The sequence below is a fragment of the Arthrobacter terrae genome, from assembly GCF_015708085.1.
GTDB lineage: Bacteria > Actinomycetota > Actinomycetes > Actinomycetales > Micrococcaceae > Arthrobacter_M > Arthrobacter_M terrae.
In genome coordinates, this window is sequence record NZ_JADNYM010000010.1 from 113,744 (window position 1) to 159,603 (window position 45,860).

Below are 45,860 nucleotides of genomic sequence, written 5' to 3' on the forward strand. Positions count from 1 at the left end.
ACTGGCAACGGTTCTGGCGGTCGAACCAACGCTGCTGGTACTGGATGAGCCATCCACCCTGCTGGATTTGCGCAACACGCGGCTGCTGCGCAGCAGGCTGGCAGGGCTGAACCAGCAACTGATTCTCTCCACCCATGACCTAGAGCTGGCCCTGGACTGCAGCCGGGCACTGGTGATGGACGCCGGTCAAGTGGTCTTTGACGGCGCGGCAGCGGACGCCGTGGCGCACTATCGGGGCATGTACAGCTGATGCGCGGTCATGCCTACCTCGTCGGCGCCTATTGTCCGGGCCGCTCCGTCGTGCACCGGGCTCCCCTGTGGCTCAAGGGCCTGCTTCTGCTGGCTGTCGCCGTCGCCTGCTTTGCGTTCCCTCAGGTGTACCTGACCAGCGCCGTGCTGGCCGCCGTCGTCGTCCTGCATTTCGCCGCGCGCCTGCCTGCGGGACGGCTTTGGCAGCCGGTGCGAGTGATGCTGATCTTCCTGGTACTCATTGCCGGCTATCAATATTTGCAGTCCGGGCCGGGGACGGCATGGCAGGTGGTGGCCGCAATCATGGCCACGGTTCTGGCGTCCAATATTGTCACCGCGTCCACGCCCATCGCGACCCTGCTGGACTCCCTGGAGCGGGCGGTGGAGCCGCTGCGCCGCTTCGGCGCGGACCCCGAACGCTTTTCGTTGACTGTCTCTCTCATGCTGCGCAGTATCCCTTTTGTCATCGGGGCGTTCGACGACGTCCGCGACGCCGCGCGGGCCCGCGGGTTGGAGCGGAACGTGCGCGCCCGGACTTTGCCCGTGCTGATCGGAACGGTCGCTTATGCCCGTGCGACCGGCGAAGCGCTGGCCGCGCGTGGTCTAGGGGATCCGCTGGATTAGCGGGCCTTCGCGGGTGAGAAAGAACGTGTGAGCCGCCACCGTCACGAAGAAGACCTGACGCGCAAGGGACTTTACTACCAGCGAGGGAGCGTCACAATTACCGCGCCGAGGCCTGCGGTTTTGCATCCGGCGCCGGGCGCAGCGTTCGGTCCAGCCAGTAGTAGACGAAGCCTACGGCCAGAAAGACGACGCCGACCAGGATGCAGTTGACGATCACGAGGGCACCCTGCTCCGTCACATTGATGAATGGATACGGATACCAGCCGGTCAACGCGCCGCGGATAACCGTATAAATGCACCAAATGACCGGAAAGACCAGAATCAGAAACGTGGTTTTGATACTAATCCGCGGTCGCGGCCCGAACACTACCCAACCCAGAATGACCATCAGAGGTACCACGTAATGCAGGATTCTGTCCGCGTAGAGGCCGGCGCCTCTCAGCGCCTGGATTTCCGGCAAGTCCCGGAGCAGAAAGAACTGGATGATCATGGTGACCGTGATGTTCACCAGTGACATCAGGCGCAGCACCCGCCAGACCTGGCCCCCAGCCCGGGCGGAATTTGCTGCCAGGGTCAGGGAGATGAAAAGCACCAGAAAATTGCTTTCGATCGTGAAGTAGCTGCCAAAATTCCACCACGCGTTAGCCGGGTCCACCGCATACCGGGGGCCATTCACCAATGCATAGATTTGAAAAATAAAACCGGCGGCTCCGATTAACGCCGTCGCCAGATGCCAGGTCCGGCCCAAAAACGCCAGCGATAGCAACGAGGGGGTGCGCGACGCAACGTCAGTCATTGCCTCAGAGTACCCTGCGGGCTCAGAAACGGGGGCAAAAAAGTCACCGCCTGCCGGAACAGCACGTTCCGGCAGGCGGCGGCTTAGGGTTTCCCCCTTACCGTCCTCCGCAGTCGCAGGGAGCGCGACGTAGCGACGCAGCGACGCTTAGATATTGAAGCCCAGGGCCCGCATCTGGTCCCGACCGTCGTCGGTGATTTTTTCCGGCCCCCACGGCGGCATCCATACCCAGTTGATCCGCCACTCATCGACAAGATCGCTTACCGAGTTCTCGACCTGCTCTTCAATGACGTCCTGCAGCGGGCAAGCCGCCGTCGTCAGGGTCATGTCAATGAGCAGAGCACCGTCGTCGCCATAGCGCAGGCCGTACAACAGGCCCAAATCGACCACGTTGACGCCCAGCTCGGGGTCAATGACGTCCTTGAGGGCTTCTTCAACATCCTCCAGATTTGTCTGGGCCGGATTTGCTGGGGTGGTACTGGTCTCAGTCATTTTTCCTTCTGACATTTATCCATCCGTACGGATGGATATTAGGCCTGTGCTGTCGCGGGCAGGAAGCGGTCGTAGCCTTCTGCTTCGAGCCGATCAGCCAGTTCCGGTCCGCCCTGCTCGGCGATGTTGCCGTCAACGAAGACATGGACAAAGTCCGGCTTGATGTAGCGCAGGATGCGGGTGTAGTGAGTGATCAGCAGCGTACCCATGGTGCCATCTTCGTTGGCGCGGATGACACCCTCGGACACAACTTTCAGCGCATCCACATCGAGCCCCGAATCGGTCTCGTCCAGGATGGCGAATTTGGGCTTGAAGAGCTCCAGCTGCAGAATCTCGTGCCGCTTCTTTTCGCCTCCCGAGAAGCCCTCATTGACGTTGCGCGCGGCAAATTCGGGTTCGATCCGCAGTTGAGCCATCGCGTCTTTGACGTCCTTGGTCCAGGTCCGCAGTTTCGGGGCCTCCCCGTCAATGGCGGTCTTGGCGGTGCGCAGGAAGTTGGTCACCGTTACGCCCGGAATTTCCACCGGGTACTGCATGGCCAGAAAAAGTCCCGCGCGGGCGCGCTTGTCGACGCTCATCGCCAGCACGTCTTCCCCGTCGAGGGTGATGGAACCGCTGTCCACCACATATCGGGGGTGGCCCGCAATGGTCGATGCCAGGGTGGATTTACCGGAGCCGTTAGGCCCCATGATGGCGTGCGTTTCACCGGAATTGATAGTCAGGCTAACGCCCTTGAGGATTGGCTTTTTTCCCTGCTCAGTATCGATACTGACGTGCAGGTCCTTGATTTCCAGAGTAGACATACCCTAATTTCTCCTTGTTTAAGCTTCGGATTCCGGGGCGGCAACCCCGTTAAGAATGTTTTCCACGTCCACATACACGTCTGCGCCATCCACGGCCAGCGCAAATACGGGTATCGGCTCGAAGGCCGGCAGCGTCAGTGCTTCGCCAGTGCGCAGATCGAACGAGCTCCCATGCGCCCAGCACTCAATGGTCTGGCCCTCGACGTCGCCTTCGCTGAGGGAAATTTCCCCATGCGAGCAGGCGTCGCCGATAGCAAAAAGATTACCCTCGGAGTCTTTGACCACCGCAACGGCAAAACCATCCACCTCCAGGCGCTTGGCGCTTTTGAGGCTGACGTCGTCCACGGTACAGACGAGACGGCCGGCCGGTTGGCGGTTTTCCGAGGGTGCACCCATCAGAGGGCGCCCGCCTTCAATTCGCGTTCGACGGCGTCCCTGAGCCGCTCTTCGAGGGCCGGAACCTTAATCTGCTGGATGATCTCGTTGAGGAAGCCCCGGACCACCAAGCGCCTGGCCACGTCTTCGGGAATACCGCGGGCCTGCAGGTAGAACAACTGCTCGTCGTCGAACCTGCCGGTGGCACTGGCGTGCCCGGCGCCCTCGATCAGGCCTGTCTCAATCTCCAGGTTGGGTACGGAGTCCGCCCGCGCACCCTGGGTGAGGATCAGGTTCCTGTTCATCTCATAGGTGTCGGTGCCCTCGGCTTCCTTGCGGATCAGCACGTCGCCAACCCACACCGAGTGCGCATCCTTACCCTGCAGCGCGCCCTTGTAGGTGACGCGTGATTTGCAGTTGGGCACCGAATGGTCAACGAAAATCCGCTGCTCAAAGTGCTGTCCGGCGTCGGCAAAATACAGTCCGTACATTTCGATGTCGCCGCCGGGGCCCGCGAAACGGGCCGAGGGGTTGATACGGACCAGATCGCCGCCGAGGTTGACTACGACGTGCTTGAGCTTGGCATCGCGGCCGATTTTCATCTGCTGCGAGCTGGCGTGCGTGGTGCCGTCCGCCCAGTCCTGAATGCTGACCACGGTCAGCCGTGCGCCGTCCTCCACCAGGATTTCGACGTTCTCGGAAACGACTGCCGAGCCGCGGTGATCAAGTACGACGACGGCGTCAGAGTTGGCCTTGGCGTGGACGAAAATGTGGCTGGCCGCGGGAGCATTCCCCGCCCCGGTCAGGGTCACCGTGGTGACGTGTTCCTCGGAGCGGCCGTCAAACTCGGCGGGCACGGTGATAACGGTTGCCTCGTTGACGGCCCCCCACGCGGCGGCGGAAACCCGGTCATCGGGAATACCCGCACTTCCGATCCGTGCGTCGTCACGGCCCACGGTCTCGATGGTCACCGCGTCGGGTTTGTGGACAGCGACGGTGGGGGCAGCGCCGTCGAGCGCCACCTTGTCCAATCCGCGCAGTCGCTTCAGCGGCGTGAACCGCCAGTCCTCTTCGCGTCCCGTGATGGCCGGAAAATCAGCCACCTGGTAGGAAGTCAGCCGTCCGGCCCGTGAGCTGTCCGGAATGCCGGCGCCGGCGCCGTGGCTGTGCGACTTCGCTGCCGCACCGCCGAGCGGGGACGCCACCGGGTTGATTTCGGAGAGCTGCTCGCCCTCCTCGTCCATGCCCGAGATCCGGCGCACATTGCTGGCCGCGGATGTTTCCTTTGTCAGTTCAGCGTTGGTCATTAACCCACAGCCCCTTCCATTTGAAGTTCGATCAGGCGGTTGAGCTCCAGGGCGTACTCCATCGGTAGCTCGCGGGCAATCGGCTCGATGAATCCGCGCACAATCATCGCCATGGCCTCATCCTCTGGCATTCCGCGGGACATTAGGTAGAACAGCTGCTCCTCGCTCACCCGGGACACCGTTGCCTCATGTCCCATCGAAACGTCGTCTTCGCGGACGTCGACGTAGGGGTACGTGTCGGAGCGGGAAATCGTATCCACCAGCAAAGCGTCGCAACGGACGGTATTGGCCGAATGCGTTGCGCCCTCCCGGATCTGGACCAGACCGCGGTAGGCCGAACGCCCACCGCCGCGGGCCACCGATTTGGAGATAATGGACGACTGCGTGTTCGGTGCAATATGCACCATCTTCGATCCGGTGTCCTGGTGCTGGCCCTCACCGGCAAAAGCGACCGAGAGGGTTTCCCCCTTGGCGTGCTCGCCAACAAGGTACACGGCCGGGTACTTCATGGTCACCTTGGAGCCGATGTTGCCGTCGACCCACTCCATGGTGGCTCCCTCATGCGCAATGGCACGCTTCGTCACGAGGTTGTAGACATTGTTCGACCAGTTCTGAATGGTCGTATACCGGACGCGTGCACCCTTCTTGACGACGATCTCCACAACGGCGGAGTGCAGCGAGTCCGAGGTGTAGATCGGTGCCGTGCAGCCCTCGATGTAATGAACGTAGCTGTCCTCATCCGCGATGATCAGCGTGCGCTCAAACTGGCCCATGTTTTCCGTATTGATGCGGAAATATGCCTGCAGCGGGATCTCAACGTGAACGCCCTTGGGGACATAGACGAACGAGCCTCCGGACCAGGCGGCCGTATTCAGCGACGCGAACTTGTTATCGCCCACCGGGATGATGGTGCCGAAGTACTCGCGCATGATCTCAGGGTGTTCCTTCAACGCGGTATCCGTGTCAAGGAAGATCACGCCCTGCCGTTCCAGGTCCTCACGGAGCTGGTGATAGACCACCTCGGACTCATACTGGGCTGCAACGCCCGAGACCAGGCGGCTGCGCTCGGCTTCGGGGATACCGAGCTTCTCGTAGGTGTTCCGGATATCCTCGGGGAGCTCCTCCCACGATTTGGCCTGTGACTCAGTGGAGCGGACAAAGTATTTGATGTTGTCGAAGTCAATCCCGGAGAGGTCAGCACCCCAGGTAGGCATCGGCTTGCGGTCGAAATACTTCAGACCCTTCAGACGAAGATCCAGCATCCACTCCGGCTCGCCCTTTTTGGCGGAGATATCACGTACCACGTCCTCGTTGATTCCGCGGCGGGCATTATCGCTTATCTCGTTTTTGTCCGACCAGCCGAAGGCATAGTTACCAATGCCTTCCAACTCCGGGTTGTTTTCCAGAATGTGCGAAATCGTGGTGTCTTCGACAGCACTCTTTGCGCCTACGTCCTGCGCTATTTGATCCGTCATCACGGCCTTTCTTGCTGATGGTTGGATGCTTCACTAAGCGGCCGGGCCCCGGTGCCTGCCGCAACGGCAGGCACCCGGACCCGTCCCGTTGGTATATGGGTGGTACACACATGGCCGCCGCGGGCCAACGTCGAAAGCCGGCGCACGTCCACGCCAAGCAGACGGGAAAACACTTCAGTTTCCGCATCGCAGAACTGTGGAAATTCCGTGGCGAGCTCTTGTATGGGGCAGTGTCCTTGGCACAGCTGCTGGGCCGACAGCGCCGACGCACCGTGAATGGTTGCCGCCGACGCCACGAACCCGTCACCGCTCAGGGCGTCGGCCAACGCGCGGGACCGTTGTGCAACATCGGATCCGGCTGCCTCCACAATGGGCAGGTAGCGCCGTTCCATCCCGGCAAAGCGGCTGGCGGCAAAATCCTTGACGGCGGCATCACCGCCGAGGGCAGAGAGCTGTTCCAAGGCCGTACGGGCTATCTCCAAATAGTCGTCACCGAGTTCGCTTTGGCCCCGCCGCGACAGCACGTAACGCCGGGCCGGCCGGCCCGCACCGGATTTGGCGTTGCTGGTCAGTTTAACCTCGATAACGCCCCCCTCGGACAGCGTGTCCAAATGGCGGCGGATGGCCGCCGGCGTCAATCCCAGTAGCGTGCCCAGTTGTGCGGCGCTTACCGGGCCGTGCTCCAACACCGCTGCCCGCACCCGATCTCGTGTGCGGTCGTCACTTTCGGGCAGCATGCCGGATTTGAGTCCGCGAGAAGACAACACGGGCGTCTGGCTGGCTGGCAAACTCACGCTCACGAAGCACCTCCACTCCCGACTGGATTAAGTACGGCTGGAGCAAAAAAACCCGCCGGTTTGCGGACAGTTCGGTTGACTCCATATTAGATAACACAATCATGATCTAATTTAGTCCCGCTGGCCAGTAAGGTAAACCTACCCGTACCACGAAACAGCCGAAGGGAGATTCGTGGCCTGCACCGGTCACCAGCGCAGGGGACACCAGCGCCTTGAGGCCGGCATGGTCGGGTCTGTCCGGGGGGTCTACTACATCCCGTAGAATGGCACTGTGCCAGAACCCACCGCCCCTGCCCTGATCATCGACGGCTTGATCCGGGATGTCGGCCCGATCCCCGCTCTGGACGGCCGGATGAAACGGATTATCAGCGGCGTGTACCTTACGGCGCAGTTCGGCCAGGTGACGGCATTGCTCGGGGCAAACGGAGCCGGTAAGACCACCACTATTGAATGCGCGCAGGGGCTGCAGCGCCGCGATGGCGGTACGATCTCGCTGCTCGGTGAGGACCCGGACAAGCCCAGCGCCGCTCTTCGTGCCCGCGTGGGAGTCATGCTGCAGGACGGCGGACTGCCTCCGTCCGCGCATCCGCTCCCGCTGCTGCGGCATGTGGCGCACATGTATGAGTCGCCGCGCTCCGTCGATGAACTGGCGGACCGGCTGGGCATTAGAGCCTTCGCGGACACGGCAATCCGCAGGCTCTCCGGCGGGCAGAAACAGCGAGTGGCTCTGGCGGCAAGCCTGGTCGGTAACCCCGAAGTCCTATTTTTGGACGAGCCCAGTGCCGGGCTGGACCCGCAGGCCAGAAGGATGGTCTTTGAACTGATCCGCGAGCTGCGGGACGAGGGACTGGCGATTGTTTTGACCACGCATTTGCTCGACGATGCGCAGAAGCTTGCTGATTACGTCTACATCGTCGATGCCGGCGCAACCGTTGCCGCGGGGACCGTCGCGCAGCTGCTCAGCCAGGCCACTTCGGCCGAAGCGCAACGAACCGTCACCTTTGAAGCACCTCCTGGACTCGATCCCGCCGCGGCGCTTCGCCGCGAACTCTCGGTAAGCCAGACGCGGCCAGGAAGTTACTCCGTCACCGGGCCGTTAGAACCAAGTGATCTGCTTGAGCTCGCCACATGGTGGGCCGCTGTCGGCGTCATGCCAACTTCTTTGCATCTGGCCTCACGATCGCTGGAGGACGTCTTCCTCGCACTCTCCGGAACGGAGCTTCGATGACCCTCCCCGCCACTCGCCCGCTGCCGGCGCGTTCTAAGCCGGCAGCGCTGAGCCGTCGGATCCTGTTGCAGGGCCGCTACGAAACACTGACGATGCTGCGCAATGGCGAGCAGCTGATCCTGGCCATAGTCCTGCCACTGTTGGCCCTGGTGGCGCTGGCCGTCACTCCCCTGCTCGATGGTCTTGGTGCCAGCCGGATCAACATTGCCACGCCAGGAGTTCTGGCCCTGTGCGCAATGTCCACGGCCTTCACGGGTCAGGGCATTGCCACCGGATTCGACCGCCGTTATGGTGTGCTGCGTTTCCTGTCCACCACACCGCTGGGCAAGGCCGGACTGATAGCCGGTAAGGTGCTGGCCGTGCTGGCGGTGCTGGTGCTGCAGGCAGTCGTCGTCGCCGTCATCGCCCTGTTCATGGGCTGGCAGCCGCCGCTGACCGGAATCCTGCTCGGAATCCCGCTGTTGGCCTTGGGCGCCGTAGCCTTTACCGCGCTGGGCCTGCTGGTTGCTGGTACCGTACGCCCGGAAGCCACGCTGGCCATCACGAATCTGCTGTGGATACTGTTTGGTGCCTTGGGCGGGATAGTGCTGCCTCCCACGCGCCTACCGGACGCCGTATCTGCAGTCGTGCATTTCCTGCCATCCGGGGCGTTGGGCGAGGCAATGCGTGATGCGCTGGTGCACGGGCAGTTCAATCTTTTGTCCGTTGTAGTCTTATTAGGGTGGTCGTTTGTGGCCTCCGCAGCGGCAATTCGTTGGTTCAAGTGGAGTTGAAATAGTGACCGTTTCTCAGGAAAAAACCGGACAGACCCATCCGCAGCGGCCCGGCCTTCGGGCCCGGCTGCCGCGCAGCATCACCCCCGCGCTGCGTCGGCTCTCGGTGGCCTCACTGATCGGTCAGTCCGTCCTGATCGTCAGTGGCGGCGCGGTCCGTTTGACGGCCTCCGGCCTTGGTTGTCCTACCTGGCCCCGCTGTACAGCCGGTTCGCTGGTGAACACGCCGGAAATGGGAATCCACGGCATTATCGAGTTTGGTAACCGCACGCTGACCTTCGTGCTGGCCGTCGTTGCGGCTCTGATGCTGGTCGCATTGTGGAACCTGCGCAAGGAACGCAAGGATTTGTTCTGGCTCGCTTTCGGACTCCTGGCAAGTATTCCCGTCCAGGCCGTCATTGGCGGCATTTCCGTGCTGATGCAGCTCAATCCCTGGGTGGTAGGGCTGCACTTCCTGGTCTCCGCCGCCTTGGTTATTTTTTCCATGCTGTTGGTGAACAGGACCTACGGCAGAACCGGAGCGGGTGCGCCACAGGCACGCCGCCGTCCCACTAAAACCATCCGCCAGCTGGCTGTCGTCACCTCGGTATGCACCGGACTCGCTGTGCTGCTCGGCGTCATGGTGACCGGCTCCGGTCCGCACGCCGGGGATGCCAATGCCCCCCGGAATGGGCTCAATTCCGATCTCATTACCCGAATTCATGTGCTGCCCGTGTATGTCTTGGTAATCAGTGCCGTGGTGCTGCTTGTCCTGCTGTGGCGGCGCGGAGCCGGGGATCTGCTCCGGCACGGCGCGATACTTCTGGTGGCTGCGGTGCTGCTTCAAGGAGCGATCGGCTACGCTCAGCACTTCACCGGACTACCGCCGGTATTGGTGGGCCTGCACATGCTGGGCGCCGCCACTTTGCTGGCCGCTTCCACGAACTTTACTGATCTTTCCGTCTCCCGCCGGCGCCGCTAGGCCCTGCCACAACGAAAAATGGCGCCTGTCCAGGTGGTCTACGTGGGGCCAGGGCGTCAGCCAACGAAACAAGCGGCAGAGAGCGGTTTAACCCACCGCGGGCCGGCACGACGCCGAAGGTCACACGCCGCCGTCGCACCGAAGTGGAGGCGGTTGCAGCCACCTGCGGCCAGCCGGATAGTCAGCGACCCCGATAGTCGGGGTTTACAAGCCCGTTAGTCGGGGTTTACAAGCCCTTTAGTCGGGACCTTCACCAGTCCCATAATCGGGGCTTACAAGCCAATCCGATAGTTGAGGCCTGCCGCTAGCCGAAGAGCGGGATTCCAACGAAGGGGTCCACTGCCAGGGCCAGAAAAAGCAGCGTCAGGTAGCTGATCGAGCCGTGGAATACTTTCATGGCACCCTTGTTGGTGACCTCGCCATGGCGCGCATTGTTGTGCAGCTTATGCGCCTCGTAGAGGAACCATACGCCCGCTGCCAGTGCCACCACACTGTAAACAATGCCCGCCCGGCCCAGCGGGATCATCAACAGCGAGCAGACCACCATGGCCCAAGTGTAGAGAACTACTTGAACGGCGACGATCCTTGACCCGGCGATGGCACCCAGCATCGGAACCTTGGCGGCGTTGTAATCATCGCTGTAGCGCATTGACAGCGGCCAGTAGTGCGGTGGTGTCCAGAGGAAGATCACCATGAACAGGATTACGGCCGGCCAGTCAAGGGAATTAGTGACGGCAGCCCACGCAATGAAGACGGGCATGCAGCCAGCGGCCCCACCCCAGACAATGTTCTGCGAGGTGCGGCGTTTAAGGATGAGCGAATACACCACGACGTAGAGGAAAATTGCCACAATGCCGAGCATTCCGGTGAGCGGATTGGCGCCAAACCATAAAATGACAATGGCAGAGACAGCCAGAACCCAGGAAAAAATAAGTGCCTCCCGGGGCGACACGGCGCCAGTCACCAGCGGCCTGTTTTCGGTCCGGTGCATCAGTTTGTCGATGTCGCGGTCGATATAGCAGTTAAAGGCACCCGAGCTGCCTGCCGCCAACGCGCCTCCGACCATTGTCGCTACCATCAGCCAGACATCCGGGACGGCCCGGGCGGCGAAAAACATGGTCGGCAAAGTCGTAACCAGCAACAGCTCGATCACCCGGGGTTTAGTCAAAGCCACGTAGGCCTTGACCTTGCCGCCGAACCCGAGGGTGCCCCTCTGGACGGTGGGGGCGATCGGGGTATCAGTTGCACTCACGGAAGGTCACCATGTTCTATCTGCGTCGTTCTAGCTGTGTCGTTCTGTGGCCCATTCACCGGCCCGGGCGTCACCGTCGAAGTCAATCAAGGCAAGCCGAGGAGCCGCAGCCCAAAGTATCCCTATTATCATAGCCGGGATCGCGCTGCCGGCCCGCGTCCGTTGGCCTGTCCTTTGTTATCCCCCGGTTGCGTAACCTTACGTGCAGGTATGCTGCCGGCCCTCATGGCTCAGTGTCCCCCGGGTGCCTTTAAGACTAAGGTGGAAATTAGTGAGAATAGATCTGTTTCGACGGTGAACAGCAGCTGCTGACGGGGAAGTGCAGGACTTACCCGTCGCGGAGGGGTGCCGTAAGGTGCCTGCGCGTGATCCGTACACACCGAACGAGAGGGCCCCGTACGTGGCACATCTGGAAGAAGAAGCACTGTCATGGACCACATTGGACCAGCGCGCCGTTGATACGGTCCGCGTGCTGGCGGCAGACGCGGTGCAGAAAGTCGGCAACGGACATCCCGGCACTGCCATGAGCCTGGCACCGGCCGCCTATCTTCTGTTCCAGAAGCTGCTCCGCCACGATCCGTCGGATCCGCAGTGGACCGGCCGCGACCGCTTCGTTTTGTCCCCCGGGCACACCTCGCTGACGCTTTACATTGAATTGTTCCTCTCCGGCTATGGCTTGGAGCTGAAGGACCTGGAAGAACTGCGCACGTGGGGCTCCAAGACACCGGGTCACCCGGAATACCGGCACACCAAGGGGGTGGAAATCACCACTGGCCCGCTGGGCCAGGGACTGGCGTCCGCCGTCGGCATGGCGTTTTCCCAGCGCCGGGACCGCGGCATGTACGATCCGGACGCGCCGGCCGGAACCAGCCCGTTCGATCACACAATTTGGGCGTTTGCGTCCGACGGCGACATGCAGGAGGGCGTGACGAGCGAGGCCAGTTCGCTGGCCGGCCACCAGGAACTCGGCAATATGGTGGTCCTTTATGACCAGAACCATATTTCCATTGAAGACGACACGGACATCGCCTTCTCCGAGGACGTGCTGAAACGGTACGAAGCGTACGGCTGGCATATCCAGCGGGTGGATTGGACCAAGACCGGCGAATATGTCGAAGACGTCCAGGAGTTGTACTCGGCTCTGCTGGCGGCCAAGGCGGAGACGTCCAAGCCGTCGATCATCGCCCTGCGCAGCATTATCGGCTGGCCGGCCCCTACCTTGCAGAACACGGGCAAGGCCCACGGTTCCGCGCTGGGCGCCGATGAGGTTGCGGCCACCAAGAAGCTGCTCGGCTTCGACCCGGAGAAGTCCTTCGTGGTGGAGCCGGAGGTTTTGGCCCACGCCCGTGAGGTAAAGACGCGTGGCCGGGAGCTGCGTGCCGACTGGGAAAAGGCATTCGGCGCGTGGAAGGAAGCGCACCCGGAACAAAACAAGACCTTGGAGCGCATAGCGGCACGCAAGCTGCCGCAGGGGTGGGACCAAAAACTCCCGACCTTCACTGCCGGCGAAGACGTTGCCACCCGCAAGGCGTCCGGAAAGGTGCTCAACGCGATTGCCGCAGAGCTGCCGGAGCTATGGGGCGGTTCCTGTGACTTGGCCGAATCGACCAACACCGCTTTCGACGGCGGCGCGTCGTTCATCCCGGCAGGCAAGCAGACCGAGCTGTGGAAGGGGAATCCATACGGGCGGACCCTGCATTTCGGTATCCGGGAACACGCGGCAGCAGCGATTGTCAACGGGATCGTGATGCACAGCAGTTCCCGTGCCTTCTCCGCGACCTTCCTGATCTTCAGCGACTACCAGCGGCCGGCGGTCCGGCTCGGCGCACTGATGGGCGTGCCATCCATCTACGTATGGACGCATGATTCGATCGGGCTCGGCGAGGACGGTCCGACCCACCAGCCGGTGGAGCAACTCGCCGCATTGCGGGCAATTCCGGGTCTGGACGTGGTCCGTCCCGGAGATGCCAACGAGGTCTCCGTCGCGTGGCGGACGATTCTGGAAAACACCGACAATCCCGCCGGAATTGTCCTGACCCGTCAGAACATCCCCACCTTTGCCCGCGGCGACGGTGCAGCGGACGGTGACACGTTCGGCTCAACCGAAGGAGTGGCACGAGGCGGTTACATTCTGGCTGAAGCGTCCGACGGCGGCAGGACCGTGACACCCCAGGTCATCATCATCGGAACCGGTTCCGAGGTTCAGCTCGCCGTGCAGGCACGGGAAACGCTGCAGACCCAAGGCATCCCCACCCGCGTCGTCTCGATGCCATGTCTGGAATGGTTCAACAAACAGGACGTACAGTACCGCGAGCTGGTTCTGCCCACCACTATCAAGGCACGGGTCTCCGTGGAGGCGGGCATAGCGCAGTGTTGGTACCAGCTGGTCGGAGACAACGGCCGGACCATTTCGCTGGAGCACTTCGGCGCATCGGCGGACTACAAAACTCTCTTCCGTGAATTCGGTATTACCGCTGAGGCAGTCACCGCCGCAGCCAAAGATTCGCTCGCTGCAGTCAACGGTGGAACCGGCTCCCCCGCTCAGGATTCCCTGAGCAAAACCTCGCCAGCCCCTTCCGGGGCCGAGTCATCGTCCACCGGAGATCAAAAGTAGCGACAGAACGAAGTGCAGTGCGATCTTGAATACAGTGCGATCTTGAATACAGTGCGATCTAAGGAGCCAACAGCAATGACCACCACCCATTCCGAACAGACCAACCGGACTTCCACCACAGCTGCGCTCTCCGATGCCGGAGTGTCGATCTGGCTCGATGACCTCTCCCGCGAGAGCATCGTTACCGGAGACTTGCTCAATCTGATCAAGGAGAGCAACGTCGTCGGGGTCACCACCAACCCGACCATCTTCGCCGGTGCCCTGGCCAACGGAGAGTCTTACGCCAGCCAGGTTGCTTGGTTGGCCGCCGCCAAGGCTGACTTGGATACAGCCGTTTTCAAGATCACCACCGACGACGTCACCGCCGCCTGCGATGTGTTTGCGGCGACAGCCGAAGCGACGGAGGGAGTCGACGGCCGTGTCTCCATTGAGGTGGACCCGCGGCTGGCCCGGGATACAGCCGGCACCGTTGAGAATGCCAAGAAACTTTTTGACAAGGTGGGACGTTCCAACGTATTCATCAAAATCCCGGCCACCGAAGAAGGTCTTGGTGCCATCACCGCGACCCTGGCCGCAGGAATCAGCGTCAACGTCACGCTGATCTTCTCGCTGGACCGGTACCGCGGAGTAATCAACGCGTTCATGCTGGGTCTGGAGCAGGCGAAGGAAAACGGTCATGACCTGACACACCTCCATTCCGTCGCGTCCTTCTTCGTGTCCCGCGTGGACAGCGAAATCGACAAGCGCCTGAACAAAATCGGCGGCGCAGCAGCCGCGGCGCTCAAGGGCAAAGCCGGGATTGCCAACGCCCGCCTGGCCTACCAGATCTACCAGGAGCAGTTCGGCTCTGAACGCTGGCAACTGCTCGCCGATGCCGGCGCCAGGGTGCAGCGTCCGCTCTGGGCTTCCACCGGGGTGAAGGACCCGTCGTATCCGGACACCATGTACATCACCGGACTGGTGGCCGGGAACGTCGTCAATACGATTCCGCGCAAAACTCTCGCCGCCACCCAGGACCACGGCGAAGTCACCGGCGACACGATCACCGGCGGCTACGCTGATGCCAACGCCGTGCTGGATCAGCTCGAAAAGGCCGGCGTTCCGTACAACGACGTCGTAGCCCAGCTCGAGACCGAAGGCGTGGATAAATTCATCGTGAGCTGGAATCAACTGCTTGAAACCGTGCAGAAAGCCCTGGCTAAAGCCACGGGTTCTGCTCAGTCGGAGGCTTAATTTCATGGCATCCTTAGGCTTCGAGGCAACGGGAGCCGCCCAGCAGGCGGTTGAGAAACACATTGGCACGTTGGTCGCGGAGCGCGTCGCGTCGCGGGTTTTTGCCAAGGACCCCACGCTGTGGGGTCCGGATGCGGAGTCTGAATCCGCGGTCCGGCTGGGTTGGGTGGACGCGCCGGCGGTTTCAGCGCCGCTGGTAGAGCAGATCCTGGCACTGAAAGCGGAACTGCACGCCGAGGGTGTCACACACATCGTGCTGGCAGGCATGGGCGGCTCATCGCTGGCACCGGAGGTCATCACCAAGACGGCCGGCGTAGAACTCACGGTGCTGGACAGTACCGATCCCGAGCAGGTCCGTGCAGCGCTGTCGGAACGCTTGAGCGAGACCGCCATTGTGGTTTCCTCCAAGTCGGGATCCACGTTGGAAACCGATTCGCAGCGCCGGATCTTCGAACAGGAATTGGGCAAAGCAGGCGTCGATGCCAAGAGCCGGATCATTATCGTCACCGATCCCGGGTCTCCTCTTGAAGCCGATGCCCGTAAGGCCGGCTACCGTCGGGTCTTTACCGCCGATCCGGACGTTGGCGGCCGGTACTCGGCACTGACGGCCTTTGGCCTGGTGCCCTCCGGTCTCGCAGGTGTGGACATTGCGGCGTTGCTCGATGATGCCGAGGAGGCTGGGGAAGTTCTTCGCGATGACGCCGACGACAATATCGGCCTCGCGCTCGGGGCTGTCTTAGGCGGAACGGATCCGCTGCGCAACAAGATAGTGATTGTCGACGAAGGCTCCGGAATCAATGGCTTCGCGGACTGGGCCGAACAGCTGATTGCTGAGTCCACCGGCAAGCTGGGAACCGGTCTCCTGCCGGTTGTCGCGGACCGCGAATCCCCCGAGGTCACCTCGGCTGCACCGGATGTACTGGTGGTCCGCCTGATTGCGCCCGACGCGGACGTTTCCCTGGCGGATAATCAGATCGCCGTGTCCGGGGATCTGGGCACGCTGATGATGCTGTGGGAGTTCGCCGTTGCCGTGGCCGGCCGTCTTCTGGGCATCAACCCGTTCGACCAGCCGGATGTGGAAGCAGCGAAGAAGGCTGCGCGCGGTCTCTTGGACAGCACCCCTGCCGCCGCACCCGCGGACTTTGTCGACGGCGCCATCGAAGTCCGCGGAGCGCCTTGGCTCGGGGAGGCGCGCTCTGTGGAGGAGGCGTTGGCTGCCCTCTTTGGCCAGCTGGGATCGGACGGCTACCTCAGCGTCCAAGCGTATCTTGACCGAGTCACGTTCGCGCAGCTGCCTCAGGTCAGGGACGAGCTGTCGGCAACTGTTGGACGCCCCGTGACTTTCGGCTGGGGCCCCAGATTCCTGCATTCCACCGGCCAGTTCCACAAAGGCGGCCCTGCCATCGGGGTCTTTCTGCAGCTCACGGCGGAGACCAAGGAAGATCTGGCAATACCCGATCGGCCCTTTACTTTCGGCGAGCTCATAGCGGCCCAGGCCGCCGGAGACGCGCAGGTACTGGCCGAACATGGCCGTCCCGTGCTCCGTCTGCACTTCACGGATCGTGCGGCCGGCGTGGAACAATTCACCTCCGTGGTGGCCGGGCTCTCCGGCCAGCTCACCGACAGCCAAGGCAACTAAAAATATGCCCCAAAGCGATCCCACTAAAAGTCCGAACCCGCTCCGGGACAGCCGCGACAGGCGGCTATCCCGGGTGGCGGGCCCATCGTCGCTCGTGATTTTCGGGGTCACCGGCGACTTGGCCCGCAAGAAACTCATGCCGGCCGTCTACGATCTGGCCAATCGGGGTCTATTGCCTCCAAGTTTCGCCTTAGTCGGATTTGCGCGCCGGCAATGGGAGGATGAAGACTTCGCGGTGGTGGTCAAAGAAGCGGTTATGGCGCATTGCCGGACACCGTTTGTCGACAGCGTTTGGGAGCAGCTCGCCGAGGGAATTCGTTTTGTCCAGGGCGAGTTCGACAACGGCGCGTCCTTCGAGGAGCTAAAGGCAACGCTGGACGAGCTCGATGTGCAGCGGGGCACGCGCGGCAACCACGCGTTCTACCTATCGATTCCGCCGAAGGCCTTTGAACTGGTCTGCCGACAGCTCTCCGTGCACGGTTTAGCGCAGGCCAGCGGGGATGCATGGCGCCGGGTCGTGATCGAAAAGCCGTTCGGGCACGACTTGGGGTCCGCCCGCGACCTGAACGAGATCGTGGAATCCGTGTTCCCCACCGATTCGGTTTTTCGGATCGACCACTATCTGGGCAAGGAAACCGTACAGAATATCCTCGCCCTTCGCTTTGCCAATCAGTTCTTCGAGCCGCTCTGGAACTCCAATTATGTGGACCATGTCCAGATCACCATGGCCGAGGACATCGGAACCGGCGGGCGCGCCGGTTACTACGACGGCGTTGGGGCAGCCCGCGACGTGATGCAAAATCATCTCCTGCAGCTCTTGGCGCTTACGGCCATGGAGGAGCCTATCTCCTTCAATGCCGGAGACCTCCGTGCGGAAAAAGAAAAGGTGCTCGCTGCCGTTAAGTTGCCGGATGATCTTTCAAAGCATTCCGCCCGCGGCCAGTTCGCCGGCGGATGGCAGGGCGGTGAGAAGGTCTTGGGGTATCTGGAGGAAGATGGTATTCCGATCGATTCCACTACCGAAACGTTCGCTGCGATCCGGCTGGATATCAATACCCGGCGCTGGAGTGGCGTGCCGTTCTACCTGCGGACCGGTAAACGGCTGGGGCGGCGGGTGACGGAGATCGCCGTCGTCTTCAAGCGTGCACCGAACCTGCTGTTCACCGACAACAAGAAGGATGACTTTGGCCAGAACGCCGTCGTGATCCGTGTGCAGCCCGACGAAGGAGTCACCATCAGGTTCGGCTCCAAGGTCCCTGGGACGCAGATGGAAGTCCGCGACGTCACAATGGACTTCGGCTACGGCCATGCCTTCACCGAATCCAGCCCAGAGGCGTATGAACGCCTGATCCTCGACGTACTGCTCGGTGAACCGCCGCTGTTCCCCAGGCATCAGGAGGTCGAGCTATCCTGGAAAATACTGGATCCGTTCGAGGACTTCTGGGCCGCCGAGGGCACCCGGCCGCAGGCATATGCACCCGGCTCCTGGGGACCGGCGTCGGCCGATGATCTCCTGGCCCGCGATGGAAGGACCTGGAGAAGACCATGATCGTTAATCTGCCCGGAACCACGACGTCCAAGGTTTCCAAGAAAATTATGGCGATGCGGGAAGAGGGAGGAGTGGTTACCCTCGGGCGTGTGCTGACCTTGGTGGTACTCACCAGGGTCGGCTTCGAGGAGGAGAACATCGAGGCGGCGAACTTGGCCAGCCGCGAACACCCCTGCCGCATTATCGTCTTATCAGAGGGCTCATCCGCGGAAGCTACGCGCCTTGATGCGCAGATCCGGGTCGGCGGTGATGCCGGGGCCTCCGAGGTCATCATCCTGCGCGGTTACGGTGAGCTCGCAACGCAAAGTGAATCCCTGGTTTCCGCCCTGTTGCTGCCGGATGCCCCTATCGTCGCCTGGTGGCCACACGGTGTCCCCGATAAGGCATCGACCACGTCGATCGGACGCATAGCACACCGCCGAATAACCGATTCAGCCAATGAACCGGACCCGCGGGCCGCGCTGGAGCACATCAGCGCAACCTACGCCGGCGGCGACACCGACCTCGCCTGGACCCGGCTGACGCACTGGCGGATCCAGTTGGCCGCTGTCCTGGACCAAGTCGATCCCGAACCGGTTACTGCAGTGACTGTTGAAGGCGCCGCGGACTCCCCCAGCACCTTCCTGCTGGCCGCTTGGCTGTATTGTGCCCTTGGTGCACCTATCCGGGTGGTGGATGACCCCGCAGGAACAGGAATCCGCCGCGTGGTCCTTGAACGTGACGGCGGTAACGTCGAGCTGGTACGCCCTGGAACGGTGGAAGCGTTTTTGACCCAACCAGGTCAGCCCGAGCAACGCATTTCGCTTCCGCGCCGAACCCTGCAGGACTGCCTGGCCGAGGAGCTTCGCAGGCTGGACCCGGATGAGGTCTTTGGCGAGGTCATCACTGACGGGCTTGCCCGACTGCTGGAACACGAAGGGGCGGCGGGGGTATGACCTCCAGCCTGCGCATCAATATTCATCCGACCTTCGAAGTCCTCGCCGCAACCACCGCTGCCCGGTTGATTACCAGGGTCCTTGACGTGCAAAGCGACCGGGGCGAGGCCACGGTTGTGCTCACCGGAGGCAGCGTCGGTATTGCTACCCTCAAGGCGGTCGCCGCTTCGCCGGCGTGCCCGGCAGTGGACTGGAGGCAAGTGAATTTCTGGTGGGGAGACGAGCGTTTTGTCCCTTCCGACTCCGCGGAACGAAACTGCGTGCAGGCCCAGGAATCGCTGCTGGACCACATCGCTGTTGACCCCGCCCGCGTCCACCGGATGGGGGCCTCCGATGAGTATGCCGACCCGGCAGCGGCGGCCCAGGGCTACATCCGCGAACTCACTGCCGCTGCCCTTGCTGAACATCATCGGTACCACGATCGTCCGGATGAAGCCCCCGCACCAACGCTTCCGCGCTTCGACGTCCTCCTCTTGGGAATCGGCCCGGACGCACACATTGCTTCGCTTTTTCCTGAGCTGGCCGGAATCCGGACCAAAGACGCCAACGTGGTGGGGGTGGCCGGCGCACCGAAACCGCCGCCGCTGCGCATCTCGTTGACGTTGCCGGCGATCAGTTCAGCCGACGAAATCTGGCTGGTCGCCGCCGGCAGCGACAAGGCCGGAGCTGTAGGCCTTGCGCTGGCCGGCGCGAATCCGGTCCAGGTTCCGGCGGCGGGACCGCGCGGCCGGTCAAAGACCCTGTGGCTGATCGATCAGGATGCTGCCGCGAAAGTTCCGCAGCAGCTCACTCTCCGGCAGGATTAGCGGCCCGCAGTTTCGCCAACGCCCCGCTGAGCAGCTCTTCACCTTCTGCCGCAGTCCGCCGTTCCTTGACATAGTCGAGGTGGCTTTTATAGGGGCTTTCGGCTCCACCGGCTCCCGCCAAAGCCTGCGTGCGGGACGCACGTTTTCCACAGCGCCGGCAGTCCCAAAACGCCGGGATCTGCATCTGCGGAAGCTGCGCGAACACCGTGATGGTCTCGTGGCCGCTGCCGCACCAATAGGAAATCCGGATGCGGGGCACTGGCTCCACATCCGGATTCTCGTTTTGCATAGGTGACCGGCCGCCTGCCGTGGCGCCTACCCTTGTCCCGTTGAAACCACCGCTGATGTGAAGCACCGCACAGACTCCCTACATTGGGAACAGCTACTGGTACCGACTATACAGCGTGCCCCGGCTTCGTTCAGGAGCTGAAGCGCATGATCAGGCCCAGACCCACAATGACCAGCCCCCAGGTCAGCCCCAGAATGACGGTGAAGCGGTTGAGGTTACGCTCTGCCACGCCGGAGGAGCCCAGATTGGAGCTCATCCCCCCGCCGAACATGTCGGAGAGGCCCCCTCCGCGTCCCTTGTGCAGCAGAATCAGGAAGGTCAGCAGGAGGCTGGTGATGCCCAGCAGGATCTGCAGAACGATTTGGAGAGTAGCCACGACGGCCTTTCAGGATGTACGGGAAAAAAACAACGGCTGGTCAGCTCAGGCAGTCAGCAGGTGTTTCTCGAACCTGACAATATTAGCAAACTCTGCCGCATCCAGGCTGGCGCCGCCAACGAGTACTCCATCGACGTCGCGTTCGCGCAGAATAGCAGCGACGTTTGCTGCCTTAACGGAGCCCCCGTAGAGCAAGCGCACCTTTGCCGCGGAATCGGCATCGAACAGTTCCCCCAACTCGGCGCGGATTGCTGCACACATTTCCTGTGCATCCTGCGGGCCGGCTACTTCTCCGGTGCCGATGGCCCACACTGGTTCGTAGGCAACCACCAGTTCGCAGACCTGCTCAGAGGTCAGGCCAACGGTGCCGGCACGGACCTGGTTGAGCGTATGATCCACGTGCGTCCCGGCCTGGCGAATCTCAAGTCCTTCACCGGCACACAGTACCGGTGTCAGGTTGTTCCGGTACGCCGCCTTGACCTTGCGGTTCAACAGCTCGTCCGTCTCACCGTGGATGCTTCGACGTTCACTGTGGCCGACCAGAACGTAAGCGCAGCCAAGCTTCGCCAGAAATGCCCCGGAAATGTCCCCCGTGTAAGCACCCTCATCCTCCGGCGAAAGGTCCTGCCCGCCGTAGACCAGCTTGAGCTTGTCGCCCTGCACCAGCGTCTGGACACCCCTCAGGTCCGTGAAAGGCGGGAAGACAGCGGTCTCCACACGGCTGTAGTCATGCCGCGCGTCGGAAAGGGTCCAGGCCAGCTTCTGCAGCAACGTGATGCCCTGGACATGGTCCATGTTCATCTTCCAGTTGCCGGCGATCAAAGGTTTGCGGTCGAATTTCCCGTTCGTGGAGGTGGTCATCGCTCTCTTTCGCTATCGTCAGTGTCATCCAGGGCAGTCAGCCCCGGCAGCTCTTTGCCCTCGAGGAACTCCAGGGAAGCGCCGCCACCGGTGGAAATATGGCCGAACTTGTCATCCGTGAAACCCAGCGTGCGCACGGCTGCCGCGGAGTCACCACCACCGACGACGGTGAAGCCGCCGGCTGCTGTTGCGTCCGCCAATGCCTGGGCTACTGCCCGCGTGCCTTCGGCAAAGGCCGGGAATTCGAAGACTCCCATCGGACCATTCCAGAACACCGTCCGGGCGCCGCGGATCCGCTCCGCAAAGAGCACCGCACTGTCGGGGCCAATATCCAGGCCTGCGCAGTCAGCTCCCAGCCGTCCGCCCTCCATGTCTTCCGCCGCGACCACACCGTGGTCCGCGTCGGCGGCAAATTTGGCGGCGACCACAATATCCGTCGGCAGAACGAAGGTGGTGCCGGCGTCCGCGGCACGCTGCAGATAGTCCTGTACGGACGGTACCTGATCCTGCTCCAGCAGACTCGTTCCGACCTTGAAGCCCTGTGCGGCGAGGAACGTGAAGACCATGCCACCCCCAACGAGGATGCTGTCCGCCTTGCCGATCAGGTTTTCGATCACCGCGAGTTTATCGGAGACCTTTGAACCTCCCAGGACCACCACATAGGGCCGGGGCGTGTCCGCTGTCAGCTTCTTGAGCACGGTAAGTTCCGTCTGTACCAGATCGCCCTGATAGGACGGCAGGAGGCGGGCAACGTCATAAACGCTGGCGTGCCTGCGGTGGACCGCACCGAAGGCGTCGTCGACGTAGGCGCCGTCGTCCCCGGTTAGTCCGGCGAGCTCACCGGCAAGCGCAGATCTGGCCGAACCATCCTTGCTCGTTTCACGCCCGTCGAATCGGACGTTTTCAAGCACCAGCACGTCGCCGTCGGCCATCGCGGCGCTGAGCCCACGGGCGGACTCCCCCGTCGTGTCCGAGGCAAGAGAGACCTTCACCGACTGGGCCGAAGCTATCTCCGCCAACCGTTCAGCCGCCGGTTTCAGGGAGTATTTCGCTTCCGGTTTGCCTTTGGGCCGGCCCAGGTGAGCGCAGACCAACACGCGGGCCCCGGCCTGGGCAAGGCGGGAAATTACCGGCAAAGAAGCCTTGATGCGGCCATCATCGGTCACGGAACGGTGTTCATCCGGGCCGTCGAGCGGTACATTCAGGTCGCTTCGGACCAAAACATACCGCCCCCGGACACCATCAGCGATCAGCTCGTCGAGGGAGTGCAAAGTCATACTTCCCGCCTATCCCAGCTTGCCGGCGACGAGCTTGGTCAGGTCAACGAGGCGGTTGGAGTAGCCCCACTCGTTGTCGTACCAACCGACCACTTTGACCTGATTACCAATGACCTTGGTGAGCCCTGAATCGAAGATGCATGATGCCGGGTCGGTCACGATGTCCGAGGAGACGATCGGATCTGCCGTGTAGCTAAGGTACGGAGACAGCGGACCATCCGTAGCCGCTGCCTTGTAGGCGGCGTTAATCTCGGCAGCGCTGGCTTCACGGCCCAGCGTCACGGTCAGGTCCGTGGCGGAGCCGGTAGGTACCGGAACGCGGATCGCAAAGCCGTCCAGTTTCCCCTTCAGTTCCGGCAGCACCAGGCCAATGGCCTTTGCCGCGCCGGTGGATGTGGGCACCATGTTAATCGCTGCAGCGCGGGCGCGGCGCAGATCCTTGTGCGGGCCGTCCTGCAGGTTCTGATCCGCCGTATAGGCATGAATGGTGGTCATCAGGCCGTGTTCGATGCCGAAATTGTCCAGCAGGACCTTGGCCAGCGGGCCCAGGCAATTGGTGGTGCAGGAGGCATTGGAGATGATGTTGTGCGCGGCGGGATCATAGAGTCCGTCATTGACGCCCATCACGATGGTGATGTCCTCATCGGAGCCGGGCGCGGAGATGAGTACCTTCTTGGCGCCGGCGTTGATGTGCTTCCGGGCATCCGCTGCCTTGGTGAAGAACCCCGTTGATTCGATCACGATGTCTACACCAAGCTTGGCCCACGGCAGGTTAGCGGGATCGCGTTCGGCAAGCACCTGGATGGTTTTGCCGTCCACCACCAGATCTCCGTCAACAACCTCGACGCTCGCCTTCAGGCGGCCCGTGACGGAGTCGTACTTGAGCAGATGGGCAAGTGTCTCGGGGCTGGTCAGATCATTGACTGCCACGATCTGAAGGTCAGCACCCTGCTCGAGAGCGGCGCGGAAATAGTTGCGTCCAATGCGGCCAAAGCCGTTGATACCAATACGAGTAGTCACTTATATCTCCTTAGTGCTGTCTCCAGCACAACTAGTCCGGCCGGACCTTGGTGACACGGCCGTCAGCTCAGCAGTTCCCGCACGCCATTGGGCAGAGATGTCAATACCATGCGGCCGTGGGCGGCCGCATGTCGAAAGGATACGGGCCTTTCGTGATCTATCTTACGTATACGGCGGCCCGCCGCGGCAATCGCAGCGGCGGGCATCCGAATGGTGGTCAGCGCCCTTAGAGAACGATCAGTGCCGATGCATTAGTGCGCGCACCCTCAAAACGCCGGGTAACGTCGGCCCAGTTCACGATGTTCCAGAACGCCTTGACATAGTCGGCCTTGACGTTGACGTAGTCCAGGTAGAAGGCATGCTCCCACATGTCCAGCATCAGCAGCGGCGTACTGCCGACCGAGACGTTGCCTTGCTGATCGTAAAGCTGTTCAATAAGCAGGTTTCCGCCGATGGGCTCGTAAGAAAGGAAAGCCCAGCCGGAACCCTGCAGGCCAAGCGCAGCGGCGCTGAACTGCGCACGGAACGCGTCGAAGGAACCGAAGGCATCCTCGATGGCAGCGGCCAATTCGCCCTCGGGCTTATCCCCGCCGTCCGGGGAGAGATTGTTCCAGAAGACCGAGTGGTTCACGTGGCCACCGGTGTGGAACGCCAGATCCTTGGAGAGCTGATTAATATTGCCGAATTCGCCGTTCTGGCGGGCCTCAGCCAGCTGCTTCATGGCCTTATTGGCGCCCGCAACATATCCGGCATGGTGCTTGTCGTGATGCAGCTCCATGATGCGGCCGGAGATGTGAGGCTCCAGTGCTGCATAGTCGTAGGGCAGATCGGGAAGTGTGTACTCGGTCACGATTCCTCCGTAGCGTTTTTTGTTTAATCCGGGTTCCCCCGGATCTCCTTCAACTCTTTCATACTATGTCTTTAGTTCAAGGCCGCTAATTTAAACCGCCATAATTTGGGGCGATTATTACGCGGCAGGCGGCATCACTCGTCAAGCATGTCCAGCGTCACGTTGGCGTCGGTGCCGGGAATTCCGGTTTCGATGGCCTTCTTATCGGCCATCGCCAACAGTCTGCGGATTCGCCCGGCAATGGCGTCCTTTGTCATCGCCGGGTCAGCGAGCCGGCCCAGCTCGTCCAGGCTCGCCTGCTTGTGGGCCACCCTGAGCTCCCCGGCGTATTTGAGGTGCTCCGGGACGTCATCGCCCAGAATCTCAAGGGCCCGATCCACGCGGGCACCCGCCGCAACCGCAGCCTGGGCGGAACGGCGCAGGTTTGCATCGTCAAAATTTGCCAGCCGATTGGCCGTGGCGCGGACCTCCTTGCGCATCCGCCGCTCCTCCCACACCAGCAGGGCCTCATGCGCGCCCATGCGGACGAGCAGTGCAGCAATCGTGTCTCCATCGCGGATAACCACCCGGTCCACACCGCGCACCTCCCTGGCTTTGGCGGCAATATTCAGCCGACGCGCTGCACCGACGAGTGCCAGCGCCGCCTCCGGGCCCGGACAGGTGACTTCCATCGAAGATGACCGCCCCGGCTCGGTCAGCGATCCATGAGCCAGGAAGGCGCCGCGCCAGACGGCTTCGGCATCCGCGGCGGAACCATTGACGACGACGGAGGGCAGTCCGCGCACCGGCCGGCCGCGCGCATCCAGCAGTCCGGTCTGGCGTGCCAGCGCCTCGCCGTCGCGCTCTACCCTGACAACATAACGGTTGCCGCGGCGCAGTCCGCCGCCGGAAACCACAGTGATCTCGCTTTGCTGTCCATAAATCTCTGCTATTGCCGCACGCAGCCGCCGCGCGGTGGCCGCCAGATCAACTTCCGCTTCGATGACAATCCGGCCTGAAATGATATGCAGGCCACCGGCGAAACGCAGCAATGTCGACACTTCCGCCTTGCGGACGGAAGACTTCTGGATGTCCAGCCGGGAGAGTTCATCCTTCACTGCCGCTGTCAGCGCCATCGTGCTTGTCCTAACTACCGAAGAGAAAACCTACGCTGAGAAGAGATCCTGATACGCCCCGGCAAGGCGCAACGGATCGTGCACCGCCCGCCCCCCGGACGCACCCACTTTACCGAAGACAACCTCCGCACCCAGCATCGAGGCAGCGCGCTCGAAATCCGGCAGGTCCGAGACCGCCGACGGATCCGCGAGCACCACGTCAACGCTGAACTCAGGCGCATAACGGGATATCACCCGCAAATGGTCCGCGGCATTCATCCCGGTTGCCTCTTTGTCATTGATGTCCAGATTCATGGTTATGCACCGCCTCGCGGGCGTAGCACACAGCGCCTCGCGCAATTCCGGCAACAGCAGATGCGGCAGCACCGAGGTATACCAGGAACCCGGCCCCAGCACCACCCAGTCGGCAAGCTCGATGGCTGTCAGCGCCTCCACGCAGGCGGGCGCGTCAACGGGCAGCAGACGCACATTCTCCACCTCACCGGCCAACGCCAGCGAGGCCTGGCCGGTAATCGTCGTTCGCTGCTGCGACCCATCCGCCGAGGTCTCCACAGCGTCGCCTTCGATGGTGAGCGGGACGCTGGCCATCGGCAACACCTGCCCCCGTGCGCCAAGCAGGGCGCCGGCCCACTGCAGCCCGGCCACCGGGTCCCCGAGCAGCTCCCAGAGAGTGACAATGAGCAGATTCCCCATCGCGTGGCTGTCCAGCGACCCGGTGATCCCCGGACGGGACGTGAAGCGGTGCTGCATCACATCCCGCCAGGTACGGCCCCAGTCCGTGTCATCGCACAATGCCGCCAGCGCCATCCGCAAATCCCCCGGCGGCAGCACGCCTAGTTCGTCCCGCAGCCGGCCGGACGAGCCGCCGTCGTCGGCAACGGTGACGACGGCGGTGAGCTCGGTGGTGAGCAGGCGCAGCGCGGACAGCGACGCGGACAGGCCGTGGCCGCCGCCTAAGGCAACAATCCGGGGCTCCGCAATGCCGGCGGATAATGAACCGGATGGTGGAATCAGTGGCAGCGGGCCCGTCAGCAGCGCCATTATTCCCGGCCCAGATCACGGTGACGCGTGCTGACCGTTACCCGAGGGAATTGGGCGAGGCGCTTCGCCAGCTCCACCGCCACCGCTACGGAACGGTGCTTGCCACCGGTACAGCCCACGGCGATAGTGGCGTAGTGCTTGTTTTCCCGCCGGTAACCGGCAAGCACCGGTTCCAGCGCATGCACGTAGCGGTCCACAAATTCACAGGCGTTATTCTCCACCAGGACGAAGTTACTCACGTCCTGGTCAAGTCCGGTGTGCGGACGCAGCTGAGGAACCCAATGCGGATTGGGGATGAACCTGACGTCTGCAACGTAGTTGGCGTCCACGGGCAGGCCATATTTGAAACCGAAACTCATCACGGTCAGGCGCAGGACCACCGGCCCGGTCTCGGAAAAGAGTTCAGTAACCGCGCTGCCCAGCTCGTGTACGTTCATTATCGAGGTGTCAAGCACCATTTCGGAGCTGGACTTCATCTCGGTCAAGAGGTCGCGTTCGGCGGCTATTCCGTCCAGCATCCTGCCGTCACCCTGCAGCGGGTGAGGGCGCCTGCCCTGCTCAAATCGGCGGACCAGCGTCTCATCGCTGGCGTCCAGGAACAGGACACGGAAGGAAATTCCGCCGGCCGCAAGGGCGTTCAGGGATTCCCGGATATCCGAAAAGAGGCCCTTACTGCGCACATCGATAACGACGGCCAGCTTGGGCAGTGCCTGCGGCATCCGGGACATCAGCTCGGCCAGCGTACCGAGCATCTGCGGGGGCAGATTCTCCACCACATACCAGCCATGGTCCTCCAGCGCGTTCGCCGCCGTGCTCCGGCCGGCTCCGGACATGCCGGTAACCACCAGCAGTTCTGATTCCACCGGTTTGATCGGAGTCAGATCCATATCTGCCGATAGCGGTGTCGTATTGTGCTCCGTCATCAAAAGGTCCTGTCAAGTGCCGTATTTCCCATGCAATATTAACCCTGGCAGTATTTTTGACCGCAAAAACTCGCCGTCCCCTTAGCCTACCTAGGATTGCAGAACTTCGCCGGTGGCCATATTTACGGCGGCCGGTGCATCGTCAACGGAGTCTACGGCCGGGTGCAGCGCCGAGTGGATGGCCGCGGCCAACACCGGTCCGATCCCCTTGACCTGGGCCAGCTCAGAGGTGGACGCCGCCTTAATTTTACGGACCGAACCGTAGGCTTCCAGCAGAAGACCCCGCTTGGCGGCTCCCAGCCCCGGCACCGAATCCAGTACGGAAACGGTCATCGATTTCCCTCGCTTTTGCCGATGGAACGTAATGGCAAAGCGATGCGCCTCGTCGCGGATCCGCTGTAAAAGGTATAGCCCTTGTGAGGTGCGCGGCAAAATCACCGGAAAGTCGCTGTCCGGAAGCCAGACTTCCTCGAGACGTTTGGCTAATCCAACGACGAAAACGTCGGTTATCCCCAGATCCGACAAGGCACGTGCGGCTGCAGCGACCTGTGGTTGGCCGCCGTCGACCACCACCAGGTTCGGCGGGTAGGCAAACTTCGGCTTCACCGCTGGCTGGTCCGTGACTTCGCCGGACACAAGCCTATTGGCCGGGATCGGAACGCCGGCCAGGTCGGTACCCTCCCCCGTGCCGGTACCAGAACCGGCCGCGGAACCGGAACTGGCGCCGTCCTGCAGGTAACGTCTGAACCGGCGGCTGATTACGTCGTACATGGAAGCGGTGTCATCAACCGCCGCATCCCCGGTGATGGCGAATTTTCGGTACTCGGACTTCTTGGCGATGCCGTCTTCGACCACCACCATGGAGGCCACAACGTTCGTGCCCTGGACGTGTGAGATGTCATAGCACTCAATGCGCAGCAGCGGCACCGGCAGGTCGAGCGCTTCCTGCAGTTCCTGTAAAGCCAGCGATCGGGTGGTCAGGTCGCCGGCACGGCGCGACTTGTGCAGTTTCATTGACTGCTCGGCGTTCTGCCGCACCGTGTCCAGCAGCGCCGCTTTGTCGCCGCGTTGGGGTACCCGGATGTCAACCTTTCCTCCGCGCAGCCCGCCCAACCAGACGGCGAGCTGGTCGCTGTTGGACGGCTGCTCGGGAACCAGAATCTGCCGCGGAATGCCTTGCCGCTCGGTCCCGTCATCCCCGTAGACCTGCTGCAGCAGGTGCTCAATCAGTTCCGCAGGCGTGGAATCCTCCACCTTTTCGACCACCCAGCCGCGCTGGCCGCGGATCCGGCCGGCCCGGACGTGGAATACCTGCACGGCAGCTTCCAGTTCATCCTGGGAAACGGCGAAAATATCGGCGTCGGTATCTTCTGCGAGCACCACGGCGTTGCGTTCAAAAACCTTCCGCAGCGCGATCACGTCATCGCGCAGTCTGGCTGCCTGCTCATAATCAAGCTCCTTGACCGCCGCCGTCATCTGGCGCTCCAATTTCGCGATGAGCGGTTTTGCCTCTCCGCCCATAAACGAGCAGAATTCATCTGCCAGCGCACGATGCTCTTCCGGGGTTACTTTGCCCACGCAGGGAGCCGAACACTTATCGATATAGCCCAGCAGGCAGGGCCGCCCGCTACGTTGGGCGCGTTTGAGCACCCCCGGGCTGCAGGTCCGCACAGGAAAGACCCGCAGCAGTGTATCGACCGTCTCGCGGATGGCCCCGGCCGTGTAAGGGCCGAAGTACCGGACACCCTTCCGCCGCTCCCCGCGCATGACCTGCACCCGCGGGAACTTCTCGCCCAAGGTAACAGCCAGATAGGGATAGGACTTATCGTCTCTAAATACCAGGTTGTAGCGGGGATTGAATTCATTGATCCAGGTCCACTCCAGCTGCAGGGCTTCGAGTTCGCTGCCCACGGTTGTCCACTGCACGCTGGCCGCCGAATGCACCATTGCATAGGTTTTCGGCAGCAGCGTCAGCGGGTTGGCGAAGTATGAATTCAGCCTGGAGCGCAGGCTCTTGGCCTTGCCCACATAAATGACGCGTCCGTGCTCGTCCCGGAAGCGGTACACGCCCGGATCCGTAGGTATCTCGCCGGTTTGAGGCCGGTAACTCGCTGGGTCTGCCACAATTCCATCCTAAAGGCGCGGCCTGTGCCGCGGGGTTCGAGCTGCTGAGGCGAGCAGCTGGAACGCTTAAGCTAAATGCGTGCCAACCGTCGGTTCAGCTCCGTCAGCAAAGCGGGAGCGTCCACTACTATTACCGCCGCTCCCGCGGTTTCCAGTTCCCCGCGCAAGCTAAAGCCCCATTTCACGCCGATGCAGTCCAATCCGTTAGCGCGTGCTCCAAGGACATCCTGTGCCCGGTCCCCCACCATAACGGGCTGTCCCGGACCACTCATGGCACGGGCGGCAGAAGCAATGATTTCGCTCTTTCCGCTGCGGTACCCCGGATCTGACGGACGCAGTGTTTCGTCATCCGCGGAGCCGAATACCTCGCTGAAATAGCCCGCCAAACCGTGAGCCCGCAGCACGGTTCCAGCCAAGGCCTGCGGTTTCTGCGTAGCAACTCCCAGTGCAATGCCCCGATCCTGCAGGTCCTTCAGCACTTCCCTGACACCGGGGTAGACCCGCCCCATCGCAATACCCTTTAGCGCATACCAGCGCCGGTATCTTCGGATCAATTCCGGGAGCTGAACGGCAGCAGCATCCGTCAGGTCCAACAAGGCATCGGAGAGTTTGGGACCCACCATGGCCGCGAGCACGGATTCGCCAGGGACCGGAAGTCCCATCTCATGCAGCGCGTGGGCAATACCACCGCTGATACCGCCGGCCGGATCCACCAGCGTGCCGTCCAAGTCGAAGAGCACGCCGGCACACGCCTGTGCACGGTCCTGCGCGGGGTCCTGCGCACGGTCCTGTCTACACTCCTGCACACCGTCCTGCGCACGTGCCTGATCGGTCACGATGATCCCCGGGGCAGTCACGACAAGACCTCACTGAGGAAGGAAGCCGTGTAGCTCGTCGTGGACCGGGCGACTTTTTCAGGAGTCCCGGCGGCCATCAGCAGACCACCACCGGAACCACCGTCCGGGCCCAGATCCACTACCCAGTCCGCACTCTTAATGACGTCAAGGTTGTGCTCGATGGTGATCACGGTGTTCCCCTTGTCCACCAGTCCCTGCAGTACCAGCAGCAGCTTGCGGATGTCTTCAAAATGCAGGCCGGTGGTAGGTTCATCGAGGACATAGACGCTGCGTCCGTTCGAGCGCTTCTGCAGTTCAGCGGCCAGCTTGACCCGTTGAGCTTCCCCGCCGGACAGCGTTGTTGAAGCCTGACCCAGCCGCACGTAGCCCAGCCCGACGTCGACCAGGGTGTTCAGGTGACGCGCGATCGGGGTGAAGGCAGCGAAGAAGTCCGCTCCCTCCTCAATTGGCATATTTAACACGTCCGCAATCGATTTGCCCTTGTAATGGACTTCCAGCGTTTCGCGGTTGTAACGGGCTCCGTGACACACCTCGCACGGCACGTAAACGTCCGGCAGGAAGTTCATTTCGATCTTCAGCGTCCCGTCCCCGGAACACGCTTCGCAACGGCCGCCCTTGACGTTAAAGGAGAACCGGCCCGGCTGATAACCACGGACCTTGGCCTCGGTGGTTTCGGCGAAGAGCCTGCGGATATTGTCAAAAACTCCGGTATAGGTGGCCGGATTGGACCGTGGCGTGCGGCCGATCGGGCTTTGGTCTACATGGACGACCTTGTCCAGATGCTCCAGACCGTCCACCCGCAGGTGCCGACCCGCCACCTGCTTGGCACCGTTAAGTTTATTGGCCAGCACCTTATAGAGAATCTCGTTGACCAACGTTGACTTACCGGAGCCGCTGACCCCCGTTACCGCGGTGAACAGCCCGAGGGGGAAGGCCACATCCACGTTTTGCAGGTTGTTCTCCCGCGCTCCGACGACCTTGAGCTCACGCTTCTTGTCATATTTACGCCGCTTGGCCGGGACCACGATGCTCTTGCGGCCGGAGAGGTAGTCCGCGGTCAGCGATTTGGTGTTCGTGAGCAGGTCCGCGTAGGAGCCCGAATGCACTACCTCGCCGCCGTGTTCTCCCGCGCCCGGGCCGATGTCCACAATCCAGTCAGCTTCCTGAATCGTATCTTCATCATGTTCGACGACTATCAGGGTGTTCCCCAAATCGCGCAGCCTGGTCAGGGTCTCGATCAGCCGGCGGTTATCCCGCTGGTGCAGTCCAATGGACGGCTCATCCAGCACGTAAAGCACGCCCACGAGACCGGAGCCGATCTGAGTGGCCAGCCGGATCCGCTGGGCCTCCCCGCCGGAGAGCGTTGCAGAGGCCCGCTCCAGGTTCAGGTACTCCAGACCGACGTCGAGCAAAAAAGTCAGTCGGGCCTGAATCTCCTTAAGTACCTGGCTGGCAATCTGCGCCTCCCGCCCGGTCAGCACCAAATGAGAGAGGAATTCAAAGCAGTCGCGCATCGGCAGCGCCGAAACAGCCGAGATCGACTTACCGTTGATCAGCACCGAGAGCGATGCAGGATTCAACCTCGCTCCGCCGCATACCGGACACGGGATCTGGCGCATGTACTCTTCATAACGGTCCCGTGCGGTATCCGACTCGGTTTCCACATGCTTGCGCTGAATGTACTGGACCGCACCTTCAAAACCGGTGCTGTACTTACGTTCCCGACCGAACCGGTTTTTGTACTGCACCACTACCTTGTGGTCCTTGCCGTACAGCACTGACTGCCGGGCGTCCTCGGGGAGTTTCCGCCACGGAGCCGTCATGGAGAAGCCCAAATCCTTCGCCAGACCATCCAGCAGCCGGTTCCAATACTCCGTTGTCGCGGTCCCCAGGGACCACGGCGCGATCGCACCTTCCGCCAGCGAGAGCTGGGGGTTCGGCACAACCAATTCCTCGTCAACCTCCAGCTTCGTTCCGATGCCGCTGCAGGCAGGACAGGCACCGAAGGGATTGTTAAAGGAGAACGAGCGCGGTTCCACCTCGTCAATGGCCAGTGGATGCTCATTAGGGCAGGCCAGATTCTCGGAAAAGGACCGGATCCGCTGCGGGTCGTCGTCGTCGAGCTCGACCAGCTCCACCAGCACCCGGCCTTCAGCCAGACCGAGTGCTGTCTCCACCGAATCAGTCAGCCGTTGGGAAATTCCATCCTTGACCACCAGGCGATCCACGACCACCTCAATCGTGTGCTTGAACTGCTTCTTCAATTTCGGCGCCTCGGCCAGCTGGATCAGTTCGCCGTCCACCTTGGCGCGGGAGTAGCCCTTCGCTGTCAGCTCCTTGAAAAGATCCACGAACTCGCCCTTGCGGGACCGGACCACTGGGGCAAGCACCTGAAAGCGGGTCCCTTCCGGCATTTCCAGCAGCTGGTCGACGATCTGCTGCGGCGTCTGCCGGGTCACCGGCTCGCCGCAGACGGGACAGTGCGGGATCCCTACCCGCGCCCACAGCAGACGCATGTAGTCATAGATCTCTGTGATTGTGCCGACCGTGGATCGCGGGTTTTTATTCGTTGACTTCTGGTCGATCGATACCGCGGGTGAGAGACCCTCAATGAAATCCACGTCCGGCTTGTCCACCTGACCGAGGAACTGGCGGGCATAAGCGGAGAGCGACTCCACATAGCGGCGCTGCCCTTCGGCGAAGATCGTGTCAAAGGCCAGCGAGGATTTCCCCGAGCCGGAGAGCCCGGTAAAGACGATCATGGCATCACGGGGCAGATCCAGATCCACATTGCGCAGGTTATTCTCCCGCGCACCCTTGACGACCAGACGGGACCGGTCCTGTTGGGTCAGCGGCCGACTCGAAACCGGCTGCGGCGATACTTTTTGCGGTGTTTCAACTGCTTTAGGCACGTACTCCATAATAATCGAATCTTCGTTCGAACATGCCGTCCCTTCGGAACTTTCGCCAGAGGCTTAGAAAGTCTACTTGGCATTGGGGCGTTCGACGGCGGCGCGGACCAATTCCAGCGCCACTGCCAACGCCACGCCGTGCCGGCTGACTACGGCGGCATAATCTGACGCGGCGGCCGCTACCTGCGCCAGCGACTCGTCCCCTGCTGCGGCCACCACCGTCCCCGCACGGCCAGCGGTGCGTACGATCCCCGCCTGTTCCAGTTCACGGTATGCACGGGCCACCGTGTTGACTGCGACACCGAGCTGCCCGGCCAGCGCCCGGACCGGCGGAAGCCGTGTCCCCACAGCAAGCTTCCCGGAGGCGGCGAGGTCCAAAATGCGCACCCGAATCTGCTCGAACGGCGGTACCGACGACGCTTCATCCAACCGCCACCGGCCCAGCACCGCACCGCCGCTTTTCACTGTCCCGGTATCTTTCACAGCACAGCTGTCTCTTCGACCAGCGGATCACCGAACTGGGACATGTACAGGTCGTGATAAAAACCGTCCGCGGCCAGCAGCTGCTCGTGAGTGCCCTGCTCCAGAATTCTGCCGTGGTCCATCACGAGGATCAGGTCCGCGTCGCGGATTGTGGAGAGCCGGTGGGCAATGACAAAGCTGGTCCGCGACTCGCGCAGCCGGTTCATTGCCTGGCGGATCAGCACCTCGGTACGGGTGTCTACGGAGCTGGTGGCCTCGTCCAGAATCAGGATGCCGGGATCTGCCAGCCAGGCTCTGGCGATGGTCATGAGCTGGCGCTGTCCCTGGCTGAGGCTGTCGCCATCGGCGGACAATTCGGTCTCATAACCCTCCGGGAGGGACCTGACAAAGTGATCGACATACGTTGCCTCCGCGGCCTGCTCTATCTGCTCCTGCGTCGCATCCAGGCGCCCATAGGCCAAATTATCCCGAATGGTCCCGCCGAAGAGCCACGCATCCTGAAGCACCATGCCAAACCGCCGGCGCAGATCATCGCGCGTCATTTGGGCTGTGTCCACGCCGTCAATGGTGATCCGGCCGGAGTCAATTTCGTAGAACCGCATCAGCAGGTTCACCAGCGTCGTCTTCCCGGCACCCGTCGGCCCGACAATCGCCACCGTTTGTCCGGGCTCCGCCACTAAGGACAGATCCTGGATCAGCGGCTCGCCCGGGATGTAGCTGAAGTTCACGTTCTCGAAGACCACCCTGCCGACCGTGGCACCGATCGTTACCGCAGGGACTGGATCGGGTGCCTGCTCCTTGGCATCGAGCAGGTCAAAGACCCGCTCTGCTGAGGCGACACCGGACTGCAGCAAATTGATCATCCCGCCGATCTGCGCCATCGGCTGGCTGAACTGGCGTGAATACTGAATAAACGCCTGCACGCTGCCGATGGTCAGGTTTCCGGAGGCAATCTGCACACCGCCGACCACTGCTACCGCCACATAATTCAGATTGGAAATAAAGTTCATCGACGGCATGATGATCCCCGAGATGAATTGTGCGTTGGCGCTGGAGCGGAACAGGCTCTCATTTGAGACGGCGAATTTGTCGATCGCCACCTGCTGCTGCCCGAATGCCTTGACCACCTCGTGGCCGGTGAACATCTCCTCAATGTAACCGTTGAGCTCGCCGGTCGTCTTCCACTGTGCGGTGAACTGTACCTTGGACCGCTTGGCGATCAGGATGGTTATGAGCACAGTCGCGGGAACCGTTGCCAGCGCTATCAGCGCCAGCATCGGCGAAATGGAAAACATCATCGACAGCACACCGACCACTGTCAGGACGGAGACCAGCAGCTGCGTCAGCGTCTGATTCAACGTCTGCGAGAAATTGTCGATGTCGTTGGTGACCCGGCTGAGCACATCGCCGCGGGATTCCTCTTGGAAATGGGACATCGGCAGCCGGTCCAGTTTCGTTTCGATCTCCTGCCGCAGTTTGTACATGGCGCGCTGGACGATTCCCGCGGTGATGTAGCCCTGGCCATAATTGAAGAAGAACGCCACAGCATAAAGGACCAGCACGCTCAGCAGCACCCAGCCAAGGGCCTGCTGATCAAGTCCTTGGCCGGGCACCACATTCATCCCGCTGAGCATGTCCGCAACCTGACCCTGGCCTTTGGCCCGCAGGCCGTCTACTGCCTGTGCCTTCGTCACAGATGCGGGGAACATCTTACCCACTACGCCTTGAAAAATCAGGTCCGTGGCGTGACCGAGAATCTTCGGAGCCAGCACACTCATGCCGACCGCGACAGCCGCCAGGAAAACCACCCAGATCATCCGTGGCCTGTCGGCCGCCATCAACCTAAAGATCCGCTTAACACTCGGTCCAAACGATTTTGCCTTCTGCGGCGGTCCGCCGTGTCCGCGCATACTCATACCGCCCGCACCCCGTCATCGTCCGTGAGCTGCGAAGTTACTATCTCCTGATAGGTCCCGCAGCCTGCCATCAGCTCGTCATGCGTTCCCTGTCCCACCAGCCGCCCTTCATCCAGGACCAAAATATGGTCCGCATGCATGATCGTATTGACGCGCTGGGCCACCACGAGCACCGTGGCGTGCCGGGTCACAGGTTTCAGTGCCGCCCGCAGTTTCGCGTCTGTGGTGAAATCCAAGGCCGAAAAGCTGTCATCAAAAAGGTAAATCGACGGCTCGCTGACCACGGCACGGGCTATGCAAAGCCGCTGACGCTGGCCGCCGGAGAGATTCGTCCCGCCCTGGCCTACGGGGGCATCCAACCCCGCCGGCATAAGCCTGACAAAGTCCGCAGCCTGGGCAATTTCAAGGGCCCGCCACAGCTGCTCGTCCGTCGCGTCCGGACGGCCGAAGCGCAGATTGCCGGCAATCGTTCCAGAGAACAGATACGCCCTCTGCGGCACCAGCCCAATCGCCGAGCGCAGCGTCTCCAACGTCACCGTGTGGCTGTCATGGCCGCCCACCGAAATGGATCCGGCCGACCGGTCCAACAACCGCGGGATCAAATTCAACAGCGTTGACTTGCCGCTGCCCGTGGAACCTATGACCGCCGTCGTCGTTCCCGGCTTTGCGGTGAAGCTCAATCCCGATACCACCGGCGCCTCCGCGCCCGGGTAGGTGAACCCGACATCACTGAATTCCAGAGCGCCGTCCAGCTCCCGCAGCGCCAGCGCCCCCGGAGAATCTGCCACCGAGGAATCGGTGTCCAGCACCGTCTGAATCCGCTCCGCACAGACAGCGGCGCGCGGGATCATCATGAACATGAACATTGCCATCATCACCGACATCAAAATCTGCATGATGTAGCTCAAGTAGGCTGTCAGCGCTCCGATTTGCATGGCGCCGCTGTCGATACGCTGGCCGCCAAACCAGAGGACTCCAACAGAGGTTACGTTGACCACCACGAAAATGGTCGGGAACATCAGCGCCAGCAGCCGTCCCGTACGCAGCTGGGTCCACGTCAAGTCACCGTTAGCCTGGCCAAACCGCTCCATTTCGAAATCACGCCGGACAAACGCGCGAATAACCGAAATTCCCATGATCTGCTCACGCAGCACGGCGTTGATCCGGTCCAGCTGTTTCTGCACCAGCCGGAACAGCGGAACCAACTTGCGCACTATAAGCCAGATGGCCAGAATCAGCACCGGCAGAATCACCACCAGGAGCCCGGACAACGGGACGTCCTGCTTCAATGCCAGCACAATCCCGCCCACGCACATAATGGGAGCCGTCACCATCATGGTGAAGCCCATCAGCGTCAGCATCTGAACCTGCTGCACATCATTGGTGGTGCGGTTGATCAACGACGGAGCTCCGAAGACCCCTACCTCCTGGGCGGAAAACGATTCCACCCGGGTAAACAAATCCCGGCGCATCTGCCGCCCGACCTTCATCGCCAGATGTGCGCTCAGATATGTTGCCCCCACGGCGCAGACGATCTGGCCGGCAGTAATGGCCAGCATCCAACCACCGAGCTGGAAAATCAGCGCCGTATTGCCCTTAACCACGCCGTCATCAATGATGTCTGCGTTGATGGTCGGCAGATACAGCGTGCCCAGGGTGGACAGGAACTGCAGCACAATGATCAGCGTGAGCGGGACTTTGTGCGGAGCCAGGTTCCGCATGATTAATCGGATGAGCACGAGTCCTCCATCGGACCTTATGACGAGAGCACAATACCAGCGGCACATAGAAGTTTTTACTCCACTGACAGTGTAAAACTACTGCTGTCAAAGTTCCTCCGATACTTTGCCTTGTCCGCGCGCTTATTTTCACGGCGGAATCTGCGTAGGCTTTCGGCATGAGCGCCAACACTTGGAACCTGCCCGCCGTGACCGTCCGCAGCATCGCCGTGGGCGGCATGGACAATAATGTTTATCTCCTGACGGGGCGGCAAAGCGGCGATCAGGTCCTCATCGACGCCGCCGACGACGGCGGGGCTGTCCTTGCGCTACTGGCCGAGGCTGCCGCCGACGTCAACCCCGAGGCTACCGCCCGGCTGGCGTTGGTGGTGACGACCCATTCACACTGGGACCATGTTCGTGCGCTGGCCGAGGTCGTGGCCCGCACCGGCGCAAAGACCGCTGCCGGCCGGGATGACGCGGAAAGCATCGAGGTGCCAACGAACACCTTGTTGGCCAACGGTGACGTGCTTAGCTTTGCCGGCTTTGCCCTTGACGTCATCGCGCTGCGCGGCCATACCCCCGGGTCCGTGGCGCTGCTGTACCGCGATCCAGCCGGCCCCGCGCACCTTTTCACCGGCGACTCGCTCTTCCCCGGCGGCGTGGGCAACACGCAGCAGGATTCCGCGCGCTTTAATCAGTTGCTCGATGACGTGGAAGCGCGGATCTTCGACGTTCTCCCGGACGATACTCTGGTTCACCCGGGTCATGGCACAGGAACGACGCTCGGGGACGAGCGAGGGCACCTTCAGCAATGGCGGGCCCGCGGCTGGTAGTTGTCGATGCCCGAACGGCAGCCGCGAACGCGCGGCGCAGGCAGGCGCAGCGCGACGAGTGATGCCGTTTATTGGCGTTTTCGGAGCGCGTCCCTCATTGCCTGCAGATCTGCCGGGGTGGAATTGAACCGCCAATCGACGGTTCGGTTCACGGGCCCTTCAAATTTGCGGTAGTTAAACCAGAGGAACCCATAAATCCTTCCGTCCTTGCTGCTCCGCCAGGAATCAAGGTAGGCAACCATGTCCCGGATCCACTCTGCTTTGCTGTCGGAGCCGGCACTCTCCACGGATGCAGTCTCAGCGATGATAATTGGTTTGCCCGGCGCAACCCTGGCGAGCTCGTCCAAACCGTCGCCAAAGAGCTGATCAACGGGCGTCCACGTCTTGATACTGCCCCGGCTGCCGAAGTTGTAAGCATCCAGCCCCACCTGCCCAACGTATCGGCTTCCCGGATAGAGTCCGGCCAAATCCTGGGTCCTGCCCGAAGGCGCATTCGGTGACCAAATCCAGTTCACATTGCGCAATCCCGTGGCCCGGAATAGTTCGACGATGTGCCGCCACGCCCGGACGTATTCTCCGGGTTGGTTGCTGTTTTCCTGCTCGGACCATGGGTACCAATAGCCATTCATCTCATGGGCCAGCCGGATGGACAACTTCGGATCGCCTGCGGCCACCAGCTGATCGGCCACCGAGGAGATGTACGCGTCATGGCTCCCATCGATGATGGTGGCGAGCCGGAAGCCGGGTTGGTTGACTCCCTTGCCCGCCAACCATGGCTCCCAGGTAACGATGGGTACTGCGCCGTGGTCGATTGTTGCCCGGATATTGGCCACATCGAAACTCCGGCTGAAGTCAACGTAAGTCTGGATCATGGCGGGATACTCGCCCACACTTTGGGCCACCGCGTCGGCATCGCCGGCGCCGTTGTGCGTTGTAATCCCAAATTTGAGCTTCTTGTTGCTGATGGGCGGCGTTCCTGCATAATTCCACCCGGAGTCCGTCACAGAATCCCGCCCGGCGCCACCATCGCGGGTCAGGACCGTCAAGCCCAGACACACCAATGCCAGAACGATGGCCGCACTGAGCACTCCGGCGCTGATTCGTCCGGGGCGCAGGGCCGGAATTTGCCCAAGGCTGCGGGCCTTCCGGGTTCGGACCGGCGCCGGGCGGGATTCGCTCGCTTTGTCACCGGACGTCGGGTCAATCATGTTCATCTGTGAATCATCCCCCCAGCAAATACATCTTAAAGGTCATTCTGCCGACGGGCATATTGTCCGCGCCAAAATACTTGCTCTGAGCCAGAAGCCGACGCGGCTGGACCCATAGTGGCATCTTTCCCGGGTTATGGGTACGGGTAGCGGCTCGGCGCCGAGCCCAAGAGTGCGGGCCGGACCCTCCAGCGGCCGACCTGATCCAGCATCCGTAACGGTCCGGCCGGGGAGACGGAATTGATCACGAACCGAAAACGTTCGGCGGCCGCCCGGCAGTGTCTGTTTCGATCGCAAAAACAGAACCGGAGAGCGGATGCGCTTCAAGCTGTTCCTCCGTGAGGTTCTCGCGCGCGCTGGTGACATACAACGTCGACCGGCCGGCACCACCGAACGCAACAGAGGTCACGTTCGGCGCGGGCAGGTCGATTCTGAACTTCTCAACTCCGGCTGAATCGTAATGGACTACACAACCGGCACCGTAGATCGCACTCCAAAAATTGCCGTTCCGATCGATCGTCAATCCGTCATGCGCTTCACCGTGGATGAAGACTTCGATATCGGTCACCTCACCGTCCGGACTGTAGGCGCCGGTGTAGATGGATTTAACGCCCGTATCGGTGAAGAAGATGCGGCTACCGTCCAATGACCACTCCAGACCATTCGCGACCGTAATGCCGCCACGGAGAACTCGCACGTCCCCTTGCTCGGAGACTGAATAGAACGCACCATCCGGATCCCCTGTGGTGAGGTTCATCGAACCGGTGACCCAACGCCCATAAGGATCCACTTTGCCCTCGTTCAACCGCAGACCTGGATGGCCGTGGTCGATGTGGGCCAGTTGCCTGATGATTCGGCCGTCTGAATCGGTTAGCACGACACTATCGGCGAGCGAGACGACAAAACCTTCCAGTCGTTCCACTACCGCAGGATGAAAGGAGCAAACCGGAGCCGGCAGAGCGATCGTGGCGTCACTTGACCCATCGCGCTGTCCGCGCACCATGCTTCGGTGGATAAGACCGGCCGTAATGTCACACCACCACATTGCCGGCTGACTCTGAATCGTCTGAGCGACGAGACTTTCACCGAGAATCGCGTGGCTTCGCCGAAATACGTGAACTGACAATGGAAGTGCTGACACTCTGCAATTCAAGCAGGTATGGCCCGCACGTAACAGGGTCTTCTAAACTGGAGACCTTCGCCATAATGTGGATGGTATGGATTTGGAAATTGAGGGTAGAAAAGCATTGATCTCGGGCGCGGATTCCGGCATCGGCTGGCACACGGCCAGGCTGCTGCTCAGTGAAGGTGCCACGGTCGTCATCACCGACCTGGACCAGCAGAAGTTGGACACTGCGGCTCAGAAGCTGGAGGCGAAACCTGGCCGTTTGCATGCTTTCGCAGCCGACATCACCAGTGTTGAATCGCTTGCCGCTCTGCATGCGAACGTAGCCAAAGCGGTCGGTGATATTGACATCCTTGTGCAATCAGCGGGCATTACCGGCGCGCAAGGTCTTTTCCACGAGATCAGCGATGAAGGGTGGACGAACACGATCCTCGTCGATCTGATCGGTCCCGTTCGTCTGGTTCGGGAATTCCTTCCCGATCTGCGCACCGGCGGCTGGGGGCGTTTGGTTCTGATGACGTCCGAAGACGCCGTGCAACCCTATGATGACGAGTTGCCATATTGTGCGGCGAAGGCTGGTGTGCTGGCCTTCGCCAAAGGTCTTTCCCAGACCTATGCCTTGGAGGGGCTGCTGGTCAACACGGTGTCTCCTGCGTTCATCCACACACCGATGACGGATGCGATGATGCAAAAAAGAGCCGATGAACTCGGTGTCAGCGTCAAGGAAGCGATCGAGAGCTTTCTGACTGAGAAACGCCCGAACATGGAATTGCGCCGCCGAGGAGAACCCGATGAAGTCGCAGGCGTTATCGGTTTCCTGTGCTCGGAGCGGGCGAGCTTCGTCAACGGCTCGAACTACCGCGTTGACGCCGGTTCGGTAGCCACAATCTGAGAGGAACAGCGGTGGCCGGCCGGCGTCGAACTTCCTAACTAAAAAGCTCGAAGCCGACCTGTCCGTCTGCAGTGGCCATGCTCACTTGGGCGGCTGCCTGTTCCCGGACTGGCACGTCGCTGAGAGCAGCCAGATACCGACGGTGCTCGGATAACGAGTCGACGGCGGCGGTGACGCTCGCCGGATCCACCCGCTGACTATGTGATGGCTCGGTGGAAGCAACGCCAACCCATCGCACCTGGTGGGGCGGCAGCCCCTCAGCCAGCAATTCGGGGAAGATCCATTCGTTGCCCGCATCCGCGGCAGCATCTAAAACGGACCTCCCCAATATCCGGTGATCGGAGCTGTTCCACACTCCTGGGCGCCACGTCTGTCGATGGTTCGATGTGATGACCAGTGCGGGTTTTTGCCGGCGGATCTCGCGGGCAATGAGCCTGCGCAGCTGCAGGCCCTCTTCGAGCCTGCCATCGGGAAGATCCAGGAACTGCAGATGGCGGACGCCGACGTGAGAGCAGGCCCTGCGCTGCTCCTGCACGCGCAGCGGCCCGGCCTCGGCCGGATTCATTCCGGCGATCCCCGCCTCACCGCGGGTTGCCAGCACGTACCCCACTTCTTTGCCCACCGCAGTCCATTGGGCAACTGCCGCAGCTACGCCGTATTCCGGATCATCCGGATGCGCCATCACCACCAGGGCGCGTTGCCAATCGTGCGGAAACGGCTCAAGCCCGCTCATCGCTTTCCTCTCATTTGTGCCGGCTTCTGCTGCGCGGCTGTCTTTTTCCACCCGGTGGCCCGCCGGTTGCTACCCGGCGGGCAGTTTCTGAGCCACAGCGAAGATCCGTCGAAACGGGAAAACAGTCCCGTGCACCGTTCGCGGATACGCGGCGGCAAGCGGCGCGGTGTACTTTTCCTCAAACTCCGCAGCGTCCCCTTCCCCCAACGCCCCCAGTATTGGGCCGAGCGCGGTACCGCGCACGCAGTCGAGCACCGGGCGCTCTCCCGTTATTACCTGATGATAGGTGGTTTCCCAGACAACGGCTGCCCCCCGAGTCAAGCAACAGCCGCAGGTAATCGTCAGGCTCTCCAACGGCGTCCTCGTGCCGCAGCACCCCCGCGAACGCATGCTGCCAGCGTTCGGAGGCGGCGACGTCGAGCATCAACGCGTGCGACGGCGAGCGGTAGTTACCGGGCACCTGCACTGCCAGCCATGATCCCCGGCTCAAAGCACGCAGCCAGGCTGCGAAAAGCGTTCGGTGATCGGGCACCCACTGTAGGGCTGCTTTGGGGGTCGCCGCAGAAAACGGAAAAAATCGTACGCAAAAAGGCCTAGCCAAGAAACGCACCAACTGGATTACAGCTTGTAGTGGGAATGGCCAATCGTCGTCCGCAGGGGATGCGCTTGCGGGCGTTACTTCAGGTTGGAAGTCATGAGGCGTTCAACCTCATCCGCCAGTTCTGAAACCGGTCGGCGACTATCAAGTTCGAGCGTCGCACCGTTTCGAAGCAGCGGTGCGACGTCCAAGACTGTGCACTCGCCTCGAGCGACACTCCAGAAACGGATGCCATGGACTCGGAACGCTGACCCGCCGGTCGCGCAGGTGCTGGCCACTCCCTGCCAGCCATTTGACAGCCGTTTGATTACGCCGGCAGGGGCGTGCACAGGGGGGGTCCCTAGGTGCAAAGGCGGCTGAGTGGTATAATTTGGTCTTCCTTCGAATAGGGGGCCATCATGGCCGGCCTTGGTGCTCTTGGACCTGGCCGCCGCTCCCGGGCATCCACGCCCCGGCTCCTGGCGGTTTTACTTGTGATCGCACTCGGCGTGCTGTTCGCTGCACCCGCCCGAGCAGTCGACTACGGACATGACGTTTCGTGGCCACAGTGTCCGGGCGGTCTTCCGATGCCTCCGGAAGACACGGAGTTCGTGGTCGTGGGGCTGACGAACGGACTCGCGTTCACCGAGAACCCCTGCCTGGACGGGCAGTTCCAGTGGGTGCTCGACCGAGGCGTCCGGGCTCAGGCCTACGCCATGGCTACGTTCCCCACCACCGTGCAATACGACACCTACGGCGACGACGGTCCCTGGCCCGCGAGCACCAGGCTGGACAGGCTGCGCAACGTCGGGTACGCCGAGGGTCGCGCGGCACTCGCGTCTCTCGATGAGGTGGGATGGCGACCGGAGAGAATCTGGGTCGACGTCGAGCCCCGCCCGCAACAGCCCTGGCCCAGCTCGACAGCAGCCCAGCGGCAGGAGAACCGGTACGTCATCTCCGGTCTCCTGGCCGCACTGGCGGACGCCGGGTACCCGCACGGGATCTACTCCTATTCGAGCGGTTGGGAGGCCATCACCGGATCGTGGCAGCTTCCCGACGTGCCCGTCTGGTCACCGGCAGGGCGTCTCGACTTCGCCAGTGAAGCATCCGACCTCTGTGTGAATCGCAGCTTCTCCGGCGGTACCGTCCACATCGCGCAATGGACCGACGGCACCTACGACTACGACATGACGTGCATCGGGGTCTACCAGGCCCACGTCGCGACCATCGGCTGGCAATCGAGCGTCTCGGACGGCGCCACCGCAGGAACGACCGGCCGGTCACTGCCGATGGAGGCGTTGCGCCTGTCGGTGGCAGGAGACCGCCTGTCGGGCGACATTCTGTGGAGGGGGCATGTGCAGAACATCGGCTGGCAGCCATGGACGACGTCGGCTTCCCCGATCGGAACGACCGGGCGCGGTCTGCGCCTGGAGGCGTTCCAGCTGCGGTTGACGGGGGATCTGGCCTCGCAGTACAGCATCAGGTATCGAGCCCACGTGCAGAACGTCGGCTGGCAGCCGTACGGGATCGACGGAGCCACGGCCGGCACCGTCGGGCAAGGTCGGCGGGTGGAGGCCGTTACGATCGAGTTGGTTCCGAAGGTCGCACCGGCATTCACCGCCGTGTATGCCGCCCACGTTCAAAACCTCGGCTGGATGGCGAACGTTTCGGATGGGACCGTCGCCGGGACCACGGGTCGGGCCCTTCGGGTCGAGGCGTTGCGCCTCACCGTGTCCAGCGCGGCTTATACCGGGGACATCGAGTGGCGGGGGCATGTGCAGTCGATCGGCTGGCAGCCGTGGACATCCTCGGCCAATCCCATCGGCACGACCGGGCAAGGGCTACGTTTGGAAGCGTTTGAAATCAGGCTGACCGGTGAGATGGCGAACCATTACAGGATCCACTACCGCGCCCACGTGCAAGATTTGGGCTGGCAGTCATGGGTCGCCGACGGTGGAACGGCGGGCACGTCGGGTATGGGCAAACGGATCGAGGCCGTGCAGATCCTCCTCGCCCCCAGAACCGGCGGCTAGCGCGGGTCTCCCCCGCCAGGCAGACGTCGCCGTCGTCGTGGTCGTGGTCGGCACCAAAGCGAAGGTCGAATCCGAAGAATACGACCGGGAGTCGCTCGCACTTCCCGTCCGACAGAACGAACTCGTCGCCGCCCTACGTGTCAGGCTGGAACGGTACCAAGGGCTCATAGCAAGTCCATTTGATCGCGTGGGGCGAGAACCAGGAATCCAATAATCATGTCCAGTCCAGTTTTGAGTGCATTACGCGAAGATGGTCTTATGAGTAGTTCCGGACCGCGTGCCGGTGGACCGACCCCTCGGAGGTCGTTCACCTCGTCGCAGAAGCTTGAGTTTTTGACCTCGTATGAGACCGCTTGCCAGAGCAATGAGGGCGGTGCTTTCCTGCGCCGGGAGGGCCTGTATTCCTCGCAGATGACCGAGTGGCGTCGGCAGCGTGATGCCGGTGTTCTTCAGGGGAAGAAGGTCGGGGAATCGATCGGGAAACTGTCCAAGGACCAGGCTGAGACCGCGCGTTTGCGCCGCCAGTTAGAGGTGACACAGGGCCGGTTGGAGAAGACCGAGGCAGCCCTGGAGCTGATGGGAAAACTGCAGGCGTTCTTAGAGAACGCCTCACATGATATACCGGACGAGCCCCGGTCCGGGAAACGCTGATGGCTACCTACCGAGGGATGCTGGAACTGAAGATCCCCGCACGGGAAGCTGCCGCCCTGACGGGTGTTTCGCGCACGACCGCGAACCGCAAACCCGCTCCGCCGCGCGACCAGGTGGCGGTGGTACCGCAGAAC

At 61.9% G+C, this 45,860-nt stretch carries 42 protein-coding genes (1 of these 42 cut by a window edge); 15 read left to right on the forward strand and 27 right to left on the reverse strand.

All coding sequences use genetic code 11. The features are described 5' to 3' along the window. On the forward strand, window positions 1–250 hold the 3' end of the coding sequence (locus tag IV500_RS09530) for an energy-coupling factor ABC transporter ATP-binding protein (RefSeq protein WP_196396565.1). The gene continues 446 nt to the left of window position 1, outside the view; only the last 250 of its 696 coding nucleotides appear in the window; the start codon falls outside the window, past its left edge; its stop codon occupies window positions 248–250. Then, entirely contained in the window at window positions 250–873 is a 624-nt protein-coding gene (locus IV500_RS09535) for an energy-coupling factor transporter transmembrane component T family protein (protein WP_196396566.1), read from the forward strand. The genes IV500_RS09530 and IV500_RS09535 overlap by 1 nt, the downstream gene beginning before the upstream one ends. Before the next feature lie 97 nt (window positions 874–970). Here the strand turns inward: IV500_RS09535 and IV500_RS09540 are convergent, their stop codons facing one another. The 7 genes from IV500_RS09540 to IV500_RS09570 all read right to left on the reverse strand — a co-directional run bounded on the left by IV500_RS09540 (window position 971) and on the right by IV500_RS09570 (window position 6,858). Beyond that, window positions 971–1,669 (reverse strand): Pr6Pr family membrane protein, encoded by a 699-nt coding sequence (locus tag IV500_RS09540; RefSeq protein ID WP_196396567.1) that lies wholly within the window; start codon window positions 1,667–1,669, stop codon window positions 971–973. Between the two features lie 147 nt (window positions 1,670–1,816). Then, window positions 1,817–2,161 carry a metal-sulfur cluster assembly factor gene (locus IV500_RS09545; protein ID WP_196396568.1) on the reverse strand — a complete coding sequence of 115 codons (345 nt, stop codon included), beginning with the start codon at window positions 2,159–2,161 and terminating at the stop codon, window positions 1,817–1,819. Between the two features lie 38 nt (window positions 2,162–2,199). Beyond that, window positions 2,200–2,964 (reverse strand): Fe-S cluster assembly ATPase SufC, encoded by a 765-nt coding sequence (sufC, locus tag IV500_RS09550; RefSeq protein ID WP_196396569.1) that lies wholly within the window; start codon window positions 2,962–2,964, stop codon window positions 2,200–2,202. Window positions 2,965–2,982: 18 nt separating this feature from the next. Then, window positions 2,983–3,360 carry a non-heme iron oxygenase ferredoxin subunit gene (locus IV500_RS09555; RefSeq protein ID WP_196396570.1) on the reverse strand — a complete coding sequence of 126 codons (378 nt, stop codon included), beginning with the start codon at window positions 3,358–3,360 and terminating at the stop codon, window positions 2,983–2,985. Further along, complete coding sequence (gene sufD, locus IV500_RS09560; protein WP_196396571.1) at window positions 3,360–4,646, reverse strand: Fe-S cluster assembly protein SufD; 1,287 nt, start codon at window positions 4,644–4,646, stop codon at window positions 3,360–3,362. The genes IV500_RS09555 and sufD overlap by 1 nt, the downstream gene beginning before the upstream one ends. Next, window positions 4,646–6,121 (reverse strand): Fe-S cluster assembly protein SufB, encoded by a 1,476-nt coding sequence (gene sufB / locus IV500_RS09565; protein ID WP_196396572.1) that lies wholly within the window; start codon window positions 6,119–6,121, stop codon window positions 4,646–4,648. Before sufB ends, sufD begins: the two co-directional genes overlap by 1 nt. Beyond that, entirely contained in the window at window positions 6,121–6,858 is a 738-nt protein-coding gene (locus IV500_RS09570) for a helix-turn-helix transcriptional regulator (protein WP_196396619.1), read from the reverse strand. Before IV500_RS09570 ends, sufB begins: the two co-directional genes overlap by 1 nt. A 331-nt stretch (window positions 6,859–7,189) precedes the next feature. Between IV500_RS09570 and IV500_RS09575 the strand changes: the two genes are divergently transcribed. The 3 genes from IV500_RS09575 to IV500_RS09585 are packed head-to-tail and all read left to right on the forward strand — an operon-like array spanning window position 7,190 to window position 9,880. Further along, a complete protein-coding gene (locus tag IV500_RS09575) occupies window positions 7,190–8,146 on the forward strand; it encodes an ABC transporter ATP-binding protein (RefSeq protein ID WP_196396573.1) in 957 nt (318 codons plus the stop codon). Further along, window positions 8,143–8,919, forward strand: coding sequence for an ABC transporter permease (locus IV500_RS09580; RefSeq protein ID WP_196396574.1), 777 nt, complete (start codon window positions 8,143–8,145; stop codon window positions 8,917–8,919). Before IV500_RS09575 ends, IV500_RS09580 begins: the two co-directional genes overlap by 4 nt. Before the next feature lie 4 nt (window positions 8,920–8,923). Next, window positions 8,924–9,880 (forward strand): COX15/CtaA family protein, encoded by a 957-nt coding sequence (locus tag IV500_RS09585; RefSeq protein ID WP_196396575.1) that lies wholly within the window; start codon window positions 8,924–8,926, stop codon window positions 9,878–9,880. 304 nt (window positions 9,881–10,184) lie between these two features. Here the strand turns inward: IV500_RS09585 and IV500_RS09590 are convergent, their stop codons facing one another. Continuing rightward, a complete protein-coding gene (locus tag IV500_RS09590) occupies window positions 10,185–11,132 on the reverse strand; it encodes a heme o synthase (protein ID WP_196396576.1) in 948 nt (315 codons plus the stop codon). 409 nt (window positions 11,133–11,541) lie between these two features. On the opposite strand from IV500_RS09590, the gene tkt reads away from it, so the two are divergent. The 6 genes from tkt to pgl all read left to right on the forward strand — a co-directional run bounded on the left by tkt (window position 11,542) and on the right by pgl (window position 19,908). Next, the gene (gene tkt, locus IV500_RS09595; protein ID WP_196396620.1) at window positions 11,542–13,746 is read left to right on the forward strand and encodes a transketolase; all 2,205 of its coding nucleotides are present in this window, start codon (window positions 11,542–11,544) and stop codon (window positions 13,744–13,746) included. A 75-nt stretch (window positions 13,747–13,821) separates the two neighbouring features. Beyond that, window positions 13,822–14,979 (forward strand): transaldolase, encoded by a 1,158-nt coding sequence (gene tal, locus IV500_RS09600; RefSeq protein WP_196396577.1) that lies wholly within the window; start codon window positions 13,822–13,824, stop codon window positions 14,977–14,979. Between the two features lie 4 nt (window positions 14,980–14,983). Beyond that, on the forward strand, window positions 14,984–16,618 hold the full coding sequence (locus IV500_RS09605; protein ID WP_196396578.1) for a phosphoglucose isomerase-related protein: 1,635 nt from the start codon (window positions 14,984–14,986) through the stop codon (window positions 16,616–16,618). A gap of 4 nt (window positions 16,619–16,622) precedes the next feature. Next, window positions 16,623–18,167: a glucose-6-phosphate dehydrogenase gene (gene zwf, locus IV500_RS09610; protein ID WP_196396579.1), complete on the forward strand. Its 1,545-nt coding sequence runs from the start codon at window positions 16,623–16,625 to the stop codon at window positions 18,165–18,167. Beyond that, window positions 18,164–19,102: a glucose-6-phosphate dehydrogenase assembly protein OpcA gene (locus tag IV500_RS09615; protein WP_196396580.1), complete on the forward strand. Its 939-nt coding sequence runs from the start codon at window positions 18,164–18,166 to the stop codon at window positions 19,100–19,102. The genes zwf and IV500_RS09615 overlap by 4 nt, the downstream gene beginning before the upstream one ends. Next, the gene (gene pgl / locus IV500_RS09620; protein WP_196396581.1) at window positions 19,099–19,908 is read left to right on the forward strand and encodes a 6-phosphogluconolactonase; all 810 of its coding nucleotides are present in this window, start codon (window positions 19,099–19,101) and stop codon (window positions 19,906–19,908) included. The genes IV500_RS09615 and pgl overlap by 4 nt, the downstream gene beginning before the upstream one ends. Here the strand turns inward: pgl and IV500_RS09625 are convergent. The 15 genes from IV500_RS09625 to IV500_RS09695 all read right to left on the reverse strand — a co-directional run bounded on the left by IV500_RS09625 (window position 19,889) and on the right by IV500_RS09695 (window position 37,691). Continuing rightward, entirely contained in the window at window positions 19,889–20,263 is a 375-nt protein-coding gene (locus tag IV500_RS09625; RefSeq protein ID WP_196396582.1) for an RNA polymerase-binding protein RbpA, read from the reverse strand. The two genes, pgl and IV500_RS09625, sit on opposite strands and share 20 nt — an antisense overlap. 64 nt (window positions 20,264–20,327) lie before the next feature. Continuing rightward, on the reverse strand, window positions 20,328–20,573 hold the full coding sequence (gene secG / locus IV500_RS09630; RefSeq protein ID WP_196396583.1) for a preprotein translocase subunit SecG: 246 nt from the start codon (window positions 20,571–20,573) through the stop codon (window positions 20,328–20,330). A gap of 45 nt (window positions 20,574–20,618) precedes the next feature. After that, window positions 20,619–21,434 carry a triose-phosphate isomerase gene (gene tpiA / locus IV500_RS09635; RefSeq protein ID WP_196396584.1) on the reverse strand — a complete coding sequence of 272 codons (816 nt, stop codon included), beginning with the start codon at window positions 21,432–21,434 and terminating at the stop codon, window positions 20,619–20,621. Further along, a complete protein-coding gene (locus IV500_RS09640) occupies window positions 21,431–22,711 on the reverse strand; it encodes a phosphoglycerate kinase (protein ID WP_196396585.1) in 1,281 nt (426 codons plus the stop codon). The genes tpiA and IV500_RS09640 overlap by 4 nt, the downstream gene beginning before the upstream one ends. Window positions 22,712–22,720: 9 nt before the next feature. Beyond that, window positions 22,721–23,731 carry a type I glyceraldehyde-3-phosphate dehydrogenase gene (gap, locus tag IV500_RS09645; protein ID WP_196396586.1) on the reverse strand — a complete coding sequence of 337 codons (1,011 nt, stop codon included), beginning with the start codon at window positions 23,729–23,731 and terminating at the stop codon, window positions 22,721–22,723. A gap of 226 nt (window positions 23,732–23,957) precedes the next feature. Continuing rightward, window positions 23,958–24,581 carry a superoxide dismutase gene (locus IV500_RS09650; RefSeq protein ID WP_196396587.1) on the reverse strand — a complete coding sequence of 208 codons (624 nt, stop codon included), beginning with the start codon at window positions 24,579–24,581 and terminating at the stop codon, window positions 23,958–23,960. 134 nt (window positions 24,582–24,715) lie between these two features. Continuing rightward, window positions 24,716–25,696, reverse strand: a complete 981-nt coding sequence (gene whiA / locus IV500_RS09655; RefSeq protein ID WP_196396588.1) for a DNA-binding protein WhiA — start codon at window positions 25,694–25,696, stop codon at window positions 24,716–24,718. Window positions 25,697–25,726: 30 nt separating this feature from the next. Next, complete coding sequence (locus IV500_RS09660; protein ID WP_196396589.1) at window positions 25,727–26,737, reverse strand: gluconeogenesis factor YvcK family protein; 1,011 nt, start codon at window positions 26,735–26,737, stop codon at window positions 25,727–25,729. Further along, a complete protein-coding gene (gene rapZ / locus IV500_RS09665; protein ID WP_196396590.1) occupies window positions 26,737–27,660 on the reverse strand; it encodes an RNase adapter RapZ in 924 nt (307 codons plus the stop codon). The genes IV500_RS09660 and rapZ overlap by 1 nt, the downstream gene beginning before the upstream one ends. A 90-nt stretch (window positions 27,661–27,750) precedes the next feature. Further along, a complete protein-coding gene (gene uvrC, locus IV500_RS09670; RefSeq protein ID WP_196396591.1) occupies window positions 27,751–29,784 on the reverse strand; it encodes an excinuclease ABC subunit UvrC in 2,034 nt (677 codons plus the stop codon). Window positions 29,785–29,855: 71 nt separating this feature from the next. Beyond that, on the reverse strand, window positions 29,856–30,641 hold the full coding sequence (locus tag IV500_RS09675) for an HAD hydrolase-like protein (RefSeq protein WP_312875878.1): 786 nt from the start codon (window positions 30,639–30,641) through the stop codon (window positions 29,856–29,858). Next, window positions 30,638–33,562 (reverse strand): excinuclease ABC subunit UvrA, encoded by a 2,925-nt coding sequence (gene uvrA / locus IV500_RS09680; protein ID WP_196396592.1) that lies wholly within the window; start codon window positions 33,560–33,562, stop codon window positions 30,638–30,640. Before uvrA ends, IV500_RS09675 begins: the two co-directional genes overlap by 4 nt. 63 nt (window positions 33,563–33,625) lie before the next feature. Next, the gene (locus tag IV500_RS09685; RefSeq protein WP_312875879.1) at window positions 33,626–34,036 is read right to left on the reverse strand and encodes a GntR family transcriptional regulator; all 411 of its coding nucleotides are present in this window, start codon (window positions 34,034–34,036) and stop codon (window positions 33,626–33,628) included. Further along, window positions 34,033–35,952 (reverse strand): ABC transporter ATP-binding protein, encoded by a 1,920-nt coding sequence (locus IV500_RS09690; RefSeq protein WP_196396593.1) that lies wholly within the window; start codon window positions 35,950–35,952, stop codon window positions 34,033–34,035. Before IV500_RS09690 ends, IV500_RS09685 begins: the two co-directional genes overlap by 4 nt. After that, entirely contained in the window at window positions 35,949–37,691 is a 1,743-nt protein-coding gene (locus IV500_RS09695) for an ABC transporter ATP-binding protein (protein WP_196396594.1), read from the reverse strand. The genes IV500_RS09690 and IV500_RS09695 overlap by 4 nt, the downstream gene beginning before the upstream one ends. Before the next feature lie 158 nt (window positions 37,692–37,849). Between IV500_RS09695 and IV500_RS09700 the strand changes: the two genes are divergently transcribed. After that, the gene (locus IV500_RS09700; RefSeq protein WP_196396595.1) at window positions 37,850–38,506 is read left to right on the forward strand and encodes an MBL fold metallo-hydrolase; all 657 of its coding nucleotides are present in this window, start codon (window positions 37,850–37,852) and stop codon (window positions 38,504–38,506) included. Between the two features lie 68 nt (window positions 38,507–38,574). Here the strand turns inward: IV500_RS09700 and IV500_RS09705 are convergent, their stop codons facing one another. Continuing rightward, the gene (locus tag IV500_RS09705; protein ID WP_196396596.1) at window positions 38,575–39,720 is read right to left on the reverse strand and encodes a glycoside hydrolase family 26 protein; all 1,146 of its coding nucleotides are present in this window, start codon (window positions 39,718–39,720) and stop codon (window positions 38,575–38,577) included. A gap of 238 nt (window positions 39,721–39,958) precedes the next feature. Beyond that, window positions 39,959–40,855, reverse strand: a complete 897-nt coding sequence (locus IV500_RS09710; protein WP_196396597.1) for an SMP-30/gluconolactonase/LRE family protein — start codon at window positions 40,853–40,855, stop codon at window positions 39,959–39,961. A gap of 76 nt (window positions 40,856–40,931) precedes the next feature. Between IV500_RS09710 and IV500_RS09715 the strand changes: the two genes are divergently transcribed. Continuing rightward, window positions 40,932–41,732 carry an SDR family NAD(P)-dependent oxidoreductase gene (locus IV500_RS09715; RefSeq protein ID WP_196396598.1) on the forward strand — a complete coding sequence of 267 codons (801 nt, stop codon included), beginning with the start codon at window positions 40,932–40,934 and terminating at the stop codon, window positions 41,730–41,732. Between the two features lie 34 nt (window positions 41,733–41,766). Here IV500_RS09715 and IV500_RS09720 read toward each other — a convergent pair whose 3' ends face one another. Both IV500_RS09720 and IV500_RS22130 read right to left on the reverse strand, forming a co-directional pair. Continuing rightward, a complete protein-coding gene (locus IV500_RS09720) occupies window positions 41,767–42,465 on the reverse strand; it encodes a PIG-L deacetylase family protein (RefSeq protein WP_196396599.1) in 699 nt (232 codons plus the stop codon). Between the two features lie 69 nt (window positions 42,466–42,534). Next, window positions 42,535–42,786 carry a class I SAM-dependent methyltransferase gene (locus IV500_RS22130; RefSeq protein WP_196396600.1) on the reverse strand — a complete coding sequence of 84 codons (252 nt, stop codon included), beginning with the start codon at window positions 42,784–42,786 and terminating at the stop codon, window positions 42,535–42,537. A gap of 675 nt (window positions 42,787–43,461) precedes the next feature. Between IV500_RS22130 and IV500_RS09730 the strand changes: the two genes are divergently transcribed. Further along, window positions 43,462–45,075, forward strand: coding sequence for a hypothetical protein (locus IV500_RS09730; RefSeq protein ID WP_196396601.1), 1,614 nt, complete (start codon window positions 43,462–43,464; stop codon window positions 45,073–45,075). 258 nt (window positions 45,076–45,333) lie between these two features. Beyond that, the gene (locus IV500_RS09735; RefSeq protein WP_196396602.1) at window positions 45,334–45,726 is read left to right on the forward strand and encodes a transposase; all 393 of its coding nucleotides are present in this window, start codon (window positions 45,334–45,336) and stop codon (window positions 45,724–45,726) included. The last annotated feature ends 134 nt before the right edge of the window (window positions 45,727–45,860 follow it).

Excerpts from the sequence above, each read along its gene's own strand:
- IV500_RS09535 (WP_196396566.1), top strand. The coding sequence starts at position 250 with ATGCGCGGTCATGCCTACCTCGTCGGCGCCTATTGTCCGGGCCGCTCC.
- IV500_RS09540 (WP_196396567.1), bottom strand. The coding sequence starts at position 1,669 with ATGACTGACGTTGCGTCGCGCACCCCCTCGTTGCTATCGCTGGCGTTT.
- IV500_RS09545 (WP_196396568.1), bottom strand. The coding sequence starts at position 2,161 with ATGACTGAGACCAGTACCACCCCAGCAAATCCGGCCCAGACAAATCTG.
- sufC (WP_196396569.1), bottom strand. The coding sequence starts at position 2,964 with ATGTCTACTCTGGAAATCAAGGACCTGCACGTCAGTATCGATACTGAG.
- IV500_RS09555 (WP_196396570.1), bottom strand. The coding sequence starts at position 3,360 with ATGGGTGCACCCTCGGAAAACCGCCAACCGGCCGGCCGTCTCGTCTGT.
- sufD (WP_196396571.1), bottom strand. The coding sequence starts at position 4,646 with ATGACCAACGCTGAACTGACAAAGGAAACATCCGCGGCCAGCAATGTG.
- sufB (WP_196396572.1), bottom strand. The coding sequence starts at position 6,121 with ATGACGGATCAAATAGCGCAGGACGTAGGCGCAAAGAGTGCTGTCGAA.
- IV500_RS09570 (WP_196396619.1), bottom strand. The coding sequence starts at position 6,858 with ATGCTGCCCGAAAGTGACGACCGCACACGAGATCGGGTGCGGGCAGCG.
- IV500_RS09580 (WP_196396574.1), top strand. The coding sequence starts at position 8,143 with ATGACCCTCCCCGCCACTCGCCCGCTGCCGGCGCGTTCTAAGCCGGCA.
- tal (WP_196396577.1), top strand. The coding sequence starts at position 13,822 with ATGACCACCACCCATTCCGAACAGACCAACCGGACTTCCACCACAGCT.
- IV500_RS09605 (WP_196396578.1), top strand. The coding sequence starts at position 14,984 with ATGGCATCCTTAGGCTTCGAGGCAACGGGAGCCGCCCAGCAGGCGGTT.
- zwf (WP_196396579.1), top strand. The coding sequence starts at position 16,623 with ATGCCCCAAAGCGATCCCACTAAAAGTCCGAACCCGCTCCGGGACAGC.
- IV500_RS09615 (WP_196396580.1), top strand. The coding sequence starts at position 18,164 with ATGATCGTTAATCTGCCCGGAACCACGACGTCCAAGGTTTCCAAGAAA.
- pgl (WP_196396581.1), top strand. The coding sequence starts at position 19,099 with ATGACCTCCAGCCTGCGCATCAATATTCATCCGACCTTCGAAGTCCTC.
- tpiA (WP_196396584.1), bottom strand. The coding sequence starts at position 21,434 with ATGACCACCTCCACGAACGGGAAATTCGACCGCAAACCTTTGATCGCC.
- IV500_RS09640 (WP_196396585.1), bottom strand. The coding sequence starts at position 22,711 with ATGACTTTGCACTCCCTCGACGAGCTGATCGCTGATGGTGTCCGGGGG.
- whiA (WP_196396588.1), bottom strand. The coding sequence starts at position 25,696 with ATGGCGCTGACAGCGGCAGTGAAGGATGAACTCTCCCGGCTGGACATC.
- IV500_RS09660 (WP_196396589.1), bottom strand. The coding sequence starts at position 26,737 with ATGGCGCTGCTGACGGGCCCGCTGCCACTGATTCCACCATCCGGTTCA.
- rapZ (WP_196396590.1), bottom strand. The coding sequence starts at position 27,660 with ATGACGGAGCACAATACGACACCGCTATCGGCAGATATGGATCTGACT.
- uvrA (WP_196396592.1), bottom strand. The coding sequence starts at position 33,562 with ATGGAGTACGTGCCTAAAGCAGTTGAAACACCGCAAAAAGTATCGCCG.
- IV500_RS09690 (WP_196396593.1), bottom strand. The coding sequence starts at position 35,952 with ATGAGTATGCGCGGACACGGCGGACCGCCGCAGAAGGCAAAATCGTTT.
- IV500_RS09700 (WP_196396595.1), top strand. The coding sequence starts at position 37,850 with ATGAGCGCCAACACTTGGAACCTGCCCGCCGTGACCGTCCGCAGCATC.
- IV500_RS09705 (WP_196396596.1), bottom strand. The coding sequence starts at position 39,720 with ATGAACATGATTGACCCGACGTCCGGTGACAAAGCGAGCGAATCCCGC.
- IV500_RS09715 (WP_196396598.1), top strand. The coding sequence starts at position 40,932 with ATGGATTTGGAAATTGAGGGTAGAAAAGCATTGATCTCGGGCGCGGAT.
- IV500_RS09720 (WP_196396599.1), bottom strand. The coding sequence starts at position 42,465 with ATGAGCGGGCTTGAGCCGTTTCCGCACGATTGGCAACGCGCCCTGGTG.
- IV500_RS09730 (WP_196396601.1), top strand. The coding sequence starts at position 43,462 with ATGGCCGGCCTTGGTGCTCTTGGACCTGGCCGCCGCTCCCGGGCATCC.
- IV500_RS09735 (WP_196396602.1), top strand. The coding sequence starts at position 45,334 with ATGAGTAGTTCCGGACCGCGTGCCGGTGGACCGACCCCTCGGAGGTCG.